This is a genomic window from Streptomyces sp. NPDC057099, assembly GCF_042671245.1.
GTDB lineage: Bacteria > Actinomycetota > Actinomycetes > Streptomycetales > Streptomycetaceae > Streptomyces > Streptomyces purpurascens.
Genome location: NZ_JBHUTX010000043.1, coordinates 1 through 55,552, shown reverse-complemented (window position 1 = coordinate 55,552; position 55,552 = coordinate 1). Strand labels below are relative to the sequence as shown.

The following is a 55,552-nucleotide window of genomic DNA, read 5'->3' as shown; positions in this document are numbered from 1 at the left end:
GCATTCGCCCATCCCGAGCCGGAGTGCTGCGCATCAGCGACCCCGAGGGGCGAACCCGACGTCCCGGGCCGGGCGAGTGGGCCGCACGGCGTTCGCGTCCGGTAAGAACATGCCAAGACCACCACCCCTCGATACGGAAGCCCCGGCCCTTCCCCGTCAGGGGGCCTGGGGCTTCTCCGTAGGCGGCCTCGCTCAGATCCCGAGGCTCTGCGCGATGCCGTCCAGCACGCAGTCGAGGCCGAACGCGAACTCCCAGGCCCGGTCGTCCTTGCGGGACGCGCTGAGGGCGTACTGCTCGTACGTCGGGTAGCGGCCCGTGCTCATCAGGTAGACCATCTGCGGGGCCAGCGCCTGGCGGGTCTCGTCGCCGCTGGTCCAGCCGTGGCGTTCCTGGTACTCCCGCATGGCGATCTCGGTCTGGGCGGACCCGTGCACGAAGGAGGTGACGGCCCGGAAGGCGGCCATCACCGAGTCGGCGTCCAGGCCGCAGACGGCGAGCGCGGCCAACTGCCGCTCCGCCACGGTCATCCGCGACGGCGTCAGCGCGATCACCGGCGTGGGCATGACCGCCATCCACGGATGGGCGAGCATCAGCTCCCGTGTCTGGAGGGCGTAGGAGCGCAGTACGTCCCGCCAGTCCGTCGCCCCGTCCGGCACGGTCAGCTCCCGGGACACCCGGTCGATCATGAGCGCCCAGAGGTCGTCCTTGCCGTCGACGTGCCGGTAGGCGGCCATGGGCGCGACGCCGAGCTTCGTGGCGAGGCGGCGCATGGTGACGGCCGCGCCGCCCTCCTCGTCGGCGATCTCGACCGCGGCGGCGGCGATCCGCTCCAGGGTCAGTGAGGTGCGAGGGGCCGGGGCGGGCCGCTCCATGCGCTCCCAGAGGGAGGGCGCCTCCGCCCCGTTCTCCTCGCCCTCCTTCTTCTTCGCGACCGCCATGGTCCGCTCCTCCCGGTCGAATGTCGCGTACAGCGTATCTCCAGTAGACGGCGTACACATCAATGTGTACGTTGTACGCACAGAAGATACGCCGTACACATCCAGGGGGAGACCCATGCCCGCCACCACCGAACCGCTCCGCGTCGCCGTCCTCGTCGGCTCGACCCGGGAGGGACGCTTCGCGCCGGTCGTGACGAAGTGGCTGACCGGCCACCTCGATGAGCGCGACGACCTGCGCGCCGATGTCGTCGACCTCGCGGAGACGCCGCTGCCGACGGTGTTCCCGGCCTTCGGCCGGCAGCCGCCGCCCGGCACCGAGGAGCAGCTGGCCCTCGTGTCACCACGGCTCGCGGCGGCCGACGCCTTCGTCCTCGTCACGCCCGAGTACAACCACAGTTTCCCGGCGTCCCTGAAGAACGCGATCGACTGGCACGGCGAGGAATGGCACGGCAAGCCGGTCGGCTTCGTCTCCTACGGCGGCCTGTCCGGCGGCCTGCGCGCGGTGGAGCAGCTGCGGGTCGTCATGGCCGAGGTGAACGCCACGACCATCCGCAACACCGTCAGCTTCCACAACGCCTGGAGCCGCTTCGACGAGGACGGCACCTGCACGGAACCCGCCGCCGACACGGCCGCGAAGGCCCTGCTCGACCAGCTCGCCTGGTGGGGCCACGCCCTGCGGGACGCCAAGTCCGTCCGCGACTACGTCGCATGACCGGGGAGACCACGGCCTCGCCCGCGAGCACGGCACATCCGGCCCGGCCGGACGCCCCGCCCTCCCGGCTCGTCGTCCTCGGCCTGCTGCTCGGCATCGTGCTCGCCACGCTCGACGGAACCGTCGTCGGCACCGCACTGCCCACCATCGTCGGCGACCTGGGCGGCCTCGACCACCTGTCCTGGGTGATCACGGCCTATCTGCTCACCACCGCCGTCTCCACCCCGATCTGGGGGAAACTCGGCGACCTGTACGGCCACAAGGGCAGCTACCTCACCTCCATCACCGTGTTCCTCGCCGGTTCCGTGCTCTGCGGACTCGCCCAGGACATGGGGCAGTTAATTGCCTTCCGGGCCTTTCAGGGCATCGGCGCGGGCGGCCTCTTCGTGGGCGCGCTCGCCCTCATCGGCACCCTGCTCACCCCGGCGGAGGCCGGGCGGGCCCAGTCACTGATCGGGGTGCTGCTGCCCGCCGCGATGATCGGCGGCCCCCTGGTCGGCGGCTTCCTCACCGACCAGCTCGACTGGCGCTGGGTGTTCTACGTCAACGTCCCGGTCGGCGCGGTGGCGCTCGCCCTGATCGGCTTCGGGGTGCGACCGCGGGCCACCCGGGTCAAGGCCCGGATCGACCTGGCCGGGGCCGGGCTGCTGACGGGCGCGATCCTCGCCCTGACCCTCCTCGCGAGCTGGGCCGGGACGACGTACGCCTGGTCCTCGCCGCAGATCCTCGGGCTCGCCCTGGTCTCCGCGGTCGCGCTGGCCGCCTTCGTCCGGGTCGAACGGCGTGCCCCGGAACCGGTGATCCCGCCCCGGCTGTTCCGCGACCGCAACTTCTCGGTGGCACAGGTACTCAGCTTCGTCACGGGTGCGGCCATGCTGGCGGCGGCGAGCTATCTGCCCCAGTACCTGCAGTTCGTACGGGACATGTCGTCCACCGAGAGCGGACTGCTGCTGCTTCCGTTGATGCTGGGCATGATCGCCGCCCAGCTCGTCATCGGCCGGCGGGTCGGCGACGGCGGGCGCTACCGCGGCTACCCCATCGCGGGCGGTGCGCTGGCCGCGGCGGGGGCGCTGGCCCTGCTGACGCTCGACACGGCCACGACGGCACCGGTCGCCTCCGGCCTGACGCTGGCGCTGGGCGTGGGCATCGGCTGTCTGATGCAGCCGACGATGCTCATCACGATGAACAGCGCGGAACCACGCGACATGGGCGCGGCCAGTGGCACCCAGACCTTGCTGCGCACCATCGGCGGCTCGCTCGGCGTCGCCGTCCTCGGCTCCGTCTACACCGGCCGGCTCACGGCCGCGGTCACGGACCGGCTCGGTGCCGAGGGCGCCCGGCTGACGGGCGGTGAGCTGACCCCCGAGGCGCTGCGGGACCTGCCGGAGCCGGTCCGGCACGCCTTCCGGGCGGGCGTGGTGGACGGATTGCACGGTGTCGCGCTCGGCACGGCCGTCCTGTGCGCCGTGGCGTTCGCGGTGTCCTGGCTGGTCCGGGAGGTCCCGCTGCGGGGCCGTTGAACTACCCCGAGACCAGCCTGGTGACCTGGCTCAGCACCAGGGCGTCCCCGACCGACGGCGCCTGGGCCACCGGGCCCGTCACCTCCTTGGAATCCACCGGCTTGAAGTCGGCGACCTCGGTGCCGACGCCGTTGTCGAGCGGGTCGACTCCCGTGCCGGCGAGGGGATTGGGCTTGAGGCCCGTCGCCGTGCCGGTGGCGTAGGCGAGGGTGTCGCTCGCGGCCTGGAGGCCTGCCCGGGTGTCGGTCGTTCCCGGGGAGGTGTGGATCACGTCCAGGACCGAGCCGGTCCCCGCCGCGGCCGACGCCGCCCCCGCACCCGCCCCCAGTGCCACTCCCGCGGTCGCGAGGACGGCCAGGGCACGCTGGACGGTCGGCTTCTTGGGTGAGACGTGTCGGGCCATCACTGCCACCTTTTGACGCTCTGGGTCATCGGAACGACACGAAGGGTAGTTGAGATGTGACGCGCGCATCAAAGGCGACCCGCGGGGTCGTACGACCCCCGATGCATGCCTCACACTGGTGTCCCGTGAGTTCCCCTCTGCCCATACCGACGCGAGTCGTGCTGCTCTGCGGCCCTTCCGGCTCCGGCAAGTCCCTCCTCGCGGCCCGCTCCGGCCTTCCGGTGCTGCGGCTCGACGACTTCTACAAGGAGGGCGACGACCCGACTCTGCCTTCGGTGGAGGGGAGTTCGGACATCGACTGGGACCATCCGGACTCCTGGGACGCGGACACGGCCGTCACCGCGATCACCCAGCTCTGCCGCACGGGCCGTACGGCCGTCCCCGTCTACGACCTCTCGCTCAGCGCCCGCACCGGCGAGGAGACGGTCGAGATCGGACGGACCCCGTTGTTCCTCGCGGAGGGCATCTTCGCCGCGGAGATCGTCACGCGCTGCCGGGAACTGGGCGTCCTGGCCGACGCGCTGTGCCTGAGCCGCGGCCCGGTGAAGACGTTCCGCCGACGCTTCCTGCGGGATCTGAGGGAGGGCCGCAAGTCGGTGCCGTTCCTGCTGCGCCGCGGCTGGCGCCTGATGCGCCAGGAGCGCTCGATCGTGGCCCGCCAGACCGCGCTGGGCGCGTACGCCTGTGACCGCGACGAGGCGATGGGCCGGCTGGCGGCCGCCGCGGCGGGCCGGTGCGCGAGTCTCCGTACGGCGGCCTGAGACACGAGAACGAGAGAAGCGGGACTGGACGGACCCCCCGGCCCTCCAGTCCCGCTCTTGTGTTCCCCCGTGGTGCTCCCCCCTGGGTGCTCCCCCGTTTCCTCCCCCTCGTTTCCCCCGTGTCCCCACTCTCCTGAGGAGACGCCCCCCAGCGCCTCCGCAGTCCCCCGTGGGCCCCCTTTTGTGGTGCTCCCCCCCGAACCTTCAGGCCACGAGCTCGCCGAAGGCGTCTTCCTCGTCACGGCCGAAGCTGAGGACCTCGTCCTCGCGCAGCCGGCGGAGCGACCGCCAGATGCTGGACTTCACCGTGCCGACACTGATGTCGAGGATCTCCGCGATCTCCGGGTCCGTGCGGCCCTCGTAGTAACGAAGGACCAGCATGGTGCGCTGGAGTTCGGGGAGCCGGGCGAGCGCCTGCCACAGGACGGCGCGCAGCTCGGTGCCGCGCATCGCGTCCGTGTCACCGGCGGTCTCCGGCAGTTCCTCGGTCGGGTATTCGTTCAGCTTGCGGCGGCGCCACGCGCTGATGTGCAGGTTGGTCATGGTGCGGCGGAGGTATCCGCCGACCGCCGCCTTGTCACTGATCCGTTCCCACGCCCGGTAGGTCGAGAACAGCGCGCTCTGCAGCAGGTCCTCCGCCTCGAAGCGGTCGCCGGTGAGGTGGTAGGCGGTGGCGTACAGGGAGGCGCGGCGCTCCTGGACGTAGGCGGTGAACTCCGCCTCCGACAGCGAACGGCGCTCCCCCGAGTCCTCCCTGTACGCGGCTCCCCCGTGAGCCCCCTTGTTGATCTCCCCCGTCGGTGCGTCGACCACCGTCATGTAACCGGTGTGCTGACGCCCGGTGCCGCGAGCGCACCCCCGCCCGCTCACGGCACCGGACTTCTCGGAACCCCGGTGCACGTCGTGCAGACGCGTGATCACTGCGCTGGTGCTGATGCCGTGCAGCGTGTTCATCTCGCGCCCCCCGTCGTGGACTTCCGGTGTGCGGCCCGCCGCTCGGGCGGGCTTCCTTGCCTGTGCCGAGAAGCTTGCCTCGGCACTTTCATCGCCGTGTCCGCCGACTGTCACAGGCCTGTCACAGGGGTCGGCCACAGGACGAGCACGGCTCGTACACAGGTGTCGGCGGTAGGCGCGGCGCTGATCTCGGCCCACAGGTCGAACCACGCCCCCCTCATGGGCCAGAATGAGCCCGTGCCTTCCCTGTTGCTGATCGAGGACGACGACGCCATCCGGACGGCCCTGGAGCTCTCACTGACGCGCCAGGGTCACCGCGTGGCGACCGCTGCCAGTGGTGAGGACGGTCTGAAGCTGCTGCGCGAGCAGCGGCCGGATCTGATCGTGCTGGATGTGATGCTGCCCGGCATCGACGGGTTCGAGGTGTGCCGGCGCATCCGGCGCACGGACCAGTTGCCGATCATCCTGCTGACCGCGCGCAATGACGACATCGACGTGGTGGTCGGGCTGGAGTCCGGCGCCGACGACTATGTCGTCAAACCGGTCCAGGGGCGGGTGCTCGACGCCCGGATCCGGGCCGTGCTGCGGCGTGGCGAGCGGGAGTCCAACGACGCGGCGTCGTTCGGCAGCCTCGTCATCGACCGCTCGGCGATGACCGTGACCAAGAACGGCGAGGACCTCCAGCTCACGCCGACCGAGCTGCGGCTGCTGCTGGAGCTGAGCAGGCGGCCGGGTCAGGCGCTGTCCCGGCAGCAGCTGCTGCGGCTGGTGTGGGAGCACGACTACCTGGGTGACTCGCGGCTCGTGGACGCCTGTGTCCAGCGGCTGCGCGCCAAGGTCGAGGACGTCCCGTCGTCCCCGACGCTGATCCGTACCGTGCGGGGTGTCGGCTACCGGCTGGACGCGCCTCAGTGACACAGGCGCACCAAGGGGGGGCCCGCGGCTGGACCGGGGCGCGCAAGGGAGCTCTGTCGCGGCTGCGCTTCACCAGCCTGCGGCTGAGGCTGGTCGTCGTCTTCGGCCTGGTGGCCCTGACGGCCGCCGTGTCCGCGTCCGGGATCGCGTACTGGCTCAACCGCGAGGCGGTCCTCACCCGTACGCAGGACGCCGTGCTGCGCGACTTCGAGCAGGAGATGCAGAACCGGGCGGGCGCGCTGCCCGAGCGGCCGACGCAGGACGAGTTGCAGCACACCGCGGGCCAGATGGCGGGCAGCGACCAGCGCTTCAGCGTGCTGCTGGTCGCCGGCGACGCCGACGGCAGGACCGTCTACGGCAGCTCCGGCGGGCTGAGCGGCTTCTCGCTGCGGGACGTGCCGGCCTCGCTGCGCACGGCGGTGAACAAGACGCAGAAGGTCGACGGGGCCAACAAGCACCCGTACCACCTGTACTGGCAGCGGGTCATAGACCACGACACGCCGTATCTCGTGGCCGGGACGCGGGTGATCGGCGGCGGCCCGACCGGCTACATGCTCAAGTCGCTGGAACCGGAGGCGAAGGATCTGAACTCGCTCGCCTGGTCGCTGGGAATCGCCACGGGACTCGCGCTGATCGGCTCGGCGCTGCTCGCGCAGGCCGCCGCGACGACGGTGCTGAAGCCCGTGCAACGGCTCGGGACGGCCGCACGGCGGCTCGGCGAGGGCAAGCTGGACACCCGGCTGCGGGTGTCCGGGACCGATGAACTCGCCGATCTGTCACGGACGTTCAACTACGCGGCCGAGGCGCTGGAGAAACGGGTCGAGGACATGGCCGCGCGGGACGAGGCGTCCCGGCGGTTCGTCGCGGACATGAGCCATGAACTCCGTACCCCCCTCACCGCGATCACCGCCGTGACGGAGATCCTGGAGGAGGAGCTGGAGGCGGAGACCGGGAGCATGGACCCGATGATCGAGCCCGCCGTCCGGCTGGTGGTCAGCGAGACGCGGCGGCTGAACGACCTGGTCGAGAACCTGATGGAGGTCACCCGCTTCGACGCGGGCACCGCCCGGCTCGTCCTGGACGACGTCGACATCGCCGACCAGATCACCGCGTGCATCGACGCGCGGGCCTGGCTGGACGCGGTCGAGCTGGACGCCGAGCGCGGTATCCACGCCCGCCTGGATCCGCGCCGCCTCGACGTGATCCTGGCCAACCTCATCGGCAACGCCCTCAAGCACGGCGGCTCCCCGGTGCGGGTCGTGGTCCGCGCGGACGACGACTCGCTCGTCATCGAGGTGCGGGACCACGGGCCCGGCATCCCCGAGGACGTGCTGCCGCATGTCTTCGACCGGTTCTACAAGGCCAGCGCCTCCCGGCCGCGCTCCGAGGGCAGCGGCCTGGGCCTGTCCATCGCCCTGGAGAACGCCCACATCCACGGCGGCGAGATCACCGCGGCCAACTCGGCCGACTCGGGCGCGGTGTTCACCCTGCGGCTCCCGCGCGGCACCTCCTCCTCGGCGGAGGAGACCGCGGAGGACGCGGAGGAGCCCGGGCCGGACGCCGACCGGAGCCGGGCCGAGGGCTCGAAGGGGGATGCCTGATGACCGTACGACGTCCTCGACGCCTGGCGGGGCTGGCCGGACTGCCCCTGCTCGCCGTCCTGCTGGCCGGCTGCGGGATCCGGGCCACGGAGGTGCCGACGAACTTCGGGCCCGCGCCCTCGCGGGTGCAGTGTTCGCTGGCGGAGCCGGATGTGTCGACGCAGGCCGCGCGGGGGCTGCCGGTGCAGGTGTTCCTGCTGTGCGGGTCCTCGCTGGTGACCGTCGACCGGACCGTACGGGTCCCGGACGGCGCGGCCGACTCCGAGCGCCGCATGCTGGTGGCGCAGGGCCTGCTGGACCAGCTCGCCGAGACCCCCTCGCCCGCCGAGAAGGAGGCCGGCTACAGCACGGACGTACGCGGCGGCATCACCGTGGGCGGGCCCCTGAAGGGCGACCCGGAGGAAACGCTGCGGCTGAGCACGGCGCCGGACAGCCTCACCTCGTACGCCCTGGCCCAGATCGTCTGCACCTTCTCCGACTCCGCCGCCGCCGAGGGCGACGGCTCCGTGGTCCTCGGCGGTCCCGGCCCCGAGTCCCCGCGCCGCTACGAGTGCACCGACGAGGTGCGGGCCCGCCCGGGCAGCACGGAACCGCCGTCCAAGGACGTGGCCGGCGAGTGAGGCCGCGGGCGGTCTCCGCCGGGCTGTGGCGCACGCCTCACACGCCTCCCGGGGGGCATCCCGGAACCGATCCTGCCGGAGGCCGCGTCTAGGGGGGCGTGCAGCGTCAAGGCTCCATCGGCGGCAGCGCCGAGTTCCGCATCCGTGTGACAGGAGGTGTCCTCCTCGTCGCACACCTCGCGCTCGTCGCCTGGTTCACGTTGCGGCCCTTGGAGGTGCCCTGGGTGATGCCCGCCAATCTGCGGCCGTTCGCCGGGATCCGGGCCGATCTCGCCCTGGGCTGGCCCGAGGCCGCCCGGCACATCGGCGAGAAGCTGGCCCTGCTCGCCCCGTTGGGGGTGCTGCTGCCGATGGTGAGCGGCAGGCTGGTCGTCTCGCCGCTGGCGTCCCTGCTGCGCGCCGTCGCGGCCGGTGCGCTGCTGTCGCTGGGCATCGAGCTGTTGCAGACCGGCGTGCCCGGTCAGGTCGTGGATGTCGACTCGCTGTTCCTGAACACCGCGGGCGTGGCCCTCGCGCACCTCGCGCTGGTCCCCGCGGGCCGCTCCTGGCTGCGTCGCCGCGCCACCGCGCCCCTGACCCGGGCGCCCCTCCCCCCGGAGGAGCCGGCTCAGGGTCGGACCCCGACGATTCCCAGGGTCGGGATCGCACCGTGGAGCGACGCTTTGCCCCCTTCGTCTCCGTAGCGTGGAGTGCAGATGGGGTACTCGGACGAAGAGACCTCGCACACCGACGCTGAAGGAGCCGCACATGTCCCGCCTCGCCCGCCCCACCCACGGCCGCATGATCGGCGGAGTGTGCGCCGCGCTGGCACGGCGCTTCGGCACCTCCACCACGACGATGCGGGTGATCTTCCTGGTCTCCTGCCTGCTGCCCGGCCCGCAGTTCCTGCTGTACATCGCGCTGTGGATCGTGCTGCCCTCGGAGGACAAGGTCCGGAACAAGGCCCAGACGGCCTGGTGACCGCCCGCCGCGGAAACGCCGATGGGGCGCACCCTGTGTCCAGGGGTGCGCCCCATCGGCGTGTGCGTCCGCACGGGCGGGAGGGTCAGGCGAGCGGAATGCCGTTCACCGGGAGCCCGCCGAGCAGCTTGGGGGCCGGGCCGTTCGGGCCCTGGGCGAGCAGCTGCCCGGCGACCGGCTGAGCGGCGGCGAGACCGGTACCGGCCAGGCTCTGCCCCTGGCCCACCGCCTCGCCCGAGCCCGCCGGCAGCGCCTGGGAGAGCTGCTCCGCCGGGAGCGCCTGGGTGACGCCCCCCAGTGCCTGGGTGGCGTCCGGAACGGCCGGGGCGGCGTTGGCGGCACCCGCACCGGTGGCGGCGAAGGCGGCACCGAGAGCGGCGACACCGAGGGACTTGGCAGCAGACTGCTTCATGAAAACGCGTCCTCGCAATGGGATGACGGGGTGTGTGAGCGGTGCGGCGACCGTAATCACGCGGCACCACCCGCCGCAAACATCGAAATGCGGACGGCTTGTGAACACCGTCCGCATTCCCTGTGTGCCATTTCCCGCCGGGTCAGCCCTCGGAATCCACAGAGCCGCTGGTCGAAGCGGTCTGCCGGAACAGCCATTCGGATTTCAGCTCGGCGTATCCCGGCTTGATCACGTCATTGATCATGGCCAGTCGTTCATCGAAAGGAATGAACGCTGATTTCATCGCATTGACTGAGAACCACTGCATGTCGTCGAGCGTGTAACCGAACGCCTCGACAAGGTGCTCGAATTCCCGGCTCATGCTGGTGTAGGACATGAGGCGATTGTCCGTATTTACGGTGGCCCTGAAATGCAGCCGGCGCAGCAGCCCGATGGGGTGTTCGGCGTACGAGGACGCCGCCCCGGTCTGGAGGTTGGAGCTGGGGCACAGCTCCAGCGGGATGCGCTTGTCCCGGACGTACGAGGCGAGCCGCCCGAGTTCGACCCGGCCGTCCTCGTGGACCTGGATGTCGTCGATGATCCGCACGCCGTGCCCGAGCCGGTCGGCGCCGCACCACTGGAGGGCCTGCCAGATGGACGGCAGTCCGAAGGCCTCGCCGGCGTGGATGGTGAAGTGGTTGTTCTCGCGCTTCAGATACTCGAAGGCGTCCAGGTGCCGGGTGGGCGGGTAGCCGGCCTCGGCACCGGCGATGTCGAACCCGACGACGCCCAGGTCCCGGTAGCGGTTGGCGAGTTCGGCGATCTCCAGGGCGCGTGCCGCGTGCCGCATGGCGGTGAGCAGGGCGCCGACGCGGATGCGGTGGCCGTTCTCCCCGGCGCGCCGCTCCCCTTCCCGGAAGCCCTCGTTGACGGCCTCGACCACCTCTTCGAGGCTCAGCCCGCCTTCGAGATGCTGCTCGGGGGCGTAGCGCACCTCGGCGTAGACGACGCCGTCCTCGGCGAGGTCCTCGGCGCACTCGGCGGCGACCCGGACCAGGGCGTCGCGGGTCTGCATGACACCGACGGTGTGGGAGAAGGTCTCCAGGTACCGCTCCAGGGAACCGGAGTCGGCGGCCTCGCGGAACCAGATGCCGAGCTTCTCCGGGTCGTTCTCGGGGAGCTGGGTGTAGGCGTTCTCGCGGGCGAGTTCGACGATCGTGGCGGGGCGCAGGCCGCCGTCGAGGTGATCGTGCAGCAGAACCTTGGGCGCCCGGCGGATCTGGTCCGGTGTCGGGGTGTTCGCGATGGTCTGGCTCGTCATTTCCGCACTCTAACTCCTACGCGCGTAGATGGCGCCTCTTCGGCCCCTTTACGTTTTCGTCGATACGTAACGGTGACCCCGAGGACGGGTTGAATACACCCGCGCTTCTGACACTGTTCTGTCATGGCACACCAAGCGACGCCGGTTCGCAGGGCCCGGCTGGGCAGGACACTCGGACCGGAGCCGACGGCGGTGAGCGGCGTGGTGCTGCTGCTGCCCAACGGGGACGAGAACTCCGGCCGCAGACCGTCGCCCATGCTGGCGACCGCCTCCGTACGCGCCCTGGGGCGCCGGCTGGCCCGAGCGGGCCGGGACGAGGGTCTGGCCGCGCACGTGGTGCACTACCGCTGCCGCGGCTGGAACGGCGGCGAGGCCAGTCTCGCGGCCGATGCCACCTGGGCGGCGGACGAGGTCGTACGGCGTTACGGGGACGTGCCCGTCTGCCTCGTCGGGACCGGCATGGGCGGCCGGGCCGGGCTGCGAGCGGGTGGGCACGAGGCCGTCAACTCCGTGCTGGCGCTGGCCCCCTGGCTGCCGGAGGAGGATGCGGCGGCGCCGCCCGAACCGGTGAAGCAGCTGGTGGGGCGGCAGGTGCTGATCGTGCACGGCACGAACGACGAGCGGACGGATCCCGAGTTGTCGTTCCGGCTGGCGGCGCGGGTGAAGAAGGCGAATCGGGATGTGTGCCGGTTCGAAGTGCATGCGGATGGGCACGGGTTGCATCAGTACCGGGATGAAGTGCTGGCGTTGGCCGAGGACTTCGTGATGGGGGCGGTGTTCGGGCGGGCGGTGTCCCGGCCTGTGCGGGATGCGCTGGCCGCGCCGCCGCCGTTGGGGTTGCGGATGCCGTTGGCTGCGGGGTTCGGTTCTTCGTTGCGGCGGTAGCGTCGACGGGGTGCTTCTTGGTCGGCCTGTGCGGGTTGTCTGTGGCTTGTCGCGCAGTTCCCCGCGCCCCTGACTAGGGCAGCAGACTGCCTCTTCTTGAGAGCAGGAACCTTTTGAAGGCTGCTACCGGTGGGGTGTCCGGGTGGCCCTCCAGCCAGGCGACGCCGATTTCTCGGACTGCTCGGGGGGCCGTGACCGTCAGTTCGACCACTCCAGGGCGGGGGACGGCCGGTGGAGGGAGGAGGGCTACTCCCAAGCCTGCTGCCACGAGGCCTCGGAGGGTTTCCGCCTCCTCTCCCTCAAAGGCGATGCGGGGCTTGAAGCCCGCCTCCTGGCAGAGGTCGTCGGTGATGCGGCGCAGGCCGTAGCCGGGTTCGAGGGTGACGAAGGTTTCGTCGGCGGCTTCCGCGAGGCGGATGCGGCGGCGGGTGGCGAGGGAATGGTCGGCGGGGACGACCAGGCGGAGTTTCTGTTCGTCGAGACGGCGGGCGACCAGGTCGGGGGCGTCGGGGACCGGGGACGTCAGACACAGGTCGAGGTCGCCGGCGCGGAGGCGTTCGAGCATGGCCTCGCCGTAGTTCTGGACCAGGCTGAAGCGGACACGGGGATGGTCGGCGCGGAAGGCCTGGAGGAGGCCCGGGACGGTCTCGGCGCCCATGGTGTGCAGGAAGCCGAAGGCGACCTTGCCGGTGAAGGGGTCGGCGTCGGCCCGCACCTCCTCGGCGGCGCGCTCGACCTCGGCCAGGGCGCGCTCGACGGAGGTGAGGAAGGTGCGGCCGGCCGGGGTGAGGGAGACCGTACGGCCGTGGCGGGCGAAGAGGTCGACGCCCAGGTCCTGCTCCAGGCGGGCCATGGACCGGGAGAGGGTCGACTGCGGGACGTTCATCTCCTGGGCGGCGCGGGTGACGTGCTCGGTGCGCGCGACGCCGGCGAAGTACGCGAGGCGGGGAGCCAGCACCTTGGACATCTCCGCCATGTCTTCTGTGTCACTGGATGGTGACAGGCGAGCCGCTGAACTGGATTGATGCACCATGGGAACGATTATCGCCGTTCCATGCATTGGACGGATCAGTGGGTGCCTACGTAATTTCGAGGCATGTCTCCCGCCAGTACCGGGGCGTCCACCACCGTGGGCGCCGATGTCTCTGTCCCTGCTTCCGACTCCCGTATGTCGCCGGGCGGGCCCGGCTACCGCCGGATGAGTTTCGCCCTCTTCCTCGCGGGTGTCGCGACCTTCGCGCTGCTGTACTCCACGCAGGCGCTGCTCCCGCTGATCTCCGGCGAGTTCGGGGTGGCGGCGAGCGACGCGAGTTGGACGGTGGCCGCCGCGACGGGCGGGCTGGCGCTGTTCGTGCTGCCGATGAGTGCCCTGTCCGAGCGCTTCGGACGGCGTGCGGTCATGACGGCGTCGCTGGCCGTGGCCGTCACCATCGGACTGCTGGTGCCCCTCGCCCCGTCGCTGGGCGTGCTGGTCGTGCTGCGGGCGCTCCAGGGCGCGGCCCTGGCCGGGCTGCCCGCGTCGGCGACCGCGTACCTCGCGGAGGAGGTCAGCCCCAAGGCGCTGGTCACCGCGATCGGACTGTTCGTCGCGGGCAACAGCGTCGGTGGGATGAGCGGCCGGGTCATCACCGGCTGGGTCGCGCAGGAGTGGGGCTGGCGGGTCGCCGTCGGTGTCATCGGCGCGATCGCCGTGGCCTGCGCGGTGGCCTTCCGGGCGCTGCTCCCCGCCCCCAAGCACTTCAAGCCGGGCTCGCTGCGCCCGCGGGTCCTGGCCCGCACGGTCCGTGACCACCTGTCCAACCCGCTGCTGTGCCGGCTGTACGCGATCGGCGCGCTGTTCATGACGGTGTTCGGCGGCGTGTACACGGTCATCGGCTACCGCCTGACCGAGGCCCCGTTCTCGCTGCCCCAGGGCATCATCGGCTCGATCTTCCTGGTGTACCTGGTCGGTACGGTGTCGGCGTCGACGGCGGGCCGACTGGTGGGCCGGATGGGCCGCCGGGGCGCGCTGTACGCGGCGGGCGGTACGACGGCCGCGGGCCTGCTGCTGTCCCTGGCCGGGTCCCTTCCTGTGGTCCTGCTGGGTCTGGTCCTCATCACCGGCGGCTTCTTCGCCGGTCACGCGGTGGCCTCCTCGGCGGTCAGCAAGACGGCCACGACCGGCCGCGCGCAGGCCTCGGCGCTGTACCAGTCCGCCTACTACATCGGCTCCAGCGCGGGCAGCACGGTCGGCGCGATCGCCTTCCACGCGGGCGGCTGGGCCGGGACGGTCGGCGTCGGACTGCTGGCGGTGCTCGGCGTCGTGACGATCACGGTGTTCGGCACGCGGGCGGCTCTGCTGCAGCGGCGGCTGACCACGGCCGCCTGACCGTACAGCGCATCAATCCCCCTGGTCGGGGCCGGTTGTCAGTGGGCGCGGATAACGTCCGCGTCTGCTGACCACCGGACCGAGCAGGGGGATTTTTCATGGAGTTCCGCATCGACCGTACGGCGTTCGCGGAGGCCGTGGGCCGGTCCGTACGGGCGCTGCCCGCGCGGACGCCGGTGCCGGTGCTGGGCGGACTGCTGCTGGAGGCGGGCGCGGGACGGCTGGCCGTGACGGGGTTCGACTTCGAGGCGGCGGTACGGGTGGAGGCCGAAGCGCAGGTCGCGGTGCCCGGGCGGGTGCTCGTCCTGGGGCGGCGGCTGCTGGACGTGTGCCGGGTACTGCCGGACGGGCCGGTGAGCTGTGCGCTGGAGGGGTCACGGTTCACGGTGGAGGCGGACGGTACGCGCTTCGGTCTTTCGACGCTGCCGCTCGCCGAGTACCCGGCCCTGCCGACGGCGCCCGCTCCCTACGGCACGGTGGATGCCGCCGCGTTCGCGACCGCCGTCGCGCAGGTCACGGTCGCCGCCGGGCGGGACGACACGCTGCCGCTGCTGACGGGCGTCCAACTGCGCCTCGACGGCGGGGAGATGACGCTGTCCGCCTCGGATCGCTACCGGTATGCGGTGCGGCGGCTGGAGTGGAAGCCGGGGGCGGCGGCCGACGGGGTGGTGGAGGCTCTGCTGCCGTCGCGGCGGCTGCTGGACGTCGCTCGGTCGCTGGGGCGCTGCGGGGACGTGGTGATCGGGTGGGACCCGGCCCGCGGGGGCGGGCTGATCGGCTTCGAGGGCGGGCCGACACGGACGGCGCTGCGGCTCCTGGACGGGCGGCTGCCTGCGTACAAGTCGCTGTTCGACATGGCGGGGGCGGCGGTCGCCGAGGTGGAGTGCGAGGGGCTCGCGGAGGCCGTGCGGCGGGTCGCGGTGGTGGCGGAGGCGAACAGTCCGGTGCGGCTGGACTTCTCGGCCGAGGGATCCGTGATGCTGCGCGCCGGCTTCGGGGACGATGTGGCGGCTCAGCGGCTGCCGGCCACGCTGAGCGGCGCCGATGAGGTGCCGGTGGCCTTCAACCCGGCCTATCTGCTGGACGCGCTGACGTCGTTCGAGAGCCCGCGGGTACGGCTGGAGCTGCTGGGGGCGGGGCAGCGGGCGCTGCTGCACGGGGTGGGGGACGGCGGCGGGGCGGGGGCGGGCACGGCGGAGGCCGGGACGCACCGGCATCTGCTGATGTCGGTGAAGCAGCTGGTCTGAGGCGGCGGCGACCGGTCTGAAGCGGCGGCTCCCGCCTGCGCGTTTGTGCGCTCGGGGGGCCGTTGTCAGTGGGCTGCGGTAGCTTCCGGAGTACTGGGCGCAAAGGCGCGTGACAGACATTCCACAGGGGTGGGTGGACGATGACGAACGGCACGGCGACACCGACGGACCTGGACACCAGGCTGGAGGCACACCGCACCGAGCTGACCGGGTACTGCTACCGGATGCTCGGCTCCTCCTTCGAGGCCGAGGACGCGGTGCAGGACACGATGGTCCGCGCCTGGCGCAGCTACGACAAGTTCGAGGGCCGCTCCAGCCTCCGCTCCTGGCTCTACCGCATCGCGACGAACGTGTGCCTGGACATGCTGACCGCGGGCAACAAGCGCGCCCGGCCCATGGACCTCACCGAGTCCACCCCGCTCGCCCGCGCGGCCCTCTCCCCCCGCCCGGACAACACCTGGCTGGAGCCCATGCCGGACGCCCGTGTGCTGCCCACGACCGAGGATCCGGCGGAGGCCGCGGTCGCCAAGGAGTCGGTGCGGCTCGCCTTCATGGCCGCCCTGCAGCAGCTGCCGGCCAAGCAGCGGGCGGTGCTGATCCTGCGCGAGGTCCTGGCGTGGAAGGCCAGCGAGGTCGCCGAGCTGCTGGACACCTCGGTGGCGTCGGTCAACAGCGCCCTGCAGCGGGCCCGCGCCACCCTGGCCGAGCGGCAGCAGCCGGGCGCCGACGCCGTCGTCTCCGACCCGCTGGACGAGGACCAGCGGAAGCTGCTGGACCGCTATGTGGCGGCCTTCGAGGGCTACGACATGACGGCGCTGACCGCCCTGCTGCACGAGGACGCGGTCATGACGATGCCGCCGTTCGACCTGTGGCTGACCGGCGTCGACGACATCACCGGCTTCATGACGACGCTCGGCGCGCCCTGCGCGGGCTCCCGGCTGGTGCCGGTCCGGGTCAACGGGCTGCCGGGGTTCGCCCAGTACAAGCCCGACCCGGAGGGCGGCGGTTTCATGCCGTGGGCGGTTCAGGTGCTGGAGATCTCAGACGGCCGGATCACCGGGTTCCACTGCTTCCTCGACACCGAGCGCTGGTTCCCGCTCTTCGACCTGCCCCTCCGTCTCGAAGACGAGACCGACCAGGTCGAGCAGGGCGCCTAGGGCCGGGTCGGGGTCGCGCAGCCTGATCCGGCCTCCCGCCCGGCGGGCGGCGAGCTGGAGCCGCGCCAGCAGGTCGACGGCGGCGAGGCCCGGTGGCCCCAGGCCCGCGACATCGCACACCACGACCCGGGCACCACTGGTGTGCAGCAGCGCCCGTACGTCGTCGCTCAGCCCTCTCACCTCGTCCCGGGTGACGGGGCCGGGCAGCACGAGCACGGGGGGTGTCATGGCGTCCACGATCGGTAGACCGGGCGGGCGGCCGTAACTCATCGCGACGGTCCTTCCTGTCGGCGCGCTGCAAAGATCACATTGACCGGGACATGGCCTTCCCCGGAGGGTTGGCTGTATGCCCCATGCACCTGCCCCTCCCGCGCTGTCTGATGCTCTCTTCGCCGGTGAGGGGGCGTCGTGCAGGGAGTGCTGAGCGGCTTCGCGGTCATCGCCGTGGTCATCGGGGTGGGCTACCTGATCGGCCGCCGGGGCTACCTGGGCGACGGGGGCCGCGAGGTCCTGACCAAGCTGGCCTTCCATGTGGCGTCCCCGGCGCTGCTCTTCACGACGCTCGCGCAGGCCGACCTGTCGGTGATCTTCTCCGACCGGCTGCTGGTCACGGCGATGAGCACGGCAGCGGCGGCGGGGGTCTTCGTGGCGGTGGGTGCCGTGCGCGGGTGGGGTGTGGGCCGGACGACGGTCGGTGCCCTGTGCTCCAGCTACGTCAACTCGGGGAACCTCGGCATCCCGATCGCCGTGTACGTCCTGGGCGACGCGTCGCTGGTCGCGCCGGTGCTGCTGTTCCAGCTGGTCGCCGTCACACCGGTGGCGCTGACGGTCCTGGACCTGGCGACCGTCTCGGACGAGGACAAGCGCCCCCTGTGGCAGAGCCTGCTCACCCCGCTCCGCAATCCGATCGCCCTGGGCTCCCTGGCCGGGGTGGCTGCATCGGCGACCGGCCTCCACGTGCCGGGCCCGCTGATGGACCCCCTGACCCTGATCGGCAACATGTCGGTCCCGGCGGTCCTGCTGGCCTTCGGCATCTCCCTGCGCGGCAGCACACTCCCCCTGCGCGGCGCGGAACGGGCCCCCGTCCTCCTCGCCGTGGCCCTGAAGGCGGTCGCCCAGCCCCTGATCGCCTGGGCCCTGGCGACGACCGTCTTCGGCCTCCACGGAGCGTCCCTGCTCGACGTGGTCGTGACCTCCGCCCTGCCGGCCGCCCAGAACCTGTTCACGTACGCGAGCAGCTACCGGGTGGGCGAGGTACTGGCGAGGGAGGCGATCCTGCTGTCGACGGTGCTGGCGGTGCCGGTGCTTGTGGTGGTGGCGGCGTTGCTGGGGTGAGTCAGTTGTCGGGGAACTCGCCGGTGTCGAGTTCGAGGCCGATGGGGTCCGGCAGGGTGATGCGTTCTCCGAACCTGCCTGCACGCAGGAGGCGGTACACGCCCTTCCTCGGCTCTCCGTACAGGGTGACCGTCGGACCGCCCGGTGCCACGCCGTCGACCAAGAGATAGAGCGGCACTCCCGCCTCGGCGTAGCCCGCGGCCTTCACCGTGCGGTCATGGTGGGCGGTGGCCGCCGAGGTGATCTCGACGGCGAGTTGGGCGACGGCAGCGGGGACGACATCGTCGTGGCCCTCGGCCGGCAGCTCCGGTACGACAGCGAGGTCGGGCACATACAGCCCGAGCCGGGCCGGAACGGCCATGCCCAGCCCCTGGAAGATGTGCCAGTGCTCGGGGATCACCTGGGAGAGGCTTCGATGGACGCGGTCGGCGATGCGGTGATGGGGGATGGTGGAGTGGGGCGTCACCGTGATGATTCCCTCGATGATCTCCACCTTGCAGCCCTTGGGGGCACGCGTCTGCTCCCGGATCCAGACCAGCTCGTCCCACTCGTTGCCGGTCAGGAGGCAGTCGCCGTGCAGCACGCTCATGGCGTCATCCAACACGCCGAACGGGACCGACGGAGGTCCGTCGGTCCCGTCCACCCGAACGAGAAAGCCCCAGGTCAGGCGATACGTTCCAGCACCACCGGCGACGCCGTGAAGTCGGTCCCCGGCGCGGCGATGTCGTAGGAGCCCTCCGCCGCCTGGAGTGCGTAGGCGAAGCGGTCGGGGGTGTCCGTGTGGAGGGTGAGGAGGGGCTGGCCCTCCTTCACCGTGTCGCCCGGCTTGGCGTGCATCTCGATGCCGGCGCCTGCCTGGACCGGGTCCTCCTTGCGGGCGCGGCCCGCGCCGAGGCGCCAGGCGGCGATGCCGATGTCGTAGGCGTCGAGGCGGGTGAGGACGCCCGAGGCGGGGGCCTTGATCACGTGCTGTTCGCGGGCCACCGGGAGTGCCGCGTCCGGGTCGCCGCCCTGGGCCGCGATCATGCGGCGCCAGACGTCCATCGCGGAGCCGTCGGCCAGGGCCTTCGCCGGGTCGGTGTCCTTCAGGCCTGCGGCGTCCAGCATTTCGCGGGCCAGAGCCAGGGTCAGTTCGACCACGTCCGCCGGGCCGCCGCCCGCGAGGACCTCCACCGACTCGCGGACCTCCAGGGCGTTGCCGGCGGTGAGGCCGAGCGGGGTCGACATGTCCGTGAGCAGGGCGACCGTCCTGACGCCGTGGTCCGTGCCGAGGCCGACCATCGTGGAGGCCAGTTCGCGGGCGTCGTCCAGAGTCTTCATGAAGGCGCCGGTGCCGACCTTGACGTCCAGGACCAGGGAGCCCGTGCCCTCGGCGATCTTCTTCGACATGATCGAGGAGGCGATCAGGGGGATCGCCTCGACCGTGCCGGTGACGTCGCGCAGGGCGTAGAGCTTCTTGTCCGCGGGGGCCAGGCCGTCGCCCGCCGCGCAGATCACCGCGCCGGTGGTGTCCAGGACGTTCAGCATCCGCTCGTTGGAGAGCAGGGCCTGCCAGCCGGGGACGGACTCCAGCTTGTCCAGCGTGCCGCCGGTGTGGCCGAGGCCGCGGCCCGAGAGCTGGGGTACGGCGGCACCGCAGGCGGCGACCAGGGGCGCCAGCGGGAGCGTGATCTTGTCGCCCACGCCGCCCGTGGAGTGCTTGTCGGCCGTCGGGCGGGACAGGGACGAGAAGTCCATGCGCTCGCCGGAGGCGATCATCGCGGCGGTCCAGCGGGCGATCTCACGGCGGTTCATGCCGTTGAGCAGGATGGCCATCGCGAGGGCGGACATCTGCTCGTCGGCCACCTCCCCGCGGGTGTACGCGTCGATGACCCAGTCGATCTGCTCGTCACTGAGCTCGCCGCGGTCCCGCTTGGTGCGGATGACGGAGATGGCGTCCATGGCCATGGCTTGGGCTTCCTTCCGAGGATTTCCAGAAGCCGTACGGCCCCTCCTGAGCGACTGGCGACTCGGAGGGGCCGTACGGGAATGACTACTTGCTGAGGTGGCCGGGGCCGAAGGCCTGGGGCAGCATCGCCGACAGCGGCAGGATGCCCTCCGGGGTCTCCAGCAGCAGGTCCGGGCCGCCGAACTCGTGCAGCAGCTGGCGGCACCGGCCGCACGGCACGAGCGGGTCGCCGTCGCGGTCGACGCAGGTGAAGTGCGTCAGACGGCCGCCCCCGGAGTTGTGCAGCTCCGAGACCAGGCCGCACTCGGCGCACAGGGAGAGCCCGTACGAGGCGTTCTCGACGTTGCAGCCGGAGATGATCCGGCCGTCGTCGACCAGGGCGGCCACGCCCACCGGGTAGCCGGAGTACGGGGCGTACGCCCGGGACATGGCGTCCCGGGCCACCGCGCGCAGCTTCTCCCAGTCGACGGCCGGGCCGGCGCCGGTCACTTGCCCTGTCCCTTCCGGTACGGCATGCCGTCCGCCTTGGGCATCCGCAGGCGCTGCGCGGACAGGGCGAGCACCACCAGGGTGATGACGTACGGCGTGGCGGAGACGACCTGGTTCGGGACCTCGTCGGTGGTCGCGTACCAGGCGAACACCAGGCCGCCGACGACCAGGGTGATCACGGCCTGGACGTACTTCTTGCGGACCACCAGCCAGATGGCGCCGATGAGCAGCAGGAGCGCGCCGAGCAGCAGCAGGGCGTGGACGTTGGCCGAGCCGCCGCGCAGGTTGAGGCTGTCGGTGTAGCCGAACAGGCCCGCGCCGATGGCGAGGCCGCCGGGCATCCAGTTGCCGAAGATCATCGCGGCGAGGCCGATGTAGCCGCGGCCGCTGACCTGGCCCTCCAGGTAGAAGGGGTTGGCCACGATGGACAGGAAGGCACCGCCGAGGCCGGCCAGACCACCGGAGATGATCACGGCGATGTACTTGTACTTGTAGACGTTGACGCCGAGGGACTCGGCGGCGACCGGGTTCTCACCGCAGGAGCGCAGCCGCAGGCCGAAGGCGGTGCGCCACAGGATCCACCAGGTGGCGGGGATCAGCGCGATGGCGATCAGGGTCAGCCAGGAGACGTTGGTGACCAGGCCGCCGAGCAGGCCGGCGATGTCCGAGATCAGGAACCAGCCGTGGGCGTTGAGGTCCCGCAGCGCGTCGGACAGGCCCGGCACCGTGAAGTTGCCGAGGGAGTCCACCGCCGGGGACTGCTTGGCGGAGCCGCCGGTGTGGCCCTCGAAGGCGAGGGGCGCCAGGTAGCGGGTGGCGCCCAGGGCGAGGATGTTGATGGCCACACCGGAGACGATGTGGTTGACGTTGAAGGTGACGGTGACGAAGGCGTGCAGCAGACCGCCGATCGCGCCGCCCGCGATGCCCACCAGGACACCGGTCCACGGGCCCCACTGGAATCCGGCCCAGGCGCCGAACCAGGTGCCGAGGATCATCATGCCCTCGAGGCCGATGTTGACCACGCCCGCGCGCTCGGCCCACAGGCCGCCGAGACCGGCGAGGCCGATCGGCACGGCGAGCTGGAGCGCGGTGGACATCTGGCTGACGTTGGTGATGCCGTCGGCGCCGGTGATGATGCGGACGATCGAGGTGAGTGCCAGGCCGCCGGCGATGACCAGCAGCAGGACGGGCCACGACAGGCGGCGGCCGGTGGGCGCCGCGGGCTGCAGCGTGGGCTGGTTGAGGTCGGTCACGGTGGTCATCGGCCAGCCACCTCCTTCGTGGCGTTGTGGGTGGTGGTGCCGAGGACGTGACCGGCGGCCAGTTCGGCGCCGACCCGGCGCTGCTGGCGGCGCAGGCCCCATTCACGGACGGCCTCGTAGGAGACGACGACCGAGAGCACGATCAGGCCCTGCATGATGACCGCGATCTCCTTGTCGTAGCCGTGGAAGTCCAGTTCGGGCGAGGCCTTGTCGAGCCAGGCCCACAGCAGGGCGGCGAAGGCGATGCCGACCGGGCTGTTGCGGCCGAGCAGGGCGATGCCGATGCCGAGGAAGCCGATGCCGGTGGGGAAGTTCAGGCTGTAGGTGTGGGTGTCGCCGAGCAGGATCGGCAGGCCGGCCAGGCCCGCGAGGCCGCCGGAGATCAGCATGGCGGTCAGCACCATGCGCTTGGGGTCGACGCCGCTGGCGGCGGCCGCGGTCGTCGAGGCGCCGGAGGCGCGCAGGTCGAAGCCGAAGCGGGTGCGGTTGAGGACGACCCAGTAGCCGATGCCGAGCAGGACGGCGAGGAGGACCAGGCCGTAGATCTCGCCGGCCGCGCCCATGCCGATGCCGGGGATCCAGCCGGACTCGTGCATCTCGCCGGTGGTGTTGTTGTTGCCGACCTTCACGCCGAAGACGTCCGGCAGCCACAGGTAGGAGATCACCGAGGTCGCGATCGCGTTGAGCATGATCGTGGCGACGACCTCGCTGACGCCGCGGGTGACCTTGAGGACACCGGCGATACCGGCCCAGAAGGCGCCGGTGAGGACGGCGGTCAGGAGCAGCAGCGGGACCTGGATCGCGGCCGGCATGCTCGCGTGGGCGCCGACGATGGCGGCCATCATGGCGGCGAGCTGGTACTGGCCGTCGACGCCGATGTTGAACAGGTTCATCCGGAAGCCGATGGCCACCGCGAGCGCCGCGATGTAGTACATCGACGCCTGGTTGATGATCAGCACCTGGATGTCGGAGAAGCCGAGCTGCTCAAACATCAGGGCGAACGGCTCGAACGGGTTCTTGCCCGACGCGACCAGCACGATCGCGATCAGGACGAAGGCCACGGCGAGCGCGATGACCGGCCCGGCCACCGCGAGGAGCACGCGCTCCTTGTCGAACTTCTTCATCAGCGGGCCTCGTCTTCCGGAGACTCGGGGGCGTCGGCCTTCGAGATCTCGGGGGTCTCTTCGTGCTCGAGGTGTCCGGTCGCGGCACCGGTCATGGCCGAGCCGAGCTCCTCGGGGGTGATGGTGGCCGGGTCGGCATCCGCGACCAGCCGGCCGTTGTAGATCACGCGCAGAGTGTCGGACAGGCCGATCAGCTCGTCCAGGTCGGCGGAGATCAGCAGCACGGCCAGGCCCTCGCGGCGGGCCTCGCGGATGTGGTCCCAGATGGCGGCCTGGGCGCCGACGTCCACGCCCCGGGTGGGGTGGGCGGCGATGAGGAAGCGGGGCTTGTGGCTCATCTCCCTGCCGACGATGAGCTTTTGCTGGTTGCCGCCGGAGAGGGAGGCGGCGGTGACGTCGATGCCGGGGGTGCGGACGTCGTACTCCGTCACGATCCGGCGGGTGTCCTCCTGGGCGGCCTTCGGGTCCAGCCAGACGCCCTTGGCGAGGGGCTTCTCGGTGACGTGGCCGAGGATGCGGTTCTCCCAGAGGGGGGCCTCCAGGAGCAGGCCGTGGCGGTGCCGGTCCTCGGGGATGTAGCCGATGCCCTGCTCGCGGCGCCTGCGGGTGGGCCAGGCGGTGATCTCCTCTTCGACGAGGGTGATCGTGCCGGAGTCGGCGTGCTTCAGGCCGATGATCGCGTCGACCAGTTCGGTCTGGCCGTTGCCCTCGACACCGGCGATGCCGAGGACCTCGCCCGCGTGGATGGTGAGGGTGATGTCGTCGAGCAGGGCCTTGCCGCCGGGGGCCTCCAGGCGGAGCTTGTCGACGGTGATGACCGGGCGGTCGGTGACCGTGGACTCGGCCGTCTCGGGCGTGGGCAGTTCGCTGCCCACCATCATCTCGGCGAGCTGGCGCGGGGTGGTCTCGGCGGGGACGGCCGTGCCGACGGTGGTGCCGCGGCGGATGACGGTGATCTCGTCGGCGACGGAGAGCACCTCGCCGAGCTTGTGCGAGATGAAGATGACCGACAGGCCCTCGGACTTCAGTTCGCGCAGGTTGGCGAAGAGGGCGTCGACCTCCTGCGGCACCAGGACGGCCGTGGGCTCGTCGAGGATCAGCGTGGTGGCGCCGCGGTAGAGGACCTTGAGGATCTCCACGCGCTGGCGGGCGGCGACGCCGAGCTCCTCGACCAGGAGGTCGGGCTTGACGCCGAGGCCGTAGCGCTCGGAGAGCTCCTTGATCTTGCGGCGGGCCTTGGCGCCGATGCCGTGGAGCTTCTCGCTGCCGAGCACCACGTTCTCGAGGACCGTGAGGTTGTCGGCGAGCATGAAGTGCTGGTGGACCATGCCGATGCCGCGGACGATGGCGTCGGCCGGCGACGAGAAGGCGACCTGCTCGCCGTTGACGGCGATGGTGCCCTCGTCCGGCTTCTGCATGCCGTAGAGGATCTTCATCAGCGTCGACTTGCCGGCGCCGTTCTCGCCGACGAGGGCGTGGACGGTGCCCTTGCGGACGCTGAGGTGGATGTCGTGGTTGGCCACGACGCCGGGGAAGCGCTTGGTGATCCCGGCGAGTTCGACGGCGGTCACCGATTCGTTGACCGCCGCTCCGGCCGGAGGGCTGCTGGACGCGTTGATAACGCACTCTCCTGGGGACGGGGGTCGTCTACGCGCGTAGCGCCCCTACGGCAAACAAAGGGGCCGGCGCCCCCGCGACAACGGGGCACGAGGAGCAGCCTCCCCGCACCCCGTTGAGCGGACGCGACCCCCGGGGTCACTGCCTGCTCGAGGCAGTAAGTCGTCAGCTGCTCTTGACCTTGATCTCGCCGCTGATGATCTTCTCCTTGGCCGTCTTGATGGCTTCCTGAAGCTCGGCGTCGTCCGCGAACTTCGGGTTGGAGTCCGAGAGGCTCACCTCGCCGGTCTTCAGATCGCCACGAACGATACCGGTCTCGGGCTTGCCGTCCTCGACCGACTTCGCAAGGTTGTACACCGCCTTGGCGACGTCCTTCATCGCCGAGGTCAGGATGAAGTCCTTGTACTTGGCGAGGGCGGCCTGCTCGTACTGGTCGGAGTCGACGCCGATCGCCCACACCTTCTTGGCGGCGGCGGCCTCGATCACGCCCTGGCCGGACAGACCGGCGGCCGCGTAGACCACGTCGGCCTTCTTCTCGATCTGGCCCTCGGCGGCCGTCTTGCCCTTGTCGGGGCTGGCGAAGCCGCCCTCCTCGGCGGTCTGCGTCAGGTACTGGGAGAGCACCTTGACCTTCGGGTCGGTGTCCTTGACGCCCTGCGCGAAGCCCGCCTGGAACTTGTGGATCAGCGGGATGTCCACACCGCCGACGAAGCCGACGACCTTCGACTTGGTGCTCCTGGCGGCGGCGACGCCGGCCAGGTAGGAGGCCTGCTCCTCGTTGAAGACCAGGTCGGCGACGTTCTTGGTGTTGATCGTGGCGTCGTCGACGATGCCGAAGGTGGTGTCCGGGAACTTCTCCGCGGCACCCTTGACGGCCGAGGCGTACGCGTAGCCGACGCCGATGACCGGGTTGTGGCCCTGCTTCGCCAGCGAGACCAGACGCTGCTCCTTGTCGGCGTCGGTCTCGCCCTCGGTGGGCTCCACGTCGGCCGTCTCGTAGCCGAAGTCCTTCTGCGCCTTCTCCAGACCCGCGTACGCGGCGTCGTTGAAGGACTGGTCGCCCTTGCCACCGACGTCGTACGCGATGGCGAGGCCCTTGTTCCCCTTCGAGTCCGACGACCCGGCAGAGGTCGAGGTGCTGCCGCAGGCGGAGAGTGCGAGGGCCAGGGAAGCGGTCGCTGCGCCTGCGACCGTGATCCGGGAAATCCGGCGCATGTGTGGGTGCTCCTGTCGTACAAGCGCCGGGGGTCGGTTCAGCTTCGGCGCTGGCTTCGCCGCAGATTAACGCGCGTAGACCTGCCTGAAAACCCCTTCTGTCCACCTTGTTATGCGCCCGTGCCCAAGCCATGCCCGCACCCTGGCCCGGGCGTTGCCGACCGCGAACGAGGGGTGGCGCTGGGTGATCCGGCCCCGGGGAACGCCGAAGAGGGCGGGCACCCCGGGGTGCCCGCCCTCTGTGGCTGTCGCAGACCGGTACCGCTACTCGGTCTTGACCTTGATGGAGCCGTCGATGATGCCCTTCTTGGCCTTGTCCACGGCGTCCTTGAGCCCCGCGACCTTGCCGAACTCCGGGTTCGCCTCGGAGACTCCGACGCCGTTGACCTTCAGGTCGAAGGTCTGGGTGCCGGACAGCGGCTTGCCGCTGTCGACGGACTTGGCCAGCGCGTAGACGGCGCCGCCGACGTCCTTGAGGGCGGAGGTGAGGATGTACTGCTTGTACGCGGCGAGGGGGGCCTGCTTGTACTGGTCGGAGTCGACGCCGATCGCCCAGACCTTGGCCTTGGCGGCGGCCTCGATCACGCCCTGACCGGAGAGACCGGCCGCCTGGTAGACGACGTCGGCCTTCTTCTCGATCTGGCCCTCGGCGGCGGCCTTGCCCTTGTCGGGGCTGGCGAAGCCGCCCTCCTCGGCCGTCTGCGTCAGGTACTGCGACAGGACCTTCACCTTGGGGTTGGTGTCCTGGACGCCCTGCTTGAAGCCGGCCTCGAACTTGTGGATCAGCGGGATGTCCACACCGCCCACGAATCCGACGGTGTTCGACTTGGTGACCTTGGCGGCAGCGACACCGGCGAGGTAGGAGGCCTGCTCCTCGGCGAAGACGAGGGAGGCGACGTTCTTGCCCTCGACCACGGAGTCGACGATGCCGAAGGTGGTCTTCGGGTACTTGGCGGCCACGGCCTTCATCGCCGGGCCGTAGGCGTAGCCGACGCCGATGACCGGGTTGTAGCCCTGCTTGGCCAGCGAGACCAGCCGCTGTTCCTTGTCGGCGTCGGTCTCGCCCTCGGTGGGCTCGATGTCGGCCGTCTTGTAGCCGTACTCGGCCTTGGCCTTCGTCAGGCCGGCGTAGGCGGCGTCGTTGAAGGACTGGTCGCCCTTGCCGCCGACGTCGTAGGCGATGGCGAGACCCTTGTCGTCCTTCGTGTCGCTGCTGCCGCTCTCACTGCTGGTGCTGCCGCAGGCCGTGGCGACGAGCCCGAGCGACGCGACCCCCACCGCGACGCGGGTCAATCTGGAAATCCGACGCATCTTGAAGTTCCCCATTCTCCAAAGCCCCGCAGCGGGTGCTCGGTTCGGCGCACATTAACGCGCGTAGACCCTCCTGGGAACTGGTCTCTGCGGGGCCGTTATGCATTTGGCGGTGGCCGGTTACGCCCTTGTCACCTTCTCGGCCCGGCCGACGGCGTCGGCCGGGCCGGTCCTGGCCGGTCCTAACGGAGACCGTTGACCAGGGCCGCCGCCGTGAAGAGTTCCACGCCGACCGTGATCGCGGACTCGTCGACGTCGAAGTCGCCCTGGTGGAGGTCGCGTACGTGGCGCTCGCCGGGGACGCGGACGCCCAGTCGGGCCATGGCGCCGGGGACGTGCTCCAGGTACCAGGAGAAGTCCTCGCCGCCGAGGCTCTGCTCGGTGCCCAGGACGGAGTCGACGCCGCGACGGGCGATCATGGCGTCGCGCAGCAGTTCGGTCACGCCGGGCTCGTTGACGACGGGCGGCACGCCGCGTACGTAGTTGATCTCCGACTTGGCGCGGTACAGATTGGCGATCTCGTCGATCGCCGCGACCACCACGTCGGGGGCCTGCCGCCAGGCCTCGATGTCGAGGCACCGCACCGTGCCGGAGAGCTCGGCGTGCTGCGGGATCACGTTCGGCGCGTGTCCCGACTCGACGCGGCCCCAGGTGATGGCGAGCCCGCTGCGGCTGTCGAAGCGCCGGCCGACCAGGGCGGGTACGTCGGTGACGACGCGGGCGGCCGCGGTGACCAGGTCGGTGGTGAGGTGGGGGCGTGCGGTGTGGCCGCCCGGGCCGTCGAGGGAGATCTCCAGCCGGTCGCAGGCGGAGGTGATGGGACCCTCGCGGAGTCCGATCTTCCCCGCGTCCACCCGGGGGTCGCAGTGCACGGCGATGATCGCGCCGACCCCCTCCAGCGCCCCGCACTTGATGACGTCGGCGGCGCCGCCGGGCAGCACCTCCTCGGCGGGCTGGAAGATCAGCCGGACGGGGCGGGGCAGCAGGCCCTGCTTGTGCAGATCGGCGAGGACCAGGCCGGCGCCGAGGACGGCGGTGGTGTGCACGTCGTGGCCGCAGGCGTGGGCGCGGTCGGGCACGGTCGAGCGGTAGGGGCAATCGGCCTTGGTGTCCGGGATGGGCAGGCCGTCGATGTCGGCCCGCAGGGCGAGCATGCTGGGGCCTCCGTCCCACTGCTCGCCCGCTACGCCGATGTCACAGACGAGTCCGGTTCCTACGGTGAGTACGCGCGGCTTGAGGCCGGCCCGCTCGAGCCGCTCCTTGATCGCGGCCGTCGTGCGGAACTCCTGGTTGCCCAGCTCCGGGTGCATGTGCATGTCGCGCCGGAACGCGATGAGCTCTGCGCGCAGGGCGTCGGGCAGTGCGCCGGGAAGTACGGCTTCGCCGGGAAGATCGACCTCGGACTCCAGTGACATCAATTGCTTCACCCTCTGAAGGGTAGGGCGCCAGGGCGGTCGGCTGACCCTCGATCAACAAAACTTCAACCCGTTAGGGGAAGAAAATATGACCGCCGGACGTATAGCTATCAAGTGAGATGGGTAAACTCGCTCGCCTTTTGGGCCGAGCCGGTCACCACACCTCGCGGAGTGTGATATCGGCCACACCTCCATCACGACTCCGGTACCCATCCATCCTCTCCACGGATACCACGCCCCGCGCGGGGAACACTGCCTTGTTCATCTGCCGGACGTACACCGCCGAGTAGTGTGCGCCCCGTGCGCGCCGACAGCCCCGAGTTCCTCACCGCCACCCAGGCCTCGTACGACGCCATCGCGGAGGCCTATGCCGCCGGGTTCCCCGACAGCCTGGCCGGGAGACCGCTGGAGCGGGCGCTGCTCACGGCCTTCGTGGACCTGGTCCGGACGCCCGGGGCGCCCGGGGCGGCCGTGCGGCCCCCGGTCGCGGACATCGGCAGCGGCCCCGGGTACGTCGCGGCGCGACTGCACGGCCTCGGGCTGCCGGTGTTCGGCATCGACGTCTCGCCCCGCATGGTGGCCCTGGCCCGCCGGGCGCACCCGGGGCTGAGGTTCCACGTCGGTTCGATGACGGCCCTGGACCTGCCGGACGAGACGCTCGGCGGCATCGTCGCGCTCTACTCGATCATCCATGTGCCGGACGATCATCTGCCGACGGTCTTCGCCGAGTTCCACCGCGTGCTCCAGCCGGGCGCACCACTCCTGCTCGGCTTCCAGTCCGGCGACGAGGACGGACATCTCCGCCTCACCGAACGCTTCGGCAGCCCGATCTCACTCGACTTCTACTGGCGCACCCCGGAGTCGGTCGCCACCGCCCTCACGAAGGCAGGCCTCCACGTCCACGCCCGTGTACTGCGCGAGCCGGAGGGCGAGGAGAAACTCCCCCGCGCGTTCCTGCTGGCCTACCGGCCGGGGCCTGCCGGGGGGTGAGCCGGTCGGGGTCGAGGGCCCTCCGGGGTGTCAGCCGGCGGCTATCGCGCCGGTGGCGTCCGCCGGGCCGGTCATGGTGGGTCTGGCCGTCGGAGGGGGGATGCTGGGCGGGGCGGTCGTGGTGGCCGGGCCCGGGACGGTGCCCGGGCCGGTGGGATTCTCCGAGGACCCCGGGGACAGGCGGTGCACGTCGCGGGCCGCTCCCGTCACGCCCGACAGGAAGCCCTGGGCCCGGGGGGAGGCGTGTTCGGTCAGCCAGGCGGGGTCGATGTCGCAGACCGCCACGCGGACCTCGGTGCCGGAGAGGGCCAGGGGGAGGGTGTGGACGACCGTGGAGGGGAAGCTGAGGATCGTGCGGCCGATGGGGCCGCGGCGGGCGATCAGTTCCAGGGGGAGTTCGGGGCGGACGATCTCCAGGCCCGTCTCGACCGCGAGGCGGCGGAGCTTGGTCGGGCTCTCGCGGCGGTGGGCGAAGTAGCGGGTGGCGCCGTGGGCGGCGGCCAGGGCACGGACGGCCTCCAGGTAGCGGTCGTCGTCGACGACCCCCGTCTCCACCAGGGACGTGCCCACCATGTCGGCGCCCTTGGTGATGCGGGGCGGGCCGAACCGGGCCCGGGTCCAGGCGAAGTCGTTGGCGCTGATCGTGACGCCCTCGGGGGTCTCCTCCATCGGCATGGAGGAGAAGATCTCCACCCGGCGCCTGCCCCCGGGCGTGAGGCGGCGGCGCGCCGAGGAGGACACCGGCGCGAAGATCAGGTCGCGGGGGCCGGGACGGCCGCCCTTGCGGTGCCAGCGCACCAGTCGCTCGCCCCGGGCCAGCTGCCCGACGAACTCCATCGTCGCCGTGCCGTCGTCGACGACGACCAGGTCACGGGCGCGGGTGATGGTCAGGAGGAGCTGAACGTAGCGGGAGAAGGGGTCCCCCAGGACGATCCGGCGGGCCTTGCGGAGTACGCCCGTGAGGCCGGCGATGGTCTGGAAGGGCGCCAGCGGACCGCCGCGCGCCTCCTCCCAGCGGACCTCGTGCCCCTCGTCACGGGCCAGGTCGGACATCCGCCGCAGCTGGCCGCGTGTCATCGGGTCGACGGGCGACAGCACCACGAGGGTGAGCCCCACGCCGGGCGCATGCGCGTGCGCCCACTCCAGCACGTTCAGCAGCTGTACCGGACTCTCGACGAACGCGAGAGTGTGGGGGCCGGCGTTCCCGGCGCGGGGGCTCATCGACGTACGACCGTCCCGTCGTAAGGGGTGTTGTGGGGGTGGTGCGCTCAGACGCCGACCGGCTCGCCCGCCGCGTCGGCGATCTCCGCCTCGGCGACCACACCGCTGACGCGGCGCAGCTTCTTCATCGGGCCGAGCTCGGACTCGTAGACCTTCTTCACGCCGTCACCGAGGGAGGCCTCGATGGTGCGGATGTCGCGGACGAGGCGCGTGAGGCCCTGCGGCTCCACGGAGGCGGCCTGGTCCGAGCCCCACATGGCGCGGTCGAGGGTGATGTGACGCTCGACGAAGGTGGCGCCCAGGGCGACGGCGGCGAGGGTGGTCTGCAGGCCGGTCTCGTGGCCGGAGTAGCCGATCGGGACGTTCGGGAACTCGCCCTGCAGGGTGTTGATGACCCGCAGGTTGAGCTCCTCGGCCTTCGCCGGGTAGGTCGAGGTGGCGTGGCACAGGAGGATGTTCTCGCTGCCCAGGACCTCGACCGCGTGGCGGATCTGCTTCGGGGTGGACATGCCCGTGGAGAGGATGACCGTACGGCCGGTGGCGCGCAGGGCGCGCAGCAGCTCGTCGTCGGTCAGGGAGGCCGAGGCGACCTTGTGGGCGGGAACGTCGAACTTCTCCAGGAAGGCGACGGCCTCGGTGTCCCACGGGGAGGCGAACCAGTCGATGCCGCGCTTCTTGCAGTAGGCGTCGATCTGGCCGTACTCGTCCTCGCCGAACTCGACGCGGTGGCGGTAGTCGATGTAGGTCATCCGGCCCCAGGGGGTGTCGCGCTCGATGTCCCACTGGTCGCGCGGGGTGCAGATCTCCGGCGTGCGCTTCTGGAACTTGACCGCGTCGCAGCCGGCCTCGGCGGCGGCGTCGATCAGCTTGAACGCGTTCTCGATGTCGCCGTTGTGGTTGATGCCGATCTCGCCGGTGACGTAGACGGGGCGGCCCGGGCCGGCCTCGCGGGTACCGAACTTGCGGATGCGGGAGTTGTTGCTCATGGCGCAGATGTCCTTACTTGGTGAGGGAATCGAGAGAGGGGCCGAGGATCCAGCTGGCGATCTCTCGGATCGCGCCGTCGCCACCGGGGACGGTGGTGACCGCGCGTGCGGCGCCGCGCACGACGTCGTGGGCGCTCGCGACCGCCACGGGCCAGCCCGCGAGGGCGAAGCACGGGAGGTCATTGACGTCGTTGCCGACGTAGAGCACGCGCTCCGGCGCGATGCCCTGCTCCTCGCACCACTGCTTCAGTGCGAGGTCCTTGCGGTCGATGCCGTGCAGCACCGGGAGCTTGAGCTTCCGGGCCCGGGCGGCGACCACAGGGTTCTGTTCCGTGGACAGGATCAGCATCTTCAGGCCGCTCCTGCGGAGGGCCGCGATGCCGAGTCCGTCTCCGCGGTGCACGGAGACGAACTCCCGTCCGTCGGAGTCGACGAGCACCCGGTCGTCGGTCTGGGTGCCGTCGAAGTCGAGGACGACCGCGTCGATGTCGTCGGCGGTCGGGAGCGCGCCGGGCCGGTCCGCGTCGAAGAGCGGGGCGAGGGCCCGGGCGCGGGCGAGGTCGTGCGGGTCGTCGATCTCCAGCACGCGCGCGGGGTCGGTGCGCACCAGTTCGGTGCGGCCGAAGAAGCGGTGCTGGTGCTTGCGGAAGCCGACCGCCTCCATGCCGTAGGCGGCGCCGGTCTCCAGCAGGTCCTGGGGGCGGTCCTGGCGGCGCGGGCGGAAGGACTTGTCGTGGTTGACGCCGTAGCCGCCGCCGGTGGCCGCGTCGGCCTCCGCGACGGTGCCGGCCGCGACAGCGTCCTGGGAGTCCTCGGCGTCGCGCCAGACGAAGCCGTGGAACGGTGCCACGGTGAGCGCCGTGTCGGCGCCGTTCTCGACGATGGCCTCGGCGACCCCGTCGACGTCCTCGCGGGTGATGAACGGGCTGGTGCACTGCACCAGCAGCACCACGTCCACGACCGCGCCGTGCAGGGCCTCGTGGGCGTCCACGGCGTGCAGGACGGCGGCCTCGGAGGTGGCCGTGTCACCGGCGATGGCGGCGGGCCGCAGCACGACCTCGGCGCCCGCCTCGCGGGCGGCGGCCGCGATGGCCTGGTCGTCGGTGGAGACCACGACGTCCGTCACGAGGCGGGCGGCGCGGCACTCGCGCACCGCACGCGCCACCAGCGGGACGCCGCCGACGGGAAGGAGGTTCTTCGCGGGCACGCCCTTGGAGCCGCCGCGCGCGGGGATCACCGCGAGCACACGGCGCACCGAGGCGCCTCGGCCCGCTTCCGGTTGTGACATGGGGACTACTCCTTGAGCTCCGTGGGCGGGGGATTCGGGGCGGCTCACAGCTCGCCCATCCGCCGGATGACGGGCGCCACGCGCTGCACGCCGTGCCGGTAGGCGCCGCGCGCCGCCCGGCGCACGACCTGCCGGACCGCTCCGGGCTCCTTGTCGGCGGCGGGCGCACCGGGCAGCGGGGTGCCGTCCGGGCCGAGGTGGTGGCGGGCGAGGATCCCGGGCAGATAGCCGGGCGCGGTGACGGGTGTGTAGTACGGGGCCAGCGGGGGCAGGCCGCCGGGCCGGCCGAGCAGCTTGGCGATGCGCTCGCGGGCCGCGTCGAAGGCGGCGTCGTAGGAGCCGTCCGCTGCGACGCCCTGCCGGGCGACCCACTCCTCGTCGGGCGTGGGCCGGTGTCCGGCGTCCAGCTGGTCCCAGGAGGCGAGGCAGCCGGAGCCCACGAAGTGGTGGTTGCCGAGCGACTCGCGGATGCCGAGGTCGGTCAGGACGACGGTCGGGACGCGGCGGTGCAGCGACTCCAGGGCGGCCGTGGAGCTGACCGTCACCAGCAGGTCGGTGCGGTCGAGGACCTCGCCCATGTTTCCGTAGACCAGGCGGAAGTTGTCCGGCGGATCGAGGCGCTGCACCAGCTTCTGGTACGGCAGCTCCTCGATGTGGGTGGTGTGCTCGCCCGGCTTGGAGCGCAGCTTCAGCAGCACCTCGCGCTCGGGGTGCCTGCGGGCGTGCTGCACCAGCCGGTTCAGCAGGTACGTACGGTCCTTGCGGCTGTCCGGGACGGAAGGCTGGGCGGCGAAGACGACCGTGTAGGGGTCGTGTTCACCTTCGTAGGCCGCACCGCCGAGGAAGGGCAGGGCCACCTCGGTCACAGCGGAGGCGTCGGCGCCGACCCCTTCGTAGACGGCCCGGAAGCGGTCCGCGTCCTGTCGGGAGTTGGCGAGGACCAGGTCCGCGCCGTGCCGCAGCAGCAGGCCGTCGGCGAGCTTCTCGTAGACGACACCGACGTAGCCGGTGACGACGACGGGCCGCGTGGTGCGGTCCTGCCAGACGCGCGTCAGGCCGTGCAGCATCGCCTGTACACCGCCGCCGACGAGGGCCAGGACCAGGAGGTCGTACGACTCCTCCTCCATGGCGCGCAGGAACTCGACGGCGGTGACCTCCCGCAGCGAGTCGGCGCTGACGCCCACTTCCTCCAGCTGGCGCGGGGTGGGCGTCGCCCGGCCGCGCAGCAGGTAGCCGTCGAGGACGGGGCGGACTTGCGCGCCCTCGCGCGGTCCGGCTTCCATGGACGGGCCCGGGGCGATGCGGTCCGCGGTCAGCGCACCCCATTTCCATCGGGTGTCTGAGTCCGCGAGGACGGCGATTCGCGGGCGCTTCGGTGTACTTGCTGGCACGTCGATGACGCTAGGAAGCGAATCCGAGGTACGGCGGAACCGCGACTCAACGAAAAGTTAACAACACCCCACCGAGAGCCGAACTGGCCCGCTGGAAGGCCGGAAGTACACGTGGTGCACCGTTCTGACACATTGAGTTCACCCGGTGTACGTTCATCGGAAAGTTGCGCTGCCGGGCGGGCTCCTAACGTTTTGCAGGTGCCTAAGCTTTCCGTGATCGTGCCGTTCTACAACGTGCAGCAATATGCCCCGGACACCCTCAGAAGCCTTCGGCTGAACGCCGACCGTGATTTCGAGTTCATCCTGGTCGACGACCATTCGAAGGATGAAACCCCGGCCATTCTCGAGCGAGCGGCCGAGGACCTCTCGGATGTCGCCCAGGTGCGCTACATCCGCCATGAGGAGAACGGCGGGCTCGCCACCGCCCGGAACACCGGCCTGGACGCGGCCCAGGGCGAGTACCTGACGTTCCTGGACGGCGACGACTGGCTGGCCCCCGGCTACTTCACCGAACTGGTGTCCGCCATGGACGAGTTGGGATGCGACTTCGTGCGCACCGACCATGTGCAGGCCACCGCGCGCGCCCGTTCCGTCAGCCGGGTGCCCGTCGGCCGCCGCTGGGAGGTGTTCAGCCCGCGGGACGCCATCCTGCCCGCCCACCGCTCGACGTCGGTGGACTACGCCTACGCCTGGGCCGGCGCCTACCACCGCCGCCTCCTCGACCAGGGCGTGCTCCACTTCACCCATGGTCTGCGCACGGCCGAGGACCGGCCGTGGATCTGGAAGCTGCACCGGGAGGCGGAGTCGTTCGCCGTGGTGAGCCTGCTGGGCGTGTTCTACCGGCGCGGGGTGGCCTCGTCGCTGACCCAGATCGGCGATGTCCGCCAGCTCGACTTCATCCGGGCCTTCGACCAGGTGATCGAGGAGACCGCCGCGGACCGAGAGGCCGACCGGCTGCTGCCCAAGGCGGTGCGGACCTACTGCGCGATCATCGCCCACCACCTCTCCAACGAAGACAGGTTCGAACCGGCCGTGGCGAGGCAGCTGCGGTCGATGAGCGCGGCGGCCATCAAGCGCATGCCGCAGGACGCGCTCGGTGACGCACTGGAGGCGATGGACATGGACCGCTCGTCCAGGCTGCGGCGCCTGCGGCGCAGGGCCACCACCACGGAGGCGGCCGCCTGATGCCCGGGACCACTCAGATCTTCTGCGCCTCGACGCTGTACGGCGTCGCCACCCTGGCCGCCGCGATCGACTCGGACCTCTTCGAGGAGCCGGACCGCCGGGTGCTGCTGGTGTTCAACAACTCCGCGACCCCGGAGACCACCCCGGCGCTCGACGAGATGCCGGGCTTCGCTCCGCTGCGCGAGCACTTCGACGAGGTGCTGTCCTGGAACGAGGCGATCCGCCCCTTCCACCCCGGGGCCTGGACGCCGCGCACCGACGACATCCCCCTGTTCGAGCGGTATCTGCGGATGCTGTGGGGCCTCGGCGACGACCGCGTGAGCCTGGTACTGGAGTCCATCCAGGTCGCGCCCGCCCTCACGGTGGCCCAGCTGTTCACCGACGCCCCCATCGACGTCTACGCCGACGGGCTGATGAGCTACGGCCCCACGCGCAACAAGCTCGACCCGCTGGTCGGCACGCGGGTGCGGCGGCTGCTGCACCTCGACCTGGTGCCGGGGCTCACGCCGATGCTGCTGACCGAGTTCGAGGTGCCGGCGCACCTGGTGCCCTCACCCGCGTTCCTGAAGGTGCTGGGCGAGGTCACCGAGACCGTCCCCGAGCTGCCCGACGTACCCGGCGACGCGGCACTGCTGCTCGGCCAGTACCTGTCGGCGCTGAACATCCTCTCCCCGGAGGAAGAGGAAGACCTGCATGTGCGGATGATGCGGGGCGCGGTCGCCCAGGGGCACCGCACGGTCGTCTTCAAGCCGCACCCGACCGCGCCGGCCCGCTACAGCCGCGCCCTGGAGACCGAGGCCGAGAAGCTCGGCGTCGACCTCACCGTGCTGGACACGCCCGTGCTCGCCGAGGTGCTGTTCGACCGGGCCCGGCCCGCACTGGTCGTCGGCTGCTTCTCGACGGCGCTGTTCACGGCCTCGGCGCTCTACGACCTGCCGGTCGCGCGCATCGGCACCGAGCTGCTGCTGGAGCGGCTGACGCCCTACCAGAACAGCAACCGGATCCCCACCACCCTGGCGGACGCGCTGCTGCCCGACCTGGACGGCGGGCAGGACGGCGACATCCTGTCGGCCGAACGGCTGTCCGGTCTGGTCACCGCCGTCGGGTTCACCATGCAGCCGCAGATCTACCCGGAACTGCGCCCGCAGGCGGAGCGGTTCCTCGCCCGGTATCTCGGTCCGCGCACCCGGCGCTACTTCAAGAAGCGCCGTCTCACCTCGCTCGGCCTGCCCGGCGGTATTCCGCAGCGGCTGGCATTCCTGCCGCGCAATTCCACGGCACGCCGGGTGGTCCGGCGGGCCAGGGCGCTGCGCAAGGCGGTACGCCGCTGAAAACGTATGCCGAGCACCGCAAAGGCGTCGGTCCCCCGTGGAGGCGGACCGGCGCCTCCGCGTTTTCGGCTGCGCGCGACCGACGATTCAGCTACCCGCGACCGACATCCAGATGAATCCATGGAAACAGGAAGGCGAAGCCTGTTTCCGTCGAACGTTTAAGCGTCAATTCCCGTCCTAGGGTGACAGGCGGCGCCCTGCCCGCCCACAGGCGGCTCAGGTGAAGGACATACGAGCTACAGAGGTTTCCAGCGTGACCGAGACGGTCGTCAGCACCCGCAAGCCCCGGCCCGAAGTCAGCGTGCTGGTCGAACCACCGGGAGCCACGACCGCCCCACGGCGCAAGAAGGGCTCCGGCGGCCGGCTGCGCGCCCTGGACGGTCTGCGGCTGGTGGCCGCGCTGATGGTGGCGGCGTACCACTACGGCGGCCGCGACGGTGAGGTCGGCGAGGCCTGGGGCAGCTCGCCCAAGGTCCAGTTCCCCACCCTGCACGAGTTCTTCGCCTACGGCTGCCTCGGCGTCCAGGTGTTCTTCGTGATCAGCGGGTTCGTGATCTGCATGAGCGGCTGGGGCCGTCCCCTGAAGTCGTTCTTCGCCTCCCGCGCCTCCCGGCTGCTGCCCGCCTACTGGGTGGCGGTCGCGATAGTGACCCTGGTCTTCGCGCTGCCGGTGGTGGCCTACAAGGCGGTGTCGCCGAGCGACGCCCTGGTCAACCTGACCATGCTGCAGATGCCGCTGGGCGTGGACCGGGTGCTCGGGGTGTGCTGGACGCTGTGGGCGGAGGTCCGCTTCTACGCCCTGTTCGCGCTGTGCGTGGTGCTCCCGGGGGCGAGCCGCCGCCGGGTGATCATGTTCTGCGCGGGCTGGATGCTGGCGGCGGTGATCGCGGACAACGCGAACATGCCGCTGCTCGACATCGTCCTGATGCCCGAGTACGCCCCGTACTTCATCGGCGGTGTCGGCCTCTACCTCGTCCACCTCGACCGGCGGGACGCCTACGCGTGGGGCATCGTCGCCGTCAGCTGGCTGATCGGGCAGCACTACGCGGTGCGGAGCCTGTGGCACGCGGCCGGTGAGGACGGCTTCTCCTACCGCTCCTCGACCGGCATCGTCCTCGTCGTGACCTTCGGCTTCCTTGCGGTCGCGGCGATCGCCCTGGGCTGGCTGCGCTGGGCCAACTGGGGGTGGCTGACGGTGGCGGGCGCGCTGACCTATCCGTTCTACCTCGTCCACGAACACCTCGGCTGGGTGGTGATCCACGCCCTGCACCGCGGGCTGGGCCTGCCATCCGGGGCGACATTCGCCCTGACCGCGGCCTCAATGCTGCTGCTCGCGTGGCTGCTGAACCAGTATGTGGAGAAGCCCCTGACGCCACGGTTGCGGGCAGTACTGGCGAAGGATCGCTGAGCTGTTCACGGGACGTTCAACCGTCCGTCGGTTCGGGCAACGCTCAGAGAGAAGGCTCGTCTCATGACCAACGCACAAGCGACCGACAAGCACCCCGGCGAACTCACGGATGTTCCGGGCTGGTTCCCCCCGCTGGACCAGATGCTGTTCACCTGGTTCCTGGAGGGGCAGCAGAAGCAGGGCATAAAGGGTGACCTGCTGGAACTCGGCGTCTACATGGGCAAGAGCGCGATCCTGCTCGGCCAACACCTCCAGAACGGCGAGAAGTTCACGGTCTGCGACCTGTTCGAGGGCGACGCCCCCGACGGGGCCAACCAGGCGGAGTCGGCGAAGTCCTACGCCTCGCTGACCCGGCAGACCTTCGAGCGGAACTATCTCTCCTTCCACGACGACCTGCCCACGGTGATCGCGGCCCCCAGCTCCGTGGTGCCCGAGAAGGTGGCCCCGGCGAGCTGCCGATTCATCCACGTCGACGCCTCGCACCTGTACGAGCATGTGCACGGCGACATCGGCGCGGCCCACGACATCCTGGTGCCCGAGGGCATCGTGGTCCTCGACGACTTCCGCTCCGAGCACACCCCGGGTGTCTCGGTCGCCGCCTGGGAGGCCGTCCTCAACCGCGGTCTGCGCCCGATCTGCCTCAGCACGCAGAAGCTGTACGGCACCTGGGGCGATCCCGAGCCGCTCCAGGAGGAACTGCTCGACATGCTGCGCCAGCGTTCGGACGTCGGGCTGAGCGTGCAGTCGGCGGCCGGGCACCGGCTGGTCCGCGCCCGGTCCCGGGGCATGAAGCCGCCGCCGTTCCCGGCCTCCCGGCACTATGTGGCACCGCCGGCGGCACCGAAGGCCCCCGCCGAGGTGACCGAGTCCCGTGCGGCGCGACCGGCCCGGCCCGCCCCGTCCCGGGCCCGTCGACTCGCCAAGGACCTGCTGCCGCCCCTGGTCACCCGGGCCGTACGGCGGGCACGCGCGAACCGCTCCTGACGCCGGGTGTCATGAGACCCCGTAGCGCGCCCCGATCCCCTCGATCACGAGGGCGAGTCCCTCCTCGAAGTGCTGTTCGTAGTCCTCGAAGATCTCCGCGCCCGCCTGGGCCGACAAGGGAAAGTCGGCCATCAGGCGGGCGCGTTCGTTCACGTCGTAGCCCTCGCGGCGCTCGTCCGGCAGGGGCTGTACGCCCTGTTCCTCGGTGACGAAGCCGAGCGTGTACATGTACGCCGTGGTGAGCGCGCGGACCGCCTGGGCGAGGGTGAAGCCGGCGGCCGTGAACAGGCGCAGGTTCTCCTCCATCTGCCCGGCGTGCTCGATGCCGGTGAAGCGTGAGCCGCTGAACACCTTCGCGCCGTCCCGGTAGCCGAGCAGAGCCGCGCGCAGTCCCCGGTTGGCCTTCAGCAGCCGGTCCCGCCAGGTGTCGGCAGGGTCGAGCGAGGCCCCGGCGACCATCCGGCGGTACATCTCCGTCGCCATCTCGTCGAGCAGCGCCTGCTTGTCCTTGAAGTGCCAGTAGAGGGCGGGCGCCTTCACATCCAGCTCCCGGGCGATGGCCCGCAGGGTCAGGCCGTCCAGGCCCACCTCGTTCAGCAGCCGCAGGGCGGTGTCCGCGACCCGCCGCCGGTCCAGGGGCTCACGTCGTTCGGTACTCACGCTTGACAACTTAACACCGTTAAGGCGATTCTCGTGAAGCACTTAACAGCGTTAAGGAGAGGGTGGATCATGGACACGGACGTACTGGTGGTGGGCGCGGGCCCGACCGGCCTGGCGCTCGGCATCGACCTCGCGCGGCGCGGTGTGAACGCGCTGGTCGTCGAGCGGTCGGAGGCACTGTTCCCGGGCTCCCGGGGCAAGGGCATCCAGCCGCGCACGATGGAGGTCTTCGACGATCTGGGCGTGCTGGACGCGATCCGCGCGGCGGGCGGCCCCTACCCGGTGGGGATGATCTGGCAGGACGGCAGGCGAGCCGGCGAGCACCGGATGTTCGACCCGACCGAGGCGAGCGAGGACGCGCCGTACACCGAGCCGTGGATGGTGCCGCAGTGGCGCACGCAGGAGATCCTGTACGCGCGGCTGACCGGCCTGGGAGGTGAGGTGGCCTTCGCCCGGGAGCTCGTGGGGCTGACGCAGGACGCGGACGGGGTGCGCGCGGAATTCGCCTCGGGCGAGCCCGTCACCGCCCGGTACGCCGTCGCGGCGGACGGCGGCCGCTCGACGGTGCGCAGACTGCTCGGCATCGGCATGGCGGGCGAGACCCTCGACCCGAACCCGACGCTGGTGGCCGACGTCCGGATCAGCGGCCTGGACCGGGACAACTGGCACATCTTCCCGCCGGGCGGCGAAGGCGAGGGCTACCTCGCGCTCTGCCCGCTGGCCGGCACGGAGGACTTCCAGCTGGTGGCGCAGTTCCCGGACGGGGCGTCCCCGGACCTCTCGCTGGAGGGCATACGGAAGGTCGTCGCCGCCCGCTCGCACCTCGCCCCCGAGAGCGTGACCGAGCTGCGCTGGGCCTCGGACTTCCGCCCCCGGGCGGCCCTGGCGGACCGCTTCCGCTCCGGGCGGGTCTTCCTCGCCGGCGACGCGGCCCATGTGCACTCCCCCGCCGGCGGCCAGGGCCTCAACACCAGCGTCCAGGACGCCTACAACCTGGGCTGGAAGCTGGGCGCGGTGCTGCGCGACGGCACGGACGCGGCCCTGCTCGACTCCTACGAGGAGGAGCGGCGTCCCATCGCCGCCGACATGCTCGGGCTGTCCACCAGCGTGCACCGCGGCGAGACCCGGCGGGGCGAGGCGACCCGTCAGCTGGGCCTCGGCTACCGCACGTCGTCACTCACGCGGGAGACCCGCACCGACCCCGGACCGGTACGGGCCGGCGACCGCGCACCCGACGCTACCGTGGACGGGACCCGCCTCTTCGACGCGTTCCGCGGACCGCACTGGACCCTGCTGGCACTGGGCGGGGCGGCGCGACTTCCCGCCCTCGGCGAGCGGGTGCGGACCGTCCACGGCCCGGCGCACGGGGCGTACGGGGCCGGGCTGTTCCTCGTACGGCCCGACGGATACGTCGGCTGGGCGGGAGACGCGCCGACCGGGGTCGCGGAGTATTGCGCCCGGTTCGACCAGCACGGCTGAGGCCGGGAAGGGTGCCTCGCTACACGCTCGACGCCAGGGACAGCTTCACCGCGAAGCCCAGGAACAGGGCTCCCGCCGCCGACGTCGCGCCCGCGGCGAGCCGCTTGCGGCGGCGGAAGGCGGCGGCCAGCCGGGTGCCGCCGAATATCAGCGCGCTGAGGTAGAGGACGCTGGCCAGCGTGGCGAAGGTGCCGAGGACGACGAAGGAGACGGCCGGGTAGGCGTAGCCCGGGTCGACGAACTGCACGAAGAAGGCGACGAAGAACAGGATCGCCTTGGGGTTGAGGAGGCTGATGACCAGCGCCCTGCGGAAGGGCCGCTCATCGGCGGCGGCCCCGGGCGCGCCCGTGTCCGCGGCCCGCTCGCGGCGGGTCCGCCACAGCCCCCAGGCGGCGCGCAGCATCCCGACCGCCAGCCAGGCCAGATATCCGGCACCGGCGTACTTCACGATCCCGAACAGCACGGCGTTCGCCTGGAGCAGCGAGGCGACCCCGGCCGCCGACAGCGTCATCAGCACCGCGTCCCCGCACCACACCCCGGCCGCGGCCCGATACGCGGTGCGCGCACCGCGCCGCGCGGCGACGGAGATGACGTACAGCGAGTTGGGACCGGGCAGCAGGACGATCAGGACGAGGCCCACAAGGTAGGTGGGCAGATCGATGACACCGAACATGCAAAGGAGTGTCGCACGCGGGTCTGACAACGCCCCTCCCCCGGCTCCCCGGCCATCGGCCGCCGTCAGACGTGAGACGTGAGACGTGAGACGTGAGACGTCAGAAGACATCCGAGGGGACGTACGCCCCCCACACCTCCCGCAGCGCGTCGCACACCTCGCCCACGGTCGCCCGCTCCCGCAGGGCCTCCCGCATCGGATACAGGACGTTGTCCGACCCCCGCGCGGCCTTCTGCAGGGCCGTCAGCGCGGTGTCGACCGCCTGCTGGTCGCGCCCCGCGCGGAGCGCGACCAGGCGTTCGGCCTGCCGGGCCTCGATGGCGGGGTCGACGCGCAGCGGCTCGTAGGGCTCCTCCTCGTCGAGCCGGAAGCGGTTGACGCCGACCACGACCCGCTCACCGGAGTCGGTCTCCCGGGCGATCCGGTAGGCGCTGCGCTCGATCTCGTTCTTCTGGAAGCCGCGCTCGATGGCACCGACCGCGCCGCCGAGCTCCTCGACCCTGGCCATCAGTTCGACAGCCGCGGTCTCGACGTCGTCCGTCATCTTCTCGACGACGTAGGAGCCCGCGAGGGGGTCGACGGTCGCCGTCACGTCTGTCTCGTAGGCGAGGACCTGCTGGGTGCGCAGGGCCAGGCGGGCGCTCTTGTCGGTCGGCAGGGCGATCGCCTCGTCGAAGGAGTTGGTGTGCAGCGACTGGGTGCCGCCGAGGACCGCTCCCAGGCCCTGTACGGCGACCCGGACCAGGTTCACCTCGGGCTGCTGGGCGGTGAGCTGCACCCCGGCCGTCTGGGTGTGGAAGCGCAGCATCAGCGACTTGGGGTTCCTGGCGCCGAACTCCTCCCTCATCACCCGCGCCCAGATCCGGCGCGCGGCACGGAACTTGGCGACCTCCTCCAGGAACGTCGTACGGGCGACGAAGAAGAACGACAGACGCGGCGCGAAGTCGTCGACGTCCATCCCGGCCGCGACCGCCGTACGGACGTACTCCACGCCGTCCGCGAGAGTGAACGCGATCTCCTGCGCGGGCGAGGCGCCCGCCTCGGCCATGTGGTAGCCGGAGATGGAGATCGTGTTCCACCTCGGGATCTCGGCACCGCAGTACCGGAAGATGTCCGCCGTCAGCCGCAGCGACGGTTTCGGCGGGAAGATGTACGTGCCCCGGGCGATGTACTCCTTGAGCACATCGTTCTGGATCGTGCCGGTCAACCGGTCCGCGCCGACGCCCTGCTCCTCGGCGACCAGCTGGTAGAGGAGAAGCAGCAGGGCCGCGGGGGCGTTGATCGTCATCGACGTCGAGACCTGGTCCAGCGGGATGCCGTCGAACAGCACCCGCATGTCGTCGAGGGAGTCGATGGCGACGCCGACCTTGCCGACCTCGCCGTGCGCGAGGGGGGCGTCGGAGTCGTGGCCCATCTGGGTGGGCAGGTCGAAGGCGACCGACAGGCCCGTCGTGCCGTGGGCGATGAGCTGCCGGTAGCGGGCGTTGGACTCCGTCGCCGTGCCGAAGCCCGCGTACTGGCGCATCGTCCAGGGACGGCCCGTGTACATCGACGGGTACACGCCCCGCGTGAAGGGATACGCCCCCGGCTCCCCCAGCTTCTCCGCCGGATCCCAGCCCTCGAGCACCTCCGGTCCGTAGACCGGCTCGATGGGCAGCCCGGACTCCGACTCACGCGCCATGGTGCGATGCCTCCCGCCGAGCAGTGGGTGGTCGGGACCTCGCTCCCCACCATGCCCCCTGGTTCGCGACGGGGCCCGCCGGGGGAACATCTGAGGTGACATCCGGGCACACCGGTGAGACGACAGGGGGCCGCGTGCGTACTACGGGCATGGGGAGAGCGATCGCAGCGGCACTCGCCGCGCTGGCCGCACTGGCCGCGCTGCCCGGCTGCACGGTGCAGCCGCCCGACGGCGACGGAAAGCGCCGCTCGCCGGTGCACATCGAATTACCCGACGGCACCCCGTCCCCGGCGCGCACCCCGACCGGCGGCGATACCCCGACCGGCGGCGGCAGCGGCCCGCGCACCGCCCCCGCCCCGCCCGACGACGACAAGCCGAGCGCGGCGCCCGCCCCGCCCCGCGTGCTGTGGTCGCGCGGTGCCACCGGCCGGGACGTCCGCGAGCTCCAGGCCCGGCTGCGGCAGGTCGCCTGGCTCTTCGAGGGACCGACCGGGACGTACGGCGAGCAGACGGAGCGGGCGGTCAGCGGCTTCCAGGGCAAGCGCGGGCTGCCGCGCACCGGGCGGACCGACACCGTCACCTGGCAGCGGCTGCTGGCGATGACCCGCGAGCCGGGCCGCTGGGACCTGTACCTGATGGGCGGCCAGCCGGCCGACCCGCCGGACCCGCGGTGTACGAGGGGCCGGGTGCTGTGCATCGACAAGACCAGCAGGACACTGCGCTGGATGATCGACGGCCGGACCGTGTCGACGGTGGCGGTCCGCTTCGGTTCGAGCGGCACGCCGACCCGGGAGGGTGTGTTCTCGGTCTACTGGAAGTCCCGCGACCATGTGTCGACGCTCTACGACTCACCCATGCCGTACGCGATGTTCTTCAGCGGCGGCCAGGCCGTGCACTACTCGACGGACTTCTCCGCCCGGGGCTACGCGGGGGCCTCGCACGGCTGCGTCAACGTACGGGACGAGGCGGCGATCGCGGAGCTGTACGGGCAGGTCCGCAACGGCGACAAGGTCGTCGTGTCCTGGTGAGGACGCGGGAGGGAAGTGCGGGAAGTTGGGGCGCGGGCGGGACCGGGGGAACGTGTCCCGCCCGCGCTCAGGTGCACGAGCCGTAGGTACGGGGGGAACCCCGGCTCTGTGCGACGGCCGATGACCAGTCGGCTCACTCATTACTGCGCCAGGGCGGCCGGAAACGTCACACCCTCGGCCAGGAGATTTTCACGGAGTGCGAAACCGCAGGTCGCAGGGGTGCGACAGACTGCCGGGAGTGGCTGCGGTCCGCGTGGTCATCGTCGTCGTTCCGGTTGTGCCGGTTGCGGTCCTGCTCGCGGTCCCCGTCCCGGTCCCGGTCCGTGTTCTTGTTCTGGTGCCTGCCCTGGTCGCCGTCCGAGTCGTCGCCGTCCGCGGAGCGGGTACCGGTCGTGGCCAGGACGCCCTTGCAGTACTTCCACACCCGGGTGCCGCCCGCCGCGTCCCGCAGGGCGCGCCTGCGGTCGGCGTTGAGGCGCTTGCCGTCGCGGAGGTCACGGCAGGCGGAGGTGATCTTCCTACGGCTGTCGCCGGGGCGGTCGCCCCGCTCGCCGGCACCGGGCTTCCGGGCCGCGTCGTCGCGTGCCTCGCCCCGTCCGGAGCCACCGGCGCCGCCCGCGGCGGGGCCGCTCGGGGCGTCGTCCGCGCTGTTGTCCGGGTTGTTGCCCGGGGTGGATCCGCCCTGCACGGCGTCGCTCGGCGAGGGCGACTGCGGCGGGCTCTGGGGAGGAGAGACGGCGGCGGACACCGAGGCGCCGGGGTCGGGCTCGTCGCCGCCGAACGGTGTCAGGACTCCGGTTCCGGCCGCGACCGCGATCCCGCCGACCATGCCGACGGCCAGCACGGCGGCCAGGGCGAGGCGTGCGGGACGCGCCCAGCGAGGCCGCCGGACAGCGCCGGAGCCGCCGCCGCGCGAGGTCCCGATCCGGACCAGTCCGGCGTCCACGACCTCGGCAGCGGCCCGTCCGCCCGTGGCCCCCGGGTCCGCGAGGGTCGCGGCGGCGTCGGCGCGTTGCTCGCGCACCTTGCGGAAAGCGGCCATCGCCGCGGCCTCACCGGGGAGTTCCTCACTGGTCAGCGGGGGTGACGCGGACAGCGCCCCGAGGGTCCTGGCGAGTCGTTCGGCCTGGTCCCGGTCGGCACCGTCGACAGCTTCGAGTGACTCTCCGCTCAGCAAACGCTCCGCCGTTTCGCGGTCCAGCCACCTGTACTGCTCGTCGGCCATCACACATCCTTCTGCGTCCGCGGGACGCTACGCGTCACACCTGCGGACGTCACCGCACCGCCACGCGGTTCTCGCTGGGGCGGCAGGGCGTCGAGCACCCCGGCCGATTCCGGATCGGCCTCCGGGTCGTCGCCGAGCAGCTCGGCGAGCCGCTTCAGACCCCGGTGCGCCGCCGTCCGGACGGCGCCCGGGCGCTTGCCGAGCGTCTGCGCGGCGGACTTCGCGTCGAGCCCCACGACCACCCGCAGCACGACCGCCTCGGCCTGGTCCTGCGGCAGCCGGGCGATCAGGGAGAACGTGCCGTCGGTGGCGAGCGCCTCCATGGCCTCACCGGCGGTGTCGGACTCGGCGGCCCGGCCCGTCAGCTCTGTCTCGTCACCGCCGATCGCGGGCCGGCGCCCGCGCATACGTATGTGATCCAGCGCACGATTTCGGGCGATACGGGCGGCCCAGCCGCGGAACCGGTCCGCGTCGCCGGTGAACCGCTCCAGGTCACGGGCTATCTGCAACCAGGCCTCGGACGTCACGTCCTCGGCGTCGGGATCGCCGACCAGCGTCCGTACGTATCCGAGCAGCCGCGGGTGCACGGCGCGGTACACAGTCCGGAACGCGGTTTCATCTCCGTCCTGTGCCGCACGCACCGCGGCGGTCAGCTCCGCGTCGTCCCCCAGCACCGCGCGCGCCCCTCTTTGCGCCTAAACCGGCGCCGCTCTCGCGGACCGGGTTCTCGCCGTCGTGGTTCCTCAATGCATGGTTGCGGTCCCAGGTCCGCGGTGGTTGCTGTGGTCATCCGTCCTCCGCGGTCTGGCGCGAAAGGCACGTTACGTCCTGAAACCATTCCCCGTCCATGTCCGTCCAGGATGCAACTAAGCCGTGACCCGCCAGGGTGTGACAGAAAACGCAGACATGGCGCTGTAGGAAGTACGGGCCGCCGCGCGGCCCGTGCCGCGCGACGGCCGGGGCCTCTCCTGTGGGGGGTGGCGGCCCTGGCCGTTGCCATGGCGTGTCAATCCGGCCCGAGGCGATGCTCGGCATCCGTGACCAACGCGGCCAGCGTCAGTGAAGGAACTCACCGGACATCCGCTCGTACACCGTTACCCGCCGCCCGCGGACCTGCTCGTCCGCCACCACGGTGAAGTACTTCCTCAGCACGGCGGTCTTCGTCTTGTCCCGCTCCGCCGAGACCGGCCGGGCCACTTCGGGGACATCGGTGACCAGGATGATCCGCCGCTGCGCCGGCATCGCGGTCCGTATGCGGTCCGGGCCGGCCTCCGTGCCCTTCAACGTCCCGGATTCCGCGGGGCTCCTCGCCAGCGCTATGTCCCGCAGGCCGGCGAAGTCTTCGGGCGAGACCAGCGCGGTGGGCTTGAGTTGAAGTCCACTGCCCGCACCGTGACACAGGCTCGCCCCACCCGATTACTGCCTCAAATGCGACGGAATCCACTACGCCATGGCCGAGGCGCGCTCACTCCGTCGGACATACGGCGAACACCCGCGCCGGGAAACCCGAACCGCCCTGGGGCTTGGGCCATGTGGCGATGATCAGGGCGCCTGCCTCGGGGACCTGGTCGAGATGGGCCAGCAGTTCGATCTGCCAGCGGTCGCGTCGCAGGACGTACTCCTCCAGGCTGTAGTCGCCCGCGGAGGCGGCGAGGCCCGGGTCGGTGTCGGACTGTTCGTGGCCGATGGCGGTGACCCCCGCGTCCTCGAACAGATACCGCAGCACCTCGGCCGACCAGCCCGGCGTATGACTGACGCCCGCCTCGTCCCGGTTGGCCAGGGCCACCGGGTCCGGCCAGCGCCGGCTCCACCCGGTGCGCAGGGCGACGAACGAGCCGGACGGGATACGGCCGTTGCGCTCCTCCCATGACCTCACGTCGTCCAGGGTGGGCGTGGCATCGGGGTCGGTCTCCACCCGGGCGGTGATGTCGAGCACCACCAGCGGCAGGATCATCTCCTCGACCGGGATACGGTCCAGCGCGCGGGCCCCGGCCACGAAGTGGGAGGGCGGGTCGACATGCGTGCCCCACTGGCCGACCAGCGTGTAGCGATGGACGGTGAAACCGTCGCCGCGCTCCAGGTCGAAGAGCGTCTCGCGCCACTCGTCCCCGAAGCCCGGGAAATGCGGCTGCCCGGGCCGGAAGGCGTGGGTGAGGTCCGTGAAGACCGCCTTCTCGGTCAGCGCGCGATACGCCGACCACAGCCCGGGCTCAAATGCGTCGTGGGTCACCGGGCGTTCTCCAGGAGGGTGCGCCGGGCGGTGTCACCGCGGGCCGGCTCCACGGAGGCGGGCTTCTCGGTGGCAGGCGCTTCGGAGCCCGGCTCCACGGAATCCGGCCTCCCCGTGCCGGGCTCCCCCCGCTCCCCGTCCCCCGAAACCGAAACCGAAGCCGAAGCCGAAGCCGAGGCCACCGCCACCGCCGCCTTCCGCCGCGTCAGCCCGACCCCCACGAGCACCACGACCATGCCCAGCACCACCCGCACACTGAGGCTCTCGCCCAGGACGACCGCGCCCAGCAGGACGGAGACGACCGGCAGGAGGTAGCCGACCACGGCGGCGTTGGTCGCGCCCTCGTCGTTGATGATGCGGTAGGTGAGGTGGAAGGTGATCGCCGTGCAGAAGACGCTCAGGACGACGGCCGCGGTCACGACGGCCGGACCGACGTCGATCGACTCCAGGCCGCCCACCGGCATCGCGACCGCCGTCAGCCCGCTCGCCGCCACCAGCTGGGCCGCGGAGAGCGAGATGGTGGGGGTGCCCCTGCGGACCAGCGTGCGGCCCATGTACGTGAACGCGACGGCGTAACTGGCGGCCGCGCCGAGGATGGCGAGGGCGCCCCAGCCGGTCGCCCCCGTCGTCTGCCAGGGCGCGAAGATCACGATCGTCCCGGTGAAGCCCAGCAGAAGGCCCGCCAGCCGAACGGGGCGCAGTCCGCGTTCCGAGCCGAGGGCCAGACCGAGGGCGATCGACCAGAGCGGGGTCGTGGCGTTCAGGACACCGGCGAGACCCGATTCGACCGTCTGCTGACCCAGGCTGAACAGCGCGAACGGCAGCGCGTTGCAGAAGAAGGCCGCGACGGCGATGTGCCGCCAGACGGTCATGCCCCGGGGCATCCGATGCCCGGTCGCGTAACAGGCGACGACGAGGACCAGCGCGCCCAGGGCACAGCGGACGAACGTGACCTGGAGCGGGGAGAGCCCGCGCAGCGCCAGCTCGATCCAGAGGAACGTCGATCCCCACAGCAGGGCGAGCACGGCCACCCTCAATCCGCCCCACAGACTCCGCGTACCGCTGTTCACGATGTTTCCTCCGTCCCATGACGCCCGCCCGGCGCGTCCTCGTCCCCGGTCACTACGAAGGTGCCTCAGTCAAGCTTTGAGGACAAGCAAATGGTTCTACCTATTCTGTTAAGCTCAGCTACATGCTTGATGTGAGGCGGCTCCAGGTCCTGCGCGCGGTGGTCACCAGCGGCACGGTCACCGCCGCCGCGGCCCACCTCGGCTACACACCGTCCGCCGTCAGCCAGCAGGTGGCGGCCTTGGAGAAGCAGGCCGGTACGGCGCTGCTGGAGCGGGTCGGCCGAGGGGTGCGCCCCACGGCCGCTGGTCTGCTGCTCACCGAGCACGCGGCCCTGATCAGCTCGGCGGTCGCCCAGGCGGAGTCCGCCCTCGCCGACCTCCGCGCCGGGCGCACCGGCCGGCTGTCGGTCCGTTACTTCGCCACGGCCGGCTCCACCCTGGTGGCGCCCGCCCTGGCCCGGCTGCGCACCGAGCACCCCGGCGTCCGCGTCGACCTCGAACTCACCGACCCGGAGGACCCGTTCCAGGAGGTGATACGGGGCCGGGCCGACCTGGCCGTGGTCGTCCAGACCCGTGACCGTGCGAGCGCCGGCTTCCGGTTCGTCCACCTCCTCGACGACCCGTACGCCGCCGTACTGCCCCTCGGTCATCCGCTCGCCGGCAAGGAGACCGTCGACCTCCACGAGCTGTCCGGTGAGCAGTGGGTGGGCAGCGAGCCTCCCGGCCCCTGCCTCGAACCCGTCATCGACTCCTGCGCGGCGGCCGGCTTCAGCCCCGACTTCGTCATCCAGAGCGAGGACTACGCCACCGCGCAGGGCTTCGTCGCGGCTGGTCTCGGCGTCGGCCTGATGCCGGGGCTGGGGCTGCGCAACCGGCACCCCGGCGTCGTCGTACGCCCGGTCCGCAACCCCGAACCGGTCCGGGTCATCTCGGCGGCCGTACGGGAGACCACCCTCGAACAGCCCGCCCTGCGCGGCCTGCTGGACGCGCTGCGGGACGCGGCCGCCACCGCCGACCCGCCCGGTGGACCCGGGGCGGACTGAGCGCTGCCCATGGGGCGCGGGTCGGCGGCGAGGGCGGGAGAGGCACATGTCAGACGCGGTGGGCGGCGGGGTCGGCGGGCGCGGCGGCCAGGGTCACCACGCTGGCGAAGATCTCCTTGCCGTGCTGCCGGGCGCTGATCCTGACCTGGTCCGGGTCCGCGAGCTGCTCCGCCTCCAGCCAGCAGGGGATGTCCATCTCGGCGTAGCGGACGAAGTCGTTGTCCATGCCGGTGACCGTCACCGTGTCGGGGTGGGCCGTGGCCAACGCCGCCTGTCGGGCGGCCTCCAGCAGCAGCATGCCCGGGGCGTGGTCCACGAGGTGGTCGAAGAGGATGGGGTGGGTCGTGTCCACCCGCAGCTGCCAGCGGTCGGGCCGGTCGGTCGCGGCGAGCACCACGTCCTCGAAGCGGTCGCGGCCGAACGGGGTGAGGCCCGCCGGAGGCGGCAGCGGCACGGCGCGCGCGGTGGCCGCGGCCGCGTCGGCGTACGGGCCGCGCAGCCGGTTGTAGACGGTGCGGTCCTGGATGGTGAAGCGCGAGCGTACCGAGGCCAGCGGGCGGCCGGCGCGCTCGACGTCGACTCTCAGGGATATCGCGGACGCTCGCTCGCGACGGTAGGTCACTTCGTCGCAGGTGATGTGCAGTTCCAGCTCGGCCGGGCCGCCGTCGGCGTACGAGGCCGCCGGGTCGAGCGTCCAGCTGAAGTCCTTCCACAGCAGCTGGTGGCCGAACGGCACGTTGTAGGCGCCGTGGGACAGCAGCGGCAGCGTCTGTCGAACGGTCTCGCTGAGCATCAGCGGGTCGTGCAGACCCAGCCGGTTGACGTAGAACGGGTGGGTGGCGGGCCAGGCGGCCGTGACCGTGAAGGCGTCGGGCGCGGTCCGCCGCCAGTTGCGCAGCAGCACTTCGTCCTGGTTCGTCTTGTGCGTGAAGACGGAAGAAACCGTCTCAAAACGGTTCTCGACGCCGTTCTGGGCAAGGCTGATGGACATGGTGTTCCCCCCTGATGCGGTGACTCGCTTATGGGCACGCGCAGATGAAGCGAAGGCGCTTCCCGGTGACAGGACGGCGCCGACGTGAATAAAATAGAGGTCGTTCTTTTTGTTTGTCTACGGGTTGAGGGAGTCTGCCGATGGCACGGCAACGGCAGGAACGCGCGGAACGGACTCGGGCCGCGCTCATTCACGCGGCTGCGGAGGTGTTCGACCAGGCCGGGTACCACGGCGCCGGTCTGAACGCGATCCTGCAGAGAGCCGGCATCACGACCGGAGCCATGTACTTCCACTTCAAGTCGAAGGAAGAGCTGGCCCGCGCGGTCATCGTCGACCAAGCCGCCGAACTGCAGTGGCCCCAGGGCAAGAAGGGGCTGCAGCAGCTGATCGACGTGTGCCAGTACCTGGCCGTGGAGATGCGCTCCAACGTGCTGTTCCGGGCCGGTGTCCGGCTCGCCGTCGAGCAGAGCGAGGTGAACCTGCTGGACTACTCGATCTACGACTGGTGGTCCGAGCAGTTCCGCACCCATCTGGCCGAGGCGCGTGAGCTCGGCCAGCTCAACCCGGCGGTGGACGAGGCCGCGTTCTCTCAGGTGATCGTCGCCTCGTACACCGGTACGCAGATCATGTCCCGGCTCTCCACCAACCGGTCCGACCTGCCCGCACGCATAGAGAACATGCTGCGATGTCTGTTGCCGGCCATCGCGCCGGCGGAGATCGTCGCCTCGCTGGAGTTCCCGGGGAACGGGGAGACGGCGGGGGAACCGATGGTGGAGGCTGAGCCCGGGGAGGGTGCGGCTTCATGACACGCGTCCGGGTGTTGCTGACCGGCTCGACCGGGTTCGTCGGACGGGCGGTTCTCGGCCGGCTGCTGCGCGCACGCGGGGCCGACGGGCGTGGGGTCGAGGTGCGGGCCGTCGCCCGTGCGATTCCCGCCGGCACGGGAGAACGGGCAGGCGTGGAGTGGGTGTGCGCGGACCTGTCGGATCCCGCGTCGCTCCACGGGGCGGCGAGCGGTACGGACGTCCTCGTCCACCTCGCCTGCCGGGTCTCCGGCGGGGCCGAGGAGTGCGAGCGGACGAACGTCGGCGGCACCCGGGCGATCATCGACGAGGCACGGCGTGCGGGGGTGGGGCGGATCGTCCACCTGTCCACGGCGGCGGTCTACGGGCCCGGTCCGCACCGGGGCATCCCCGTCGACGGGGTCGTGCCCGCGCCCGTGTCGGAGGCCAGCCGTACACGGTTGGCGGCCGAGCGGATCGCGCTCGACGCGGGGGCCGTCGTCCTGCGCCCCGGGCTGGTCCTCGGTCCCGGGGACCGCTGGGTCGTGCCCGCGCTCGGCGAACTGCTCCAACGGGTGCCGGCCCGCTGGGACGGCGGGCACGGCCGGGTCTCCGCCGTGGACGTCGACGACCTGGCCCGCCTTGTCGCCGCCCTGGTCACGGCACCGGCCGGCGACGCCGTGGCCTCCGGTGTCCACCACGCCAGCCATCCGGTGCCGGTGCGCAACGGCGACCTCATGGCGAGACTCGCCGAGCTGGACGTACTGCCGTCGGCCGGCGCCGACGACTGGGCCTGGGAGAGGTGCCTCGCGCGGCTGCGGGAGACGCCGGGGCGTATCAGCGAGCGGCAGTTCGCCCTGCTCGCGCGGGACCACTGGTACGAGAGCGAGCAGATCTGGCGGCTCACGGGCTGCGTCCCCGGGCCGGGACCGCTGGAGCGGTTGGCGGGGGCGGCTGCTTGGTACCGGGAGCATCTGCGCGCCGGCTGAAGTCAAGCTGGACGCACCCGACTTGGCCAAGTGGTTGCGGGGTTGGGCACGGGAGGGGTCCGCGAGGGAAAGCGGCGGTACGTTCACAGGACTGGGGGCATGGCCTTCCGTCCTCCCCCGTATGCCCGCCCGCCCCCGTCCGCGGCGGGCCCGTGGGAGTCATCTCCCGTGATGGATGCAGAGGTCAAGCCCATGGTGAAGCAGGTGAGAGCGGAGCGTACCCGTCAGGCGCTGATCGCGGCGGCGGCCGTCGAGTTCGACCGGCAGGGGTACGCCGGTACCTCGCTGTCCGCCGTGCACCGGGCCTGCGGGGCGACGATGGGAGCACTCACCTTCCACTTCCCCGCCAAGGCGGACCTGGCCACCGCCGTCTGCCGCGAGGCCGAGGCCCTCACCGGCGAGGCGCTCGCCAAGCTCGTACCCGCCGGACCGCTCCCGCCGGTCGCCGAGTTCACCCTCGAAGTGGCCCGGCTGCTGGAGCAGGAGGTCACCGTCCGGGCAGCGGCCCGGCTCACCCGGGAACAGGCCGTCACACCCTGCTGGTACACCCTCTGGCGGGCGGCCCTGCGGGACCTGGTGGCAGCGGCCCGGGACCTGGCCGGTGACCGTCCCGCACCCGACGAACTGGAGCTGCTGGCGGTCTATCTGACGGCGGGCGCCGAGGCGGCCCTGCGGGCGGGGAGCAGCGGCACGGAGGTACAGGCCCAACTGAAGTGTCTGTGGGCCCTGGTGCACCTATCGAACGAGCGCCCGGTCGGGCCTCACTGATTCCCTTGTTCTTTCTGACCGTTCCGACGAAAAGGCTCATCCCATGACTCGACGCTGCGCGCTCGTCACCGGTGGTTCCCGGGGCATCGGGGCCGCCATCGCGACCGAACTCGCCGCCGACGGACACCGTGTGGCCGTGCACTGCCGTGCCGAATCCGCCGCCTCGAAGGCCGTCCTGGACGCCCTGCCCGGCACCGGCCACGTCCTGGTCACCGGTGATGTCGGCACCCCGGGCGCGGCCCGCGGGATCATCGAGTCCGCCGTCGCGCGCCTGGGCACCGTGGACGTCCTCGTCAACAACGCCGGCATCTACGCCGAGCAGCCCGTCGCCACCACCTCGTACGAGGACTGGCAGGCCGACTGGCGGCGCATCGTCGACGTCAACCTGCTCGGACCCGCCGACCTGGTCTGGCACCTCGTCGACCATCTCCGGCAACGGCCACAGGGCCCGCGAGGCGCCCGGATCGTCAACGTCGGCTCGCGCGGCGCCTACCGGGGCGAACCCGACGCCCCGGCCTACGGAGCGAGCAAGGCCGCCCTGCATGCGCTGACCCAGTCGCTCGCCCAGTCCCTGGGCCCGCTCGGCGTCGCGGTGACCGCCGTGGCCCCGGGCTTCGTCCGTACGGAACTGGCGGAGAGCATGCTCGTCGGGGACGCCGAGGAGCAGGTACGCCGCCAGAGCCCGCTCGGCAGGATCGCCGCGCCCTCGGACGTCGCCGCCGCCGTGGCCTGGCTCAGCGGTGAGCGGGCCGAGTGGTGCAGCGGTGCCGTGATCGACGTCAACGGCGCCTCGCACCTGCGCTGACCCCACCCCCGGCCCTCCCGGGCCGCCCGACACCTCAAGGAGACCCCGTGCGCGCCGCGCTGTCGCAGATCGCCGTACGACCGGACGAAACCGTCGCCGAGCGGCGTGCCCGCGTGGCCGGTCTCGTCCGTGAACAGCACACCGCCGACCTGGTGGTCCTGCCGGAACTCTGGACGGTCGGCGCGTTCGCCTTCGACGAGTTCCACGCCCACGCCGAACCGCTGGACGGGCCCACGGCCCAGGTGATGGGCGCGGCCGCGGCCGAGGCCCGGGTCTGGCTGCACGCGGGCTCGATCATCGAACAAGGCCCGGGCGGCACGCTGTTCAACACCTCCCTCGTCTTCGCGCCCGACGGCCGGCTGCACCGGACGTACCGGAAGATCCACCGCTTCGGCTTCGACCGGGGCGAGGCCGCTCTGCTGGGCCGGGGCGAGGAGCCCGTCACCGTCACGCTGGCGGACTGCGGCCCGGCGGAGCTGACGGCGGGGCTCGCCACCTGCTACGACCTGCGCTTCCCCGAGCAGTTCCGGCTGCTGGTGGACGCCGGCGCGGAGATGTTCCTCGTCCCGGCCGGCTGGCCCGCCGCCCGTCGCGCCCACTGGTCGCTGCTGGCCCGTGCGCGGGCCGTGGAGTCCCAGGCGTACGTCCTCGCCTGCGGTACGGCCGGTACGCACGCCGGGGTGGAGCAGGCGGGCCACAGCGTGGTGGTCGACCCATGGGGCGAGGTCCTCGCCGAGGCCGGGGCGGGCGAGGAGACGCTCGTCGTCGACCTCGACCCGGCGCTCGTCGCCAAGACCCGTGCCGAGTTCCCCGCTCTTCGCGCCTGTGCGGCGCGTACGAGCCGGAGTACGACCGAAGGGCCGGGGAGGAAGCC

General features: G+C 71.4%; 54 protein-coding genes and 1 pseudogene. 26 read left to right on the top strand and 29 right to left on the bottom strand.

Annotated features, from left to right (window positions below):
* Positions 1-192: 192 nt before the first annotated feature.
* Positions 193-939, bottom strand: a complete 747-nt coding sequence (locus ACFT4A_RS33950) for a TetR/AcrR family transcriptional regulator (protein WP_382837998.1) — start codon at positions 937-939, stop codon at positions 193-195.
* A gap of 115 nt (positions 940-1,054) precedes the next feature.
* Here ACFT4A_RS33950 and ACFT4A_RS33945 point away from each other — a divergent pair, with 115 nt between their 5' ends.
* Together ACFT4A_RS33945 and ACFT4A_RS33940 are read left to right on the top strand one after the other, a co-directional pair.
* A complete protein-coding gene (locus tag ACFT4A_RS33945) occupies positions 1,055-1,651 on the top strand; it encodes an NADPH-dependent FMN reductase (protein WP_382837995.1) in 597 nt (198 codons plus the stop codon).
* A complete protein-coding gene (locus ACFT4A_RS33940) occupies positions 1,648-3,171 on the top strand; it encodes an MDR family MFS transporter (RefSeq protein WP_382837992.1) in 1,524 nt (507 codons plus the stop codon). Before ACFT4A_RS33945 ends, ACFT4A_RS33940 begins: the two co-directional genes overlap by 4 nt.
* A gap of 1 nt (position 3,172) precedes the next feature.
* On the opposite strand, the gene ACFT4A_RS33935 is transcribed toward ACFT4A_RS33940, so the two are convergent.
* On the bottom strand, positions 3,173-3,574 hold the full coding sequence (locus ACFT4A_RS33935; RefSeq protein WP_382837989.1) for a hypothetical protein: 402 nt from the start codon (positions 3,572-3,574) through the stop codon (positions 3,173-3,175).
* Positions 3,575-3,630: 56 nt separating this feature from the next.
* On the opposite strand from ACFT4A_RS33935, the gene ACFT4A_RS33930 reads away from it, so the two are divergent.
* Positions 3,631-4,335, top strand: coding sequence for a uridine kinase (locus tag ACFT4A_RS33930; RefSeq protein WP_382837986.1), 705 nt, complete (start codon positions 3,631-3,633; stop codon positions 4,333-4,335).
* A 204-nt stretch (positions 4,336-4,539) separates the two neighbouring features.
* Here the strand turns inward: ACFT4A_RS33930 and ACFT4A_RS33925 are convergent, their stop codons facing one another.
* A complete protein-coding gene (locus ACFT4A_RS33925; protein ID WP_382837983.1) occupies positions 4,540-5,289 on the bottom strand; it encodes a SigE family RNA polymerase sigma factor in 750 nt (249 codons plus the stop codon).
* Between the two features lie 237 nt (positions 5,290-5,526).
* Here ACFT4A_RS33925 and afsQ1 point away from each other — a divergent pair, with 237 nt between their 5' ends.
* From afsQ1 to ACFT4A_RS33900, 5 genes are all read left to right on the top strand, one after another.
* Positions 5,527-6,204 carry a two-component system response regulator AfsQ1 gene (afsQ1, locus tag ACFT4A_RS33920; protein ID WP_097219620.1) on the top strand — a complete coding sequence of 226 codons (678 nt, stop codon included), beginning with the start codon at positions 5,527-5,529 and terminating at the stop codon, positions 6,202-6,204.
* The gene (locus tag ACFT4A_RS33915; RefSeq protein WP_382837982.1) at positions 6,201-7,805 is read left to right on the top strand and encodes an ATP-binding protein; all 1,605 of its coding nucleotides are present in this window, start codon (positions 6,201-6,203) and stop codon (positions 7,803-7,805) included. The genes afsQ1 and ACFT4A_RS33915 overlap by 4 nt, the downstream gene beginning before the upstream one ends.
* Positions 7,805-8,425 (top strand): hypothetical protein, encoded by a 621-nt coding sequence (locus tag ACFT4A_RS33910; RefSeq protein ID WP_382837979.1) that lies wholly within the window; start codon positions 7,805-7,807, stop codon positions 8,423-8,425. The genes ACFT4A_RS33915 and ACFT4A_RS33910 overlap by 1 nt, the downstream gene beginning before the upstream one ends.
* Positions 8,426-8,523: 98 nt before the next feature.
* The gene (locus tag ACFT4A_RS33905) at positions 8,524-9,108 is read left to right on the top strand and encodes a VanZ family protein (RefSeq protein ID WP_382837977.1); all 585 of its coding nucleotides are present in this window, start codon (positions 8,524-8,526) and stop codon (positions 9,106-9,108) included.
* Between the two features lie 64 nt (positions 9,109-9,172).
* The gene (locus ACFT4A_RS33900) at positions 9,173-9,385 is read left to right on the top strand and encodes a PspC domain-containing protein (RefSeq protein WP_184591126.1); all 213 of its coding nucleotides are present in this window, start codon (positions 9,173-9,175) and stop codon (positions 9,383-9,385) included.
* Positions 9,386-9,470: 85 nt separating this feature from the next.
* Here ACFT4A_RS33900 and ACFT4A_RS33895 read toward each other — a convergent pair whose 3' ends face one another.
* Together ACFT4A_RS33895 and ACFT4A_RS33890 are read right to left on the bottom strand one after the other, a co-directional pair.
* Positions 9,471-9,797: an ATP-binding protein gene (locus ACFT4A_RS33895; RefSeq protein WP_382837975.1), complete on the bottom strand. Its 327-nt coding sequence runs from the start codon at positions 9,795-9,797 to the stop codon at positions 9,471-9,473.
* Between the two features lie 142 nt (positions 9,798-9,939).
* Positions 9,940-11,097 (bottom strand): adenosine deaminase, encoded by a 1,158-nt coding sequence (locus ACFT4A_RS33890; RefSeq protein WP_382837973.1) that lies wholly within the window; start codon positions 11,095-11,097, stop codon positions 9,940-9,942.
* 123 nt (positions 11,098-11,220) lie between these two features.
* Between ACFT4A_RS33890 and ACFT4A_RS33885 the strand changes: the two genes are divergently transcribed.
* Complete coding sequence (locus ACFT4A_RS33885) at positions 11,221-11,982, top strand: alpha/beta hydrolase (RefSeq protein WP_382837970.1); 762 nt, start codon at positions 11,221-11,223, stop codon at positions 11,980-11,982.
* Positions 11,983-12,055: 73 nt separating this feature from the next.
* Here the strand turns inward: ACFT4A_RS33885 and ACFT4A_RS33880 are convergent, their stop codons facing one another.
* Complete coding sequence (locus ACFT4A_RS33880; protein ID WP_382837967.1) at positions 12,056-13,015, bottom strand: LysR family transcriptional regulator; 960 nt, start codon at positions 13,013-13,015, stop codon at positions 12,056-12,058.
* A 63-nt stretch (positions 13,016-13,078) separates the two neighbouring features.
* Between ACFT4A_RS33880 and ACFT4A_RS33875 the strand changes: the two genes are divergently transcribed.
* The 3 genes from ACFT4A_RS33875 (at position 13,079) to ACFT4A_RS33865 (ending at position 16,754) form a co-directional block, all read left to right on the top strand.
* Entirely contained in the window at positions 13,079-14,350 is a 1,272-nt protein-coding gene (locus ACFT4A_RS33875) for an MFS transporter (RefSeq protein WP_382837964.1), read from the top strand.
* Between the two features lie 98 nt (positions 14,351-14,448).
* Positions 14,449-15,597 (top strand): DNA polymerase III subunit beta, encoded by a 1,149-nt coding sequence (gene dnaN, locus ACFT4A_RS33870; RefSeq protein ID WP_382837962.1) that lies wholly within the window; start codon positions 14,449-14,451, stop codon positions 15,595-15,597.
* A gap of 140 nt (positions 15,598-15,737) precedes the next feature.
* Entirely contained in the window at positions 15,738-16,754 is a 1,017-nt protein-coding gene (locus ACFT4A_RS33865) for a sigma-70 family RNA polymerase sigma factor (protein ID WP_382837959.1), read from the top strand.
* Here ACFT4A_RS33865 and ACFT4A_RS33860 read toward each other — a convergent pair.
* Positions 16,638-17,024: an STAS domain-containing protein gene (locus ACFT4A_RS33860; RefSeq protein WP_382837956.1), complete on the bottom strand. Its 387-nt coding sequence runs from the start codon at positions 17,022-17,024 to the stop codon at positions 16,638-16,640. The two genes, ACFT4A_RS33865 and ACFT4A_RS33860, sit on opposite strands and share 117 nt — an antisense overlap.
* 138 nt (positions 17,025-17,162) lie before the next feature.
* Here ACFT4A_RS33860 and ACFT4A_RS33855 point away from each other — a divergent pair, with 138 nt between their 5' ends.
* Positions 17,163-18,089, top strand: a complete 927-nt coding sequence (locus tag ACFT4A_RS33855; RefSeq protein WP_382837953.1) for an AEC family transporter — start codon at positions 17,163-17,165, stop codon at positions 18,087-18,089.
* 1 nt (position 18,090) lies between these two features.
* On the opposite strand, the gene ACFT4A_RS33850 is transcribed toward ACFT4A_RS33855, so the two are convergent.
* The 9 genes from ACFT4A_RS33850 to ACFT4A_RS33810 all read right to left on the bottom strand — a co-directional run bounded on the left by ACFT4A_RS33850 (position 18,091) and on the right by ACFT4A_RS33810 (position 28,470).
* Positions 18,091-18,678 (bottom strand): Uma2 family endonuclease, encoded by a 588-nt coding sequence (locus ACFT4A_RS33850; RefSeq protein WP_382837950.1) that lies wholly within the window; start codon positions 18,676-18,678, stop codon positions 18,091-18,093.
* A 74-nt stretch (positions 18,679-18,752) separates the two neighbouring features.
* Positions 18,753-20,030 (bottom strand): thymidine phosphorylase, encoded by a 1,278-nt coding sequence (locus tag ACFT4A_RS33845; protein WP_382838036.1) that lies wholly within the window; start codon positions 20,028-20,030, stop codon positions 18,753-18,755.
* Positions 20,031-20,121: 91 nt separating this feature from the next.
* Positions 20,122-20,526 (bottom strand): cytidine deaminase, encoded by a 405-nt coding sequence (locus ACFT4A_RS33840; RefSeq protein WP_382837948.1) that lies wholly within the window; start codon positions 20,524-20,526, stop codon positions 20,122-20,124.
* A complete protein-coding gene (locus ACFT4A_RS33835) occupies positions 20,523-21,788 on the bottom strand; it encodes an ABC transporter permease (protein WP_382837944.1) in 1,266 nt (421 codons plus the stop codon). Before ACFT4A_RS33835 ends, ACFT4A_RS33840 begins: the two co-directional genes overlap by 4 nt.
* The gene (locus ACFT4A_RS33830; protein WP_382837941.1) at positions 21,785-22,912 is read right to left on the bottom strand and encodes an ABC transporter permease; all 1,128 of its coding nucleotides are present in this window, start codon (positions 22,910-22,912) and stop codon (positions 21,785-21,787) included. The genes ACFT4A_RS33835 and ACFT4A_RS33830 overlap by 4 nt, the downstream gene beginning before the upstream one ends.
* Complete coding sequence (locus tag ACFT4A_RS33825) at positions 22,912-24,483, bottom strand: ABC transporter ATP-binding protein (protein WP_382837938.1); 1,572 nt, start codon at positions 24,481-24,483, stop codon at positions 22,912-22,914. The genes ACFT4A_RS33830 and ACFT4A_RS33825 overlap by 1 nt, the downstream gene beginning before the upstream one ends.
* A gap of 211 nt (positions 24,484-24,694) precedes the next feature.
* Positions 24,695-25,744 (bottom strand): BMP family protein, encoded by a 1,050-nt coding sequence (locus ACFT4A_RS33820; protein WP_193481670.1) that lies wholly within the window; start codon positions 25,742-25,744, stop codon positions 24,695-24,697.
* A 264-nt stretch (positions 25,745-26,008) separates the two neighbouring features.
* The gene (locus tag ACFT4A_RS33815; RefSeq protein ID WP_382837936.1) at positions 26,009-27,055 is read right to left on the bottom strand and encodes a BMP family protein; all 1,047 of its coding nucleotides are present in this window, start codon (positions 27,053-27,055) and stop codon (positions 26,009-26,011) included.
* A gap of 182 nt (positions 27,056-27,237) precedes the next feature.
* Positions 27,238-28,470, bottom strand: a complete 1,233-nt coding sequence (locus ACFT4A_RS33810; RefSeq protein WP_382838033.1) for a M20 family metallopeptidase — start codon at positions 28,468-28,470, stop codon at positions 27,238-27,240.
* 300 nt (positions 28,471-28,770) lie between these two features.
* On the opposite strand from ACFT4A_RS33810, the gene ACFT4A_RS33805 reads away from it, so the two are divergent.
* Complete coding sequence (locus ACFT4A_RS33805) at positions 28,771-29,460, top strand: class I SAM-dependent DNA methyltransferase (protein ID WP_382837933.1); 690 nt, start codon at positions 28,771-28,773, stop codon at positions 29,458-29,460.
* 30 nt (positions 29,461-29,490) lie between these two features.
* Here the strand turns inward: ACFT4A_RS33805 and ACFT4A_RS33800 are convergent, their stop codons facing one another.
* From ACFT4A_RS33800 to ACFT4A_RS33785, 4 genes are read right to left on the bottom strand one after another with little or no spacing between them, the layout of a single operon-like run.
* Positions 29,491-30,681 (bottom strand): hypothetical protein, encoded by a 1,191-nt coding sequence (locus ACFT4A_RS33800; RefSeq protein ID WP_382837930.1) that lies wholly within the window; start codon positions 30,679-30,681, stop codon positions 29,491-29,493.
* A gap of 47 nt (positions 30,682-30,728) precedes the next feature.
* On the bottom strand, positions 30,729-31,667 hold the full coding sequence (locus ACFT4A_RS33795) for an N-acetylneuraminate synthase family protein (RefSeq protein ID WP_382837927.1): 939 nt from the start codon (positions 31,665-31,667) through the stop codon (positions 30,729-30,731).
* Between the two features lie 13 nt (positions 31,668-31,680).
* Positions 31,681-32,955 (bottom strand): cytidylyltransferase domain-containing protein, encoded by a 1,275-nt coding sequence (locus tag ACFT4A_RS33790; protein WP_382837924.1) that lies wholly within the window; start codon positions 32,953-32,955, stop codon positions 31,681-31,683.
* Positions 32,956-32,999: 44 nt separating this feature from the next.
* On the bottom strand, positions 33,000-34,346 hold the full coding sequence (locus ACFT4A_RS33785) for a DUF6716 putative glycosyltransferase (RefSeq protein ID WP_382837921.1): 1,347 nt from the start codon (positions 34,344-34,346) through the stop codon (positions 33,000-33,002).
* 198 nt (positions 34,347-34,544) lie between these two features.
* Here ACFT4A_RS33785 and ACFT4A_RS33780 point away from each other — a divergent pair, with 198 nt between their 5' ends.
* From ACFT4A_RS33780 to ACFT4A_RS33765, 4 genes are all read left to right on the top strand, one after another.
* A complete protein-coding gene (locus ACFT4A_RS33780) occupies positions 34,545-35,531 on the top strand; it encodes a glycosyltransferase family 2 protein (protein WP_382837918.1) in 987 nt (328 codons plus the stop codon).
* Positions 35,531-36,862, top strand: a complete 1,332-nt coding sequence (locus ACFT4A_RS33775; protein WP_382837915.1) for an alpha-2,8-polysialyltransferase family protein — start codon at positions 35,531-35,533, stop codon at positions 36,860-36,862. Before ACFT4A_RS33780 ends, ACFT4A_RS33775 begins: the two co-directional genes overlap by 1 nt.
* A 301-nt stretch (positions 36,863-37,163) precedes the next feature.
* Positions 37,164-38,270: an acyltransferase family protein gene (locus tag ACFT4A_RS33770; RefSeq protein WP_382838030.1), complete on the top strand. Its 1,107-nt coding sequence runs from the start codon at positions 37,164-37,166 to the stop codon at positions 38,268-38,270.
* 63 nt (positions 38,271-38,333) lie between these two features.
* Complete coding sequence (locus ACFT4A_RS33765; protein WP_382837913.1) at positions 38,334-39,254, top strand: class I SAM-dependent methyltransferase; 921 nt, start codon at positions 38,334-38,336, stop codon at positions 39,252-39,254.
* Positions 39,255-39,263: 9 nt separating this feature from the next.
* Here the strand turns inward: ACFT4A_RS33765 and ACFT4A_RS33760 are convergent, their stop codons facing one another.
* Positions 39,264-39,914 carry a TetR/AcrR family transcriptional regulator C-terminal domain-containing protein gene (locus ACFT4A_RS33760; protein ID WP_382837910.1) on the bottom strand — a complete coding sequence of 217 codons (651 nt, stop codon included), beginning with the start codon at positions 39,912-39,914 and terminating at the stop codon, positions 39,264-39,266.
* 69 nt (positions 39,915-39,983) lie between these two features.
* Between ACFT4A_RS33760 and ACFT4A_RS33755 the strand changes: the two genes are divergently transcribed.
* Complete coding sequence (locus tag ACFT4A_RS33755; RefSeq protein WP_382837908.1) at positions 39,984-41,393, top strand: FAD-dependent oxidoreductase; 1,410 nt, start codon at positions 39,984-39,986, stop codon at positions 41,391-41,393.
* Between the two features lie 19 nt (positions 41,394-41,412).
* Here the strand turns inward: ACFT4A_RS33755 and leuE are convergent, their stop codons facing one another.
* Positions 41,413-42,066, bottom strand: a complete 654-nt coding sequence (gene leuE, locus ACFT4A_RS33750) for a leucine efflux protein LeuE (protein WP_382837906.1) — start codon at positions 42,064-42,066, stop codon at positions 41,413-41,415.
* Positions 42,067-42,166: 100 nt separating this feature from the next.
* Complete coding sequence (locus ACFT4A_RS33745; RefSeq protein WP_382837903.1) at positions 42,167-43,747, bottom strand: methylmalonyl-CoA mutase; 1,581 nt, start codon at positions 43,745-43,747, stop codon at positions 42,167-42,169.
* Between the two features lie 149 nt (positions 43,748-43,896).
* Between ACFT4A_RS33745 and ACFT4A_RS33740 the strand changes: the two genes are divergently transcribed.
* Positions 43,897-44,775: a L,D-transpeptidase family protein gene (locus ACFT4A_RS33740; RefSeq protein WP_382837900.1), complete on the top strand. Its 879-nt coding sequence runs from the start codon at positions 43,897-43,899 to the stop codon at positions 44,773-44,775.
* Between the two features lie 166 nt (positions 44,776-44,941).
* Here the strand turns inward: ACFT4A_RS33740 and ACFT4A_RS33735 are convergent, their stop codons facing one another.
* From ACFT4A_RS33735 to ACFT4A_RS33715, 5 genes and pseudogenes are all read right to left on the bottom strand, one after another.
* Positions 44,942-46,000 carry a hypothetical protein gene (locus ACFT4A_RS33735; RefSeq protein WP_382837898.1) on the bottom strand — a complete coding sequence of 353 codons (1,059 nt, stop codon included), beginning with the start codon at positions 45,998-46,000 and terminating at the stop codon, positions 44,942-44,944.
* Complete coding sequence (locus ACFT4A_RS33730) at positions 46,000-46,674, bottom strand: RNA polymerase sigma factor (RefSeq protein ID WP_382837895.1); 675 nt, start codon at positions 46,672-46,674, stop codon at positions 46,000-46,002. The genes ACFT4A_RS33735 and ACFT4A_RS33730 overlap by 1 nt, the downstream gene beginning before the upstream one ends.
* Positions 46,675-47,056: 382 nt before the next feature.
* Positions 47,057-47,368 (bottom strand): annotated as a pseudogene (locus ACFT4A_RS33725) (hypothetical protein); the annotation flags it as partial.
* Between the two features lie 97 nt (positions 47,369-47,465).
* Positions 47,466-48,230 (bottom strand): cyclase family protein, encoded by a 765-nt coding sequence (locus tag ACFT4A_RS33720; protein WP_382837892.1) that lies wholly within the window; start codon positions 48,228-48,230, stop codon positions 47,466-47,468.
* Positions 48,227-49,300 carry a DMT family transporter gene (locus ACFT4A_RS33715; protein ID WP_382837889.1) on the bottom strand — a complete coding sequence of 358 codons (1,074 nt, stop codon included), beginning with the start codon at positions 49,298-49,300 and terminating at the stop codon, positions 48,227-48,229. The genes ACFT4A_RS33720 and ACFT4A_RS33715 overlap by 4 nt, the downstream gene beginning before the upstream one ends.
* A gap of 122 nt (positions 49,301-49,422) precedes the next feature.
* Between ACFT4A_RS33715 and ACFT4A_RS33710 the strand changes: the two genes are divergently transcribed.
* Positions 49,423-50,343: a LysR family transcriptional regulator gene (locus tag ACFT4A_RS33710; protein WP_382837886.1), complete on the top strand. Its 921-nt coding sequence runs from the start codon at positions 49,423-49,425 to the stop codon at positions 50,341-50,343.
* A 49-nt stretch (positions 50,344-50,392) separates the two neighbouring features.
* Here ACFT4A_RS33710 and ACFT4A_RS33705 read toward each other — a convergent pair whose 3' ends face one another.
* Positions 50,393-51,334, bottom strand: a complete 942-nt coding sequence (locus ACFT4A_RS33705) for a ScbA/BarX family gamma-butyrolactone biosynthesis protein (protein WP_382837883.1) — start codon at positions 51,332-51,334, stop codon at positions 50,393-50,395.
* Between the two features lie 140 nt (positions 51,335-51,474).
* Here ACFT4A_RS33705 and ACFT4A_RS33700 point away from each other — a divergent pair, with 140 nt between their 5' ends.
* From ACFT4A_RS33700 to ACFT4A_RS33680, 5 genes are all read left to right on the top strand, one after another.
* Positions 51,475-52,140, top strand: a complete 666-nt coding sequence (locus ACFT4A_RS33700; protein ID WP_382837879.1) for a ScbR family autoregulator-binding transcription factor — start codon at positions 51,475-51,477, stop codon at positions 52,138-52,140.
* The gene (locus tag ACFT4A_RS33695) at positions 52,137-53,105 is read left to right on the top strand and encodes an NAD-dependent epimerase/dehydratase family protein (protein ID WP_382837876.1); all 969 of its coding nucleotides are present in this window, start codon (positions 52,137-52,139) and stop codon (positions 53,103-53,105) included. The genes ACFT4A_RS33700 and ACFT4A_RS33695 overlap by 4 nt, the downstream gene beginning before the upstream one ends.
* 204 nt (positions 53,106-53,309) lie before the next feature.
* Positions 53,310-53,873: a TetR family transcriptional regulator gene (locus ACFT4A_RS33690; RefSeq protein WP_382837873.1), complete on the top strand. Its 564-nt coding sequence runs from the start codon at positions 53,310-53,312 to the stop codon at positions 53,871-53,873.
* 43 nt (positions 53,874-53,916) lie between these two features.
* Positions 53,917-54,678 (top strand): SDR family NAD(P)-dependent oxidoreductase, encoded by a 762-nt coding sequence (locus ACFT4A_RS33685; protein WP_382837870.1) that lies wholly within the window; start codon positions 53,917-53,919, stop codon positions 54,676-54,678.
* Positions 54,679-54,725: 47 nt separating this feature from the next.
* The coding region (locus ACFT4A_RS33680; protein ID WP_382837867.1) for a carbon-nitrogen family hydrolase at positions 54,726-55,552 on the top strand (827 nt) is incomplete at its 3' end.

Coding starts and splice junctions, on each gene's coding strand:
- ACFT4A_RS33950 (WP_382837998.1), bottom strand. CDS start 939: ATGGCGGTCGCGAAGAAGAAGGAGGGCGAGGAGAACGGGGCGGAGGCG.
- ACFT4A_RS33945 (WP_382837995.1), top strand. CDS start 1,055: ATGCCCGCCACCACCGAACCGCTCCGCGTCGCCGTCCTCGTCGGCTCG.
- ACFT4A_RS33940 (WP_382837992.1), top strand. CDS start 1,648: ATGACCGGGGAGACCACGGCCTCGCCCGCGAGCACGGCACATCCGGCC.
- ACFT4A_RS33935 (WP_382837989.1), bottom strand. CDS start 3,574: ATGGCCCGACACGTCTCACCCAAGAAGCCGACCGTCCAGCGTGCCCTG.
- ACFT4A_RS33925 (WP_382837983.1), bottom strand. CDS start 5,289: ATGAACACGCTGCACGGCATCAGCACCAGCGCAGTGATCACGCGTCTG.
- ACFT4A_RS33910 (WP_382837979.1), top strand. CDS start 7,805: ATGACCGTACGACGTCCTCGACGCCTGGCGGGGCTGGCCGGACTGCCC.
- ACFT4A_RS33900 (WP_184591126.1), top strand. CDS start 9,173: ATGTCCCGCCTCGCCCGCCCCACCCACGGCCGCATGATCGGCGGAGTG.
- ACFT4A_RS33895 (WP_382837975.1), bottom strand. CDS start 9,797: ATGAAGCAGTCTGCTGCCAAGTCCCTCGGTGTCGCCGCTCTCGGTGCC.
- ACFT4A_RS33890 (WP_382837973.1), bottom strand. CDS start 11,097: ATGACGAGCCAGACCATCGCGAACACCCCGACACCGGACCAGATCCGC.
- ACFT4A_RS33885 (WP_382837970.1), top strand. CDS start 11,221: ATGGCACACCAAGCGACGCCGGTTCGCAGGGCCCGGCTGGGCAGGACA.
- ACFT4A_RS33880 (WP_382837967.1), bottom strand. CDS start 13,015: ATGGTGCATCAATCCAGTTCAGCGGCTCGCCTGTCACCATCCAGTGAC.
- ACFT4A_RS33875 (WP_382837964.1), top strand. CDS start 13,079: ATGTCTCCCGCCAGTACCGGGGCGTCCACCACCGTGGGCGCCGATGTC.
- dnaN (WP_382837962.1), top strand. CDS start 14,449: ATGGAGTTCCGCATCGACCGTACGGCGTTCGCGGAGGCCGTGGGCCGG.
- ACFT4A_RS33865 (WP_382837959.1), top strand. CDS start 15,738: ATGACGAACGGCACGGCGACACCGACGGACCTGGACACCAGGCTGGAG.
- ACFT4A_RS33860 (WP_382837956.1), bottom strand. CDS start 17,024: ATGAGTTACGGCCGCCCGCCCGGTCTACCGATCGTGGACGCCATGACA.
- ACFT4A_RS33850 (WP_382837950.1), bottom strand. CDS start 18,678: ATGAGCGTGCTGCACGGCGACTGCCTCCTGACCGGCAACGAGTGGGAC.
- ACFT4A_RS33845 (WP_382838036.1), bottom strand. CDS start 20,030: ATGGACGCCATCTCCGTCATCCGCACCAAGCGGGACCGCGGCGAGCTC.
- ACFT4A_RS33835 (WP_382837944.1), bottom strand. CDS start 21,788: ATGACCACCGTGACCGACCTCAACCAGCCCACGCTGCAGCCCGCGGCG.
- ACFT4A_RS33830 (WP_382837941.1), bottom strand. CDS start 22,912: ATGAAGAAGTTCGACAAGGAGCGCGTGCTCCTCGCGGTGGCCGGGCCG.
- ACFT4A_RS33820 (WP_193481670.1), bottom strand. CDS start 25,744: ATGCGCCGGATTTCCCGGATCACGGTCGCAGGCGCAGCGACCGCTTCC.
- ACFT4A_RS33815 (WP_382837936.1), bottom strand. CDS start 27,055: ATGCGTCGGATTTCCAGATTGACCCGCGTCGCGGTGGGGGTCGCGTCG.
- ACFT4A_RS33810 (WP_382838033.1), bottom strand. CDS start 28,470: ATGTCACTGGAGTCCGAGGTCGATCTTCCCGGCGAAGCCGTACTTCCC.
- ACFT4A_RS33800 (WP_382837930.1), bottom strand. CDS start 30,681: ATGAGCCCCCGCGCCGGGAACGCCGGCCCCCACACTCTCGCGTTCGTC.
- ACFT4A_RS33795 (WP_382837927.1), bottom strand. CDS start 31,667: ATGAGCAACAACTCCCGCATCCGCAAGTTCGGTACCCGCGAGGCCGGC.
- ACFT4A_RS33790 (WP_382837924.1), bottom strand. CDS start 32,955: ATGTCACAACCGGAAGCGGGCCGAGGCGCCTCGGTGCGCCGTGTGCTC.
- ACFT4A_RS33775 (WP_382837915.1), top strand. CDS start 35,531: ATGCCCGGGACCACTCAGATCTTCTGCGCCTCGACGCTGTACGGCGTC.
- ACFT4A_RS33765 (WP_382837913.1), top strand. CDS start 38,334: ATGACCAACGCACAAGCGACCGACAAGCACCCCGGCGAACTCACGGAT.
- ACFT4A_RS33755 (WP_382837908.1), top strand. CDS start 39,984: ATGGACACGGACGTACTGGTGGTGGGCGCGGGCCCGACCGGCCTGGCG.
- leuE (WP_382837906.1), bottom strand. CDS start 42,066: ATGTTCGGTGTCATCGATCTGCCCACCTACCTTGTGGGCCTCGTCCTG.
- ACFT4A_RS33745 (WP_382837903.1), bottom strand. CDS start 43,747: ATGGCGCGTGAGTCGGAGTCCGGGCTGCCCATCGAGCCGGTCTACGGA.
- ACFT4A_RS33740 (WP_382837900.1), top strand. CDS start 43,897: ATGGGGAGAGCGATCGCAGCGGCACTCGCCGCGCTGGCCGCACTGGCC.
- ACFT4A_RS33735 (WP_382837898.1), bottom strand. CDS start 46,000: ATGGCCGACGAGCAGTACAGGTGGCTGGACCGCGAAACGGCGGAGCGT.
- ACFT4A_RS33710 (WP_382837886.1), top strand. CDS start 49,423: ATGCTTGATGTGAGGCGGCTCCAGGTCCTGCGCGCGGTGGTCACCAGC.
- ACFT4A_RS33705 (WP_382837883.1), bottom strand. CDS start 51,334: ATGTCCATCAGCCTTGCCCAGAACGGCGTCGAGAACCGTTTTGAGACG.
- ACFT4A_RS33700 (WP_382837879.1), top strand. CDS start 51,475: ATGGCACGGCAACGGCAGGAACGCGCGGAACGGACTCGGGCCGCGCTC.
- ACFT4A_RS33695 (WP_382837876.1), top strand. CDS start 52,137: ATGACACGCGTCCGGGTGTTGCTGACCGGCTCGACCGGGTTCGTCGGA.
- ACFT4A_RS33685 (WP_382837870.1), top strand. CDS start 53,917: ATGACTCGACGCTGCGCGCTCGTCACCGGTGGTTCCCGGGGCATCGGG.